This is a genomic window from Ruegeria sp. BHSC043, from assembly GCF_059612985.1.
Genome location: NZ_JBXWRS010000014.1, coordinates 1 through 56092, shown reverse-complemented (window position 1 = coordinate 56092; position 56092 = coordinate 1). Strand labels below are relative to the sequence as shown.

Annotated in this window: 54 protein-coding genes (1 of these 54 cut by a window edge); 28 read left to right on the top strand and 26 right to left on the bottom strand. The window is 63.2% G+C overall.

What is annotated here, in order from left to right; all coding sequences use genetic code 11:
- Window positions 1-267, bottom strand: part of the annotated coding region (gene trpS / locus AC2FMM_RS15990) for a tryptophan--tRNA ligase (protein WP_496797083.1) (this coding region is incomplete at its 3' end). Its footprint begins 291 nt before the window's first position; 267 of its 558 annotated nt are in view.
- A gap of 86 nt (window positions 268-353) precedes the next feature.
- Here trpS and AC2FMM_RS15985 point away from each other — a divergent pair.
- Window positions 354-1040 (top strand): rhomboid family intramembrane serine protease, encoded by a 687-nt coding sequence (locus tag AC2FMM_RS15985; RefSeq protein ID WP_496712941.1) that lies wholly within the window; start codon window positions 354-356, stop codon window positions 1038-1040.
- A 3-nt stretch (window positions 1041-1043) separates the two neighbouring features.
- Here AC2FMM_RS15985 and murJ read toward each other — a convergent pair whose 3' ends face one another.
- Genes murJ through AC2FMM_RS15970 form a run of 3 tightly spaced genes read right to left on the bottom strand, consistent with a single transcriptional unit; the run spans window position 1044 to window position 6521 of the window.
- Window positions 1044-2585 (bottom strand): murein biosynthesis integral membrane protein MurJ, encoded by a 1542-nt coding sequence (murJ, locus tag AC2FMM_RS15980; protein WP_496797082.1) that lies wholly within the window; start codon window positions 2583-2585, stop codon window positions 1044-1046.
- Entirely contained in the window at window positions 2582-5401 is a 2820-nt protein-coding gene (locus AC2FMM_RS15975) for a [protein-PII] uridylyltransferase (protein WP_496797081.1), read from the bottom strand. Before AC2FMM_RS15975 ends, murJ begins: the two co-directional genes overlap by 4 nt.
- Entirely contained in the window at window positions 5361-6521 is a 1161-nt protein-coding gene (locus tag AC2FMM_RS15970; protein ID WP_496742212.1) for a penicillin-binding protein activator, read from the bottom strand. The genes AC2FMM_RS15975 and AC2FMM_RS15970 overlap by 41 nt, the downstream gene beginning before the upstream one ends.
- An 88-nt stretch (window positions 6522-6609) precedes the next feature.
- On the opposite strand from AC2FMM_RS15970, the gene rsmI reads away from it, so the two are divergent.
- From rsmI to gshB, 3 genes are all read left to right on the top strand, one after another.
- Window positions 6610-7467: a 16S rRNA (cytidine(1402)-2'-O)-methyltransferase gene (rsmI, locus tag AC2FMM_RS15965; RefSeq protein ID WP_496797080.1), complete on the top strand. Its 858-nt coding sequence runs from the start codon at window positions 6610-6612 to the stop codon at window positions 7465-7467.
- Window position 7468: 1 nt separating this feature from the next.
- Window positions 7469-7840, top strand: a complete 372-nt coding sequence (locus tag AC2FMM_RS15960) for a YraN family protein (protein WP_496688114.1) — start codon at window positions 7469-7471, stop codon at window positions 7838-7840.
- A gap of 61 nt (window positions 7841-7901) precedes the next feature.
- Window positions 7902-8834 (top strand): glutathione synthase, encoded by a 933-nt coding sequence (gshB, locus tag AC2FMM_RS15955; RefSeq protein ID WP_496797079.1) that lies wholly within the window; start codon window positions 7902-7904, stop codon window positions 8832-8834.
- Here the strand turns inward: gshB and AC2FMM_RS15950 are convergent.
- The 4 genes from AC2FMM_RS15950 to cobU all read right to left on the bottom strand — a co-directional run bounded on the left by AC2FMM_RS15950 (window position 8831) and on the right by cobU (window position 12443).
- Window positions 8831-10345: a YifB family Mg chelatase-like AAA ATPase gene (locus tag AC2FMM_RS15950; RefSeq protein WP_496797078.1), complete on the bottom strand. Its 1515-nt coding sequence runs from the start codon at window positions 10343-10345 to the stop codon at window positions 8831-8833. The genes gshB and AC2FMM_RS15950 overlap by 4 nt on opposite strands.
- Window positions 10346-10409: 64 nt before the next feature.
- Complete coding sequence (locus tag AC2FMM_RS15945; RefSeq protein ID WP_496797077.1) at window positions 10410-11288, bottom strand: glutathione S-transferase; 879 nt, start codon at window positions 11286-11288, stop codon at window positions 10410-10412.
- Between the two features lie 58 nt (window positions 11289-11346).
- Window positions 11347-11925, bottom strand: a complete 579-nt coding sequence (locus AC2FMM_RS15940; RefSeq protein WP_496797076.1) for a histidine phosphatase family protein — start codon at window positions 11923-11925, stop codon at window positions 11347-11349.
- The gene (gene cobU, locus AC2FMM_RS15935) at window positions 11922-12443 is read right to left on the bottom strand and encodes a bifunctional adenosylcobinamide kinase/adenosylcobinamide-phosphate guanylyltransferase (protein ID WP_496682068.1); all 522 of its coding nucleotides are present in this window, start codon (window positions 12441-12443) and stop codon (window positions 11922-11924) included. The genes AC2FMM_RS15940 and cobU overlap by 4 nt, the downstream gene beginning before the upstream one ends.
- Before the next feature lie 101 nt (window positions 12444-12544).
- Here cobU and AC2FMM_RS15930 point away from each other — a divergent pair, with 101 nt between their 5' ends.
- The 6 genes from AC2FMM_RS15930 (at window position 12545) to AC2FMM_RS15905 (ending at window position 19150) form a co-directional block, all read left to right on the top strand.
- A complete protein-coding gene (locus tag AC2FMM_RS15930) occupies window positions 12545-13423 on the top strand; it encodes an RNA polymerase factor sigma-32 (protein ID WP_496682065.1) in 879 nt (292 codons plus the stop codon).
- Window positions 13420-14244, top strand: a complete 825-nt coding sequence (locus AC2FMM_RS15925) for a ChaN family lipoprotein (RefSeq protein WP_496797075.1) — start codon at window positions 13420-13422, stop codon at window positions 14242-14244. Before AC2FMM_RS15930 ends, AC2FMM_RS15925 begins: the two co-directional genes overlap by 4 nt.
- A 64-nt stretch (window positions 14245-14308) precedes the next feature.
- Entirely contained in the window at window positions 14309-15505 is a 1197-nt protein-coding gene (coaBC, locus tag AC2FMM_RS15920; RefSeq protein WP_496797074.1) for a bifunctional phosphopantothenoylcysteine decarboxylase/phosphopantothenate--cysteine ligase CoaBC, read from the top strand.
- Window positions 15506-15550: 45 nt separating this feature from the next.
- The gene (dut, locus tag AC2FMM_RS15915; RefSeq protein ID WP_496797073.1) at window positions 15551-16006 is read left to right on the top strand and encodes a dUTP diphosphatase; all 456 of its coding nucleotides are present in this window, start codon (window positions 15551-15553) and stop codon (window positions 16004-16006) included.
- Window positions 16006-17052, top strand: coding sequence for a HesA/MoeB/ThiF family protein (locus tag AC2FMM_RS15910; protein ID WP_496797072.1), 1047 nt, complete (start codon window positions 16006-16008; stop codon window positions 17050-17052). Before dut ends, AC2FMM_RS15910 begins: the two co-directional genes overlap by 1 nt.
- Window positions 17053-17134: 82 nt before the next feature.
- Window positions 17135-19150: a M3 family metallopeptidase gene (locus AC2FMM_RS15905; protein ID WP_496797071.1), complete on the top strand. Its 2016-nt coding sequence runs from the start codon at window positions 17135-17137 to the stop codon at window positions 19148-19150.
- An 88-nt stretch (window positions 19151-19238) separates the two neighbouring features.
- Here the strand turns inward: AC2FMM_RS15905 and AC2FMM_RS15900 are convergent, their stop codons facing one another.
- From AC2FMM_RS15900 to AC2FMM_RS15875, 6 genes are all read right to left on the bottom strand, one after another.
- Window positions 19239-20165: a 2-hydroxyacid dehydrogenase gene (locus tag AC2FMM_RS15900; RefSeq protein ID WP_496797070.1), complete on the bottom strand. Its 927-nt coding sequence runs from the start codon at window positions 20163-20165 to the stop codon at window positions 19239-19241.
- A gap of 15 nt (window positions 20166-20180) precedes the next feature.
- Entirely contained in the window at window positions 20181-21320 is a 1140-nt protein-coding gene (gene rodA / locus AC2FMM_RS15895) for a rod shape-determining protein RodA (protein WP_496797069.1), read from the bottom strand.
- A complete protein-coding gene (mrdA, locus tag AC2FMM_RS15890) occupies window positions 21317-23263 on the bottom strand; it encodes a penicillin-binding protein 2 (protein WP_496681883.1) in 1947 nt (648 codons plus the stop codon). The genes rodA and mrdA overlap by 4 nt, the downstream gene beginning before the upstream one ends.
- Window positions 23260-23796: a rod shape-determining protein MreD gene (locus tag AC2FMM_RS15885; RefSeq protein ID WP_496688134.1), complete on the bottom strand. Its 537-nt coding sequence runs from the start codon at window positions 23794-23796 to the stop codon at window positions 23260-23262. Before AC2FMM_RS15885 ends, mrdA begins: the two co-directional genes overlap by 4 nt.
- On the bottom strand, window positions 23789-24694 hold the full coding sequence (gene mreC, locus AC2FMM_RS15880; RefSeq protein WP_496688136.1) for a rod shape-determining protein MreC: 906 nt from the start codon (window positions 24692-24694) through the stop codon (window positions 23789-23791). The genes AC2FMM_RS15885 and mreC overlap by 8 nt, the downstream gene beginning before the upstream one ends.
- Before the next feature lie 61 nt (window positions 24695-24755).
- Window positions 24756-25802 (bottom strand): rod shape-determining protein, encoded by a 1047-nt coding sequence (locus AC2FMM_RS15875; RefSeq protein WP_093963423.1) that lies wholly within the window; start codon window positions 25800-25802, stop codon window positions 24756-24758.
- Window positions 25803-25958: 156 nt separating this feature from the next.
- Between AC2FMM_RS15875 and AC2FMM_RS15870 the strand changes: the two genes are divergently transcribed.
- Window positions 25959-26744, top strand: a complete 786-nt coding sequence (locus AC2FMM_RS15870; protein WP_496681888.1) for a 23S rRNA (adenine(2030)-N(6))-methyltransferase RlmJ — start codon at window positions 25959-25961, stop codon at window positions 26742-26744.
- Between the two features lie 169 nt (window positions 26745-26913).
- Here the strand turns inward: AC2FMM_RS15870 and AC2FMM_RS15865 are convergent, their stop codons facing one another.
- A complete protein-coding gene (locus AC2FMM_RS15865; RefSeq protein ID WP_496797068.1) occupies window positions 26914-28485 on the bottom strand; it encodes a 2-isopropylmalate synthase in 1572 nt (523 codons plus the stop codon).
- Between the two features lie 287 nt (window positions 28486-28772).
- Between AC2FMM_RS15865 and AC2FMM_RS15860 the strand changes: the two genes are divergently transcribed.
- Complete coding sequence (locus AC2FMM_RS15860; protein ID WP_496797067.1) at window positions 28773-29438, top strand: SDR family NAD(P)-dependent oxidoreductase; 666 nt, start codon at window positions 28773-28775, stop codon at window positions 29436-29438.
- A 4-nt stretch (window positions 29439-29442) separates the two neighbouring features.
- Here the strand turns inward: AC2FMM_RS15860 and AC2FMM_RS15855 are convergent, their stop codons facing one another.
- The gene (locus tag AC2FMM_RS15855) at window positions 29443-30912 is read right to left on the bottom strand and encodes a 2-isopropylmalate synthase (protein ID WP_496681890.1); all 1470 of its coding nucleotides are present in this window, start codon (window positions 30910-30912) and stop codon (window positions 29443-29445) included.
- Between the two features lie 155 nt (window positions 30913-31067).
- On the opposite strand from AC2FMM_RS15855, the gene AC2FMM_RS15850 reads away from it, so the two are divergent.
- Together AC2FMM_RS15850 and AC2FMM_RS15845 are read left to right on the top strand one after the other, a co-directional pair.
- Window positions 31068-32726 carry an NAD+ synthase gene (locus tag AC2FMM_RS15850; protein ID WP_496797066.1) on the top strand — a complete coding sequence of 553 codons (1659 nt, stop codon included), beginning with the start codon at window positions 31068-31070 and terminating at the stop codon, window positions 32724-32726.
- Window positions 32727-32981: 255 nt separating this feature from the next.
- Window positions 32982-33263 (top strand): hypothetical protein, encoded by a 282-nt coding sequence (locus AC2FMM_RS15845; protein WP_496797065.1) that lies wholly within the window; start codon window positions 32982-32984, stop codon window positions 33261-33263.
- Between the two features lie 128 nt (window positions 33264-33391).
- On the opposite strand, the gene AC2FMM_RS15840 is transcribed toward AC2FMM_RS15845, so the two are convergent.
- On the bottom strand, window positions 33392-34324 hold the full coding sequence (locus tag AC2FMM_RS15840; RefSeq protein WP_496797064.1) for an MBL fold metallo-hydrolase: 933 nt from the start codon (window positions 34322-34324) through the stop codon (window positions 33392-33394).
- A gap of 140 nt (window positions 34325-34464) precedes the next feature.
- Here AC2FMM_RS15840 and gltX point away from each other — a divergent pair, with 140 nt between their 5' ends.
- Window positions 34465-35790 (top strand): glutamate--tRNA ligase, encoded by a 1326-nt coding sequence (gltX, locus tag AC2FMM_RS15835; protein ID WP_496797063.1) that lies wholly within the window; start codon window positions 34465-34467, stop codon window positions 35788-35790.
- A 69-nt stretch (window positions 35791-35859) separates the two neighbouring features.
- On the opposite strand, the gene AC2FMM_RS15830 is transcribed toward gltX, so the two are convergent.
- Window positions 35860-36429: a gamma-glutamylcyclotransferase family protein gene (locus AC2FMM_RS15830; RefSeq protein ID WP_496797062.1), complete on the bottom strand. Its 570-nt coding sequence runs from the start codon at window positions 36427-36429 to the stop codon at window positions 35860-35862.
- Window positions 36430-36525: 96 nt separating this feature from the next.
- On the opposite strand from AC2FMM_RS15830, the gene AC2FMM_RS15825 reads away from it, so the two are divergent.
- Entirely contained in the window at window positions 36526-36972 is a 447-nt protein-coding gene (locus tag AC2FMM_RS15825) for an RrF2 family transcriptional regulator (protein WP_496797061.1), read from the top strand.
- Between the two features lie 3 nt (window positions 36973-36975).
- Here AC2FMM_RS15825 and AC2FMM_RS15820 read toward each other — a convergent pair whose 3' ends face one another.
- Complete coding sequence (locus tag AC2FMM_RS15820) at window positions 36976-39504, bottom strand: ABC transporter permease (protein ID WP_496797060.1); 2529 nt, start codon at window positions 39502-39504, stop codon at window positions 36976-36978.
- Window positions 39501-40196: an ABC transporter ATP-binding protein gene (locus tag AC2FMM_RS15815; RefSeq protein WP_496688153.1), complete on the bottom strand. Its 696-nt coding sequence runs from the start codon at window positions 40194-40196 to the stop codon at window positions 39501-39503. The genes AC2FMM_RS15820 and AC2FMM_RS15815 overlap by 4 nt, the downstream gene beginning before the upstream one ends.
- Before the next feature lie 26 nt (window positions 40197-40222).
- Between AC2FMM_RS15815 and AC2FMM_RS15810 the strand changes: the two genes are divergently transcribed.
- Window positions 40223-40888, top strand: coding sequence for an arylesterase (locus AC2FMM_RS15810; protein ID WP_496797059.1), 666 nt, complete (start codon window positions 40223-40225; stop codon window positions 40886-40888).
- Between the two features lie 155 nt (window positions 40889-41043).
- The gene (gene trxC, locus AC2FMM_RS15805; RefSeq protein ID WP_496688156.1) at window positions 41044-41469 is read left to right on the top strand and encodes a thioredoxin TrxC; all 426 of its coding nucleotides are present in this window, start codon (window positions 41044-41046) and stop codon (window positions 41467-41469) included.
- Window positions 41470-41498: 29 nt separating this feature from the next.
- Here the strand turns inward: trxC and AC2FMM_RS15800 are convergent, their stop codons facing one another.
- The 4 genes from AC2FMM_RS15800 to ettA form a co-directional block, all read right to left on the bottom strand.
- Window positions 41499-41705: a cold-shock protein gene (locus AC2FMM_RS15800; protein WP_149777124.1), complete on the bottom strand. Its 207-nt coding sequence runs from the start codon at window positions 41703-41705 to the stop codon at window positions 41499-41501.
- Between the two features lie 191 nt (window positions 41706-41896).
- Window positions 41897-42781, bottom strand: a complete 885-nt coding sequence (locus AC2FMM_RS15795) for a sulfotransferase domain-containing protein (RefSeq protein ID WP_496688158.1) — start codon at window positions 42779-42781, stop codon at window positions 41897-41899.
- Between the two features lie 154 nt (window positions 42782-42935).
- On the bottom strand, window positions 42936-43757 hold the full coding sequence (locus AC2FMM_RS15790; protein WP_496797058.1) for a sulfotransferase family 2 domain-containing protein: 822 nt from the start codon (window positions 43755-43757) through the stop codon (window positions 42936-42938).
- Window positions 43758-43852: 95 nt separating this feature from the next.
- On the bottom strand, window positions 43853-45520 hold the full coding sequence (ettA, locus tag AC2FMM_RS15785) for an energy-dependent translational throttle protein EttA (protein WP_496797057.1): 1668 nt from the start codon (window positions 45518-45520) through the stop codon (window positions 43853-43855).
- Between the two features lie 150 nt (window positions 45521-45670).
- Between ettA and AC2FMM_RS15780 the strand changes: the two genes are divergently transcribed.
- Window positions 45671-46276, top strand: coding sequence for a nicotinate-nucleotide adenylyltransferase (locus AC2FMM_RS15780; protein WP_496681920.1), 606 nt, complete (start codon window positions 45671-45673; stop codon window positions 46274-46276).
- Between the two features lie 81 nt (window positions 46277-46357).
- Window positions 46358-47836, top strand: a complete 1479-nt coding sequence (dacB, locus tag AC2FMM_RS15775) for a D-alanyl-D-alanine carboxypeptidase/D-alanyl-D-alanine endopeptidase (protein ID WP_496797056.1) — start codon at window positions 46358-46360, stop codon at window positions 47834-47836.
- Between the two features lie 11 nt (window positions 47837-47847).
- On the opposite strand, the gene AC2FMM_RS15770 is transcribed toward dacB, so the two are convergent.
- Window positions 47848-48270 carry a tellurite resistance TerB family protein gene (locus AC2FMM_RS15770; protein ID WP_040633393.1) on the bottom strand — a complete coding sequence of 141 codons (423 nt, stop codon included), beginning with the start codon at window positions 48268-48270 and terminating at the stop codon, window positions 47848-47850.
- 258 nt (window positions 48271-48528) lie between these two features.
- Between AC2FMM_RS15770 and AC2FMM_RS15765 the strand changes: the two genes are divergently transcribed.
- The 3 genes from AC2FMM_RS15765 to AC2FMM_RS15755 all read left to right on the top strand — a co-directional run bounded on the left by AC2FMM_RS15765 (window position 48529) and on the right by AC2FMM_RS15755 (window position 52979).
- Window positions 48529-50103 (top strand): lysine--tRNA ligase, encoded by a 1575-nt coding sequence (locus AC2FMM_RS15765; RefSeq protein WP_496681923.1) that lies wholly within the window; start codon window positions 48529-48531, stop codon window positions 50101-50103.
- A gap of 49 nt (window positions 50104-50152) precedes the next feature.
- The gene (locus AC2FMM_RS15760) at window positions 50153-50554 is read left to right on the top strand and encodes a DUF4864 domain-containing protein (RefSeq protein ID WP_496688168.1); all 402 of its coding nucleotides are present in this window, start codon (window positions 50153-50155) and stop codon (window positions 50552-50554) included.
- A gap of 139 nt (window positions 50555-50693) precedes the next feature.
- The gene (locus AC2FMM_RS15755) at window positions 50694-52979 is read left to right on the top strand and encodes a glycosyl hydrolase family 28-related protein (protein WP_496797084.1); all 2286 of its coding nucleotides are present in this window, start codon (window positions 50694-50696) and stop codon (window positions 52977-52979) included.
- Window positions 52980-53022: 43 nt separating this feature from the next.
- On the opposite strand, the gene AC2FMM_RS15750 is transcribed toward AC2FMM_RS15755, so the two are convergent.
- Window positions 53023-53688: a hypothetical protein gene (locus AC2FMM_RS15750; RefSeq protein WP_496797055.1), complete on the bottom strand. Its 666-nt coding sequence runs from the start codon at window positions 53686-53688 to the stop codon at window positions 53023-53025.
- 152 nt (window positions 53689-53840) lie between these two features.
- Between AC2FMM_RS15750 and AC2FMM_RS15745 the strand changes: the two genes are divergently transcribed.
- The 5 genes from AC2FMM_RS15745 (at window position 53841) to AC2FMM_RS15725 (ending at window position 55983) form a co-directional block, all read left to right on the top strand.
- Window positions 53841-54161: an antibiotic biosynthesis monooxygenase family protein gene (locus AC2FMM_RS15745; RefSeq protein WP_149777133.1), complete on the top strand. Its 321-nt coding sequence runs from the start codon at window positions 53841-53843 to the stop codon at window positions 54159-54161.
- Between the two features lie 72 nt (window positions 54162-54233).
- The gene (locus AC2FMM_RS15740) at window positions 54234-54641 is read left to right on the top strand and encodes a universal stress protein (protein WP_496711691.1); all 408 of its coding nucleotides are present in this window, start codon (window positions 54234-54236) and stop codon (window positions 54639-54641) included.
- Window positions 54642-54704: 63 nt separating this feature from the next.
- A complete protein-coding gene (locus AC2FMM_RS15735; protein ID WP_496797054.1) occupies window positions 54705-55160 on the top strand; it encodes an excalibur calcium-binding domain-containing protein in 456 nt (151 codons plus the stop codon).
- 177 nt (window positions 55161-55337) lie between these two features.
- Entirely contained in the window at window positions 55338-55565 is a 228-nt protein-coding gene (locus AC2FMM_RS15730) for a hypothetical protein (RefSeq protein ID WP_496681939.1), read from the top strand.
- Window positions 55566-55629: 64 nt separating this feature from the next.
- A complete protein-coding gene (locus tag AC2FMM_RS15725; RefSeq protein WP_496797053.1) occupies window positions 55630-55983 on the top strand; it encodes an MmcQ/YjbR family DNA-binding protein in 354 nt (117 codons plus the stop codon).
- The last annotated feature ends 109 nt before the right edge of the window (window positions 55984-56092 follow it).

Below are 56092 nucleotides of genomic sequence, written 5' to 3'. Positions count from 1 at the left end.
CTGGGACTGGTTGAACAGGACCGACTGTTCGGGGTCGATGCCGGCGGCGATGAAGCCCGCGCACAGCTCGCGCGTGGAATGCGCCAGTTCCTTGGGATCCTGCCAGACGGTGATCGCGTGAAGATCGACCATGCAGTACACGGTCTCCATCTCCGGCCCCTGCATGTCCACAAAACGCTTGAGCGCACCAAGGTAGTTGCCAAGATGCAGGTTTCCCGAGGGCTGAATGCCGGAAAACACGCGCGGCGTGAACTTGGTCTCGGTCATGGAAGGGAACTCCCGTCTGGAAAAATAAGCCTCCGTCGCTTACCCATGAGGCAAAGGGACGTCAACAGCCGCGAAAGGCCCGCCCGATGAGCAGCGAGCACTACACACCCCCCGTGAACCCCCTGCCACCCGTGGTGGTGGCGCTGGTCTTGTTCATCATGGGGATCGAACTGGCCTTCACCCTCGGCACGCGCGGCCTAGTCGGCGGACCCGGCGCGGTAGGCTGGCGGCTGGAGGCGATCCAGCGCTATTCCTTCTCGGCCGACATCTTCGACTGGATGGTGATGAACGGGCGTTGGCCGGTCGAGCATGTGATCCGATTCTTCACCTACCCCTTCGTGTCAGGCAGTTTTACCCAGGCGCTTTTTGTCTGCGTCTTTGTTTTGGCGATGGGCAAGATGGTGGGCGAGGTGTTTGGCGGTTTTGCGATGCTGGTGATCTTTGTGCTGTCCGGCGTGGGCGGGGCGCTGGCCTATGCGGTGCTGCTGGACCCGCGCTATCCGCTGGTCGGGGGCTTCCCGCCGGTCTATGGCCTGATCGGCGCGTTCACCTGGCTGCTATGGCGCAGGCTGTCGCTGGTCGGAGAGAACCAGGCACGGGCATTCCAGTTGATCGCGGTGCTGATGGGCATCCAACTGCTGTTCGGCCTGATCTTCGGCGGCACCTCGGATTGGGTTGCCGATCTGGGTGGGTTCGCGACCGGGTTCGCGCTGTCGTTTTTCGTGGCACCGGGAGGATGGGCGCGGCTGGTGGGGCGTATCCGGCGGGATTGACGGTCAGGACCTTCGCAGGGCGGACCGGAACTCGGACAGGCGGAACGCACCCAGCAGGTGGCCCAGAAGGAAGTAAGACACTGCGGCGACCACGATCAGGGCCAGTAACGCCAGATACCGCCAACCCGGAATGTCGAATGCCCAGCCGAACATCTGCATTGCCACGACCAGCGCCACACCCATTCCTATTGAAGCGACCAATATTCTGGGCGCGCGGCGCTTGAACCTGTCGTCGAAACGAGCCTCGTCGCCCATGCGCCGGGCACCCAGTGCCAACAGCGCCACCATGCCCCACCCGGCGGCCGAGGCCGCAATGGCTGGGGCGATCCAGCCGACGATCGGGTACAGCCCAAAAGCCAGAACGGCGTTGATGACCATAGCCACCACGGCATACCGGAAGGGCGAACGGGTATCCTCGCGCGCGAAGAACAGCGGTTGCAGCAGCTTTTGCAGCATGAAGGCCGGCAGGCCGACGCCATAGACCGCCACGGCCAGTGCGGTGGCAGCCGTGTCTTCGGGGGTGAACTGGCCGCGTTGGAACAGGACCGAAACCAGCGGGACCGGGACGAGCACGAAGGCCACGGTTGCCGGAATAGTCAACAAGAGGGTGAATTCTCCGGCGCGGGAAAAAGCGTTGCGCGCACCATCGCCGTCACCCGCGCGCAGGCGACGCGACAAGTCGGGCAACAGCACGATGCCCACGGCGATGCCGACCACGCCCAGCGGCAGCTGATACAGCCGGTCGGCAGCGAACAGCCAACTGACGGCATTTTCGGTCTTTGACGCGACCAGCTGCCCTACGACCAGATTGACCTGAGTCACCCCCATCGCAAGGGCGGCTGGTACCGCGATCCGAACCATCTTGCGCATGTCAGGGCTGAGCTTTGGTCGGCCGAACCGGATGCGAATTCCGGCGCGTTCGGTGGCGACCCATACCAACGCCAGTTGAGCGACCCCGGCAATGGGTATGACGGCAATGAGCCAACGGATGACCTCGCCCCCGGTTACCGCGCCTAGGATCAGTGCCGTGCAGGCGAAGATGTTCAGCAGGACCGGAGCCGCAGCAGCGGCGGCGAAGCGCCCCGTGGCATTGAGAACCCCGGAAAACAGCGCGGCCAGAGACATGAACAGGATGTAGGGAAAGACGACATATCCGTAACCGACCGCCAGATCGAAACGTTCGTCGCCATAAAACCCCTCGGCCGTCAGCCAGACCAGCCCCGGCATGAAGACCATGGCCAGCCCGACCAGCGCCAGAACAGCCGTTGCCAGCAGGTTGAACGCATCCTGCGCAAACCCTTGCGCGTCCTCGCCGCCTTCCAGCCGTTTCGAAAACATCGGAACGAAGGCCGCGTTGAAAGCGCCCTCGGCGAAGAATCGGCGGAACATGTTGGGCAGGCGGAAGGCCGCAACAAAGGCGTCCATCACGGGCCCCGGGCCGATCAGCGCGGTCAGAAGGATTTCGCGCGCAAATCCCAGAATGCGGCTGGCCAGGGTCCAGAACCCGACCGTGAACAGGCCCGAAAACAGGCGGATCTGCTTCATGAGGCCGCCCGCTCGGCGCCTTCGGCGATGGCGCTGCGCAACTTGGCCTCAAGCGCGCGCTGCTTGGACTCGGAATGGTATTTCAGCCCGAACATGTCCTTGACATAGAACGTGTCCACCACCTGCTCGCCATAGGTCGCGATCACCGCGTTGGCGATATAGACATTGGCCGCCGCAAGAGTTCGGGCCAGATCGTACAGCAGGCCAGGGCGGTCGCGGGTATCGACCTCGATGATGGTGTAGATTTCCGAACCTTCGTTGTCGAAGGTGATGTGGGTCGGAACATTGAACGCCTTTTCCCGCTTCTTGATCTTGTCGCGAGACTTGAGCGCGTCGCGGGCGACCACTTCGCCCTTCAATGTCTTGTGTATTATCTGGGTCAGGCGTGGCAAGCGGGCCGTGTCAAAGGGGTGACCTTCGGAATCCTGGATCCAGAAGGCATCGGTGACATAACCGTCCTTGGTGGTGTAGCTGCGCGCATCCACGACGTTAGCCCCCGCCAGCGCCAGCGCCCCGGCGATGCGGGCAAAGATGCCGGGATGGTCGGCCATGGCGAAACAGGCACGGGTAGCGTCGCGGTCCTCGTCGGGGTGCAGGCGGATTTCCATGGCGCCGGGGTCGCCGCCGTGTTCCAGCGCTCGCAGCATTTCGGCGAACTCGACATGGGTTTCGAGGTTCAGACCCTGCCAATACGGGTCATAGTGCCGCGCGGTCTCGGTCTTGAGATCGACCTTGGACCAGCCCGCCAGCGCCTCGCGCAGCGCCTTCTTGGCCTCGGCGCCCCGGTTGGCGCGGTTGAGATCCTCCATCCCGGTTTCCAGCGCCCGCTTGGTTTCGGCGTGCAGCGCGCGCAGCAAGGTGGCCTTCCAGTTGTTCCAGGTATCGGGCCCCACCCCGCGGATGTCGCAGGCCGTCAGAACCGTCAGCAGGTCCAGCCGTTTGACGGTTTTCACCGCTTTGGCGAAGTCGCGGACCGTGCGCGGGTCGGAAATGTCGCGCTTCTGCGCCATGTCCGACATCAGCAGGTGATAGCGCACCAGCCATTCGACGGTTTCGCATTCCTTCTTGTTTAGCCCCAGCCGCGGCGCCACCGTGCGGGCAATCCGGGCCCCCAGAATCGAATGATCCTCGGGGCGGCCCTTGCCGATGTCGTGCAGCAACAGCGCGACATACAGCACCCGACGGTTCACACCGCCCTTCAGGATCGACGAGGCCAAGGGCAGCGCCTCGACCAACTCGCCGCGTTCGATCTGCGCCAGGTTTGTGATGCACTGGATCGTGTGTTCGTCCACGGTGTAGCTGTGGTACATGTTGAACTGCATCATCGCCACGATGGGCTCGAATTCGGGGATGAAGGCCGAAAGAACGCCCAGTTCGTTCATGCGGCGCAGCGCGCGTTCGGGATTGCCGTGTTTTAGCATCAGATCCAGAAAGATGCGCCGCGCCTCTTTGTCGTTACGCATGTCATCGTCGATCAGGTGCAGGTTGGCGGTGACCAACCGCATGGCATCGGGGTGGATCAGCATACCGGTGCGCAGGCCCTCTTCGAACAGGCGCAGCAGGTTCAGCTTGTCGGACAGGAAGCTGTCGGGGTCGGCCACGTCCAGACGCCCGTGCACCACCTTGTACCCCGGCTTGACCCGCGGTTTGCGGCTGAAGATACGTTCCAGCAGGGGCGCGCTCTTCATGTGGGCCGCTTCGAGCTTCGTCAAAAAAATCCGTGTCAACTCACCGACTCGTGTGGCCTCGCGGAAGTAGCGCTGCATAAAGATTTCGACCCCACGACGTCCCGCGCGGTCCTCGTATCCCATACGCTCGGCAACTTCGACCTGAAGATCAAAGGTCAATTTCTCGGTCGCCCGCCCGGTAACCAGATGCAGGTGGGAGCGCACCGCCCACAGGAATTCTTCAGCTTGGGAGAAAGTTCTGAGCTCGTCGGCGGTAAACAGACCGAGAGGCACCAGCTCGGCCACATCTTGCACGCCGTAGATATATTTGGCGATCCAGTACAGCGACTGCAGGTCGCGCAGCCCGCCCTTGCCTTCTTTCACGTTGGGCTCGACCACGTAGCGCTCGCCCTGTTTGAGGTGGCGCGCGTCCCGTTCGTGCAGCTTGGCCTCGATGAATTCGCGTTCCGAGCCCTTGAACAGGTCAGATTTCAGCCGCTGTTCGAGCTCGGCGGCCAGGGCCGCGTCGCCGCCCAGAAACCGGTGCTCCAGCATCGCGGTCCGGATCGTGAAATCATCCTCGCCCAGGCGCAGGCAGTCGCGGATCGTGCGCGACGAATGACCGACCTTTAGCCGCAGATCCCACAGCATGTACAGCATGGATTCGATCACGCTTTCGGCCCAAGCGGTGATCTTGTAGGGCGTCAGGAACAGCAGATCGACATCCGAGAACGGTGCCATTTCCCCACGCCCATACCCGCCGACCGCCATCACGGCGATCTTTTCACCCTGGGTCGGATTCGCCAGCGGATGCAGCCGGGTGCTGGCCACCTGCAACGCGGTGCAGACCAGCCCGTCGGTCAGATAGGTGTAGGACCGGGTCAATGGACGGGCGTCGAAAGGGCGGGCGGTGAACGCTTCGGCAATGGCCTGACGCCCGGCCTTTTGCGCGTCGCGCAACACGCGCACCACCGCAGCGCGGGCCGCCGCCGTGTCAGAGGTATCCATAAGGGCCGCTGACAACCGGGCGCCGATCGCATCGCTGTCGAAAATCTCAGAGGCGTCACAGATCAGCGGGCCGCTGGGCTGCAGAGCCAGCGCAAGCGGTTCAGAAACCGGCGCCGGAGAAGCTTTGTGGGGCAGGGTCAATCACAACCACCTGTTTGTTCTGGATCGTGGCAACCGCCAGACCGCGTTCGTTGGTGCCGTCCGGTCGTAGACGGAAGATGCCGCCCACCCCCTGGAACCCGGCGTTCTGCGTCAACGCGGCCGCTGACAGGGCGTTCGAATTGCCCTGGCTGGCCAAGGCGCCGATGGCTGCGATACCGTCATAGGCCAACCCACTGATCGGGTGCGGGGCCTCGCCATAGGTCGCGTTGTAGCGCTGCCGATAGGCTTGGGCCTTGGCCGGATCGGGCAGGGCGAACCATCCGCCCTGGACCCCGGGCAACTCCAGAGTCTGCGCCGGGATGTCCCACCGTGTCAGGCCGATATATTGCACCAGGGCGGGGGACACGCCGGCCTCTGGCAGCAATTGGGTGAACAACGGCAGCGCGCCGGCGGTCGTGGCGGTCAGGAACATCGAATCCGCTCCGGTCTGATCCACCGTGGCCTTGATCGCCGGAACCGCGTCGATCACGCCTTGCTGAGACCGGTCAAAGCCGACCTCGCCGGCATTGGCGACTCGGCTGCCACTAAGGGCGTTAGCGATCGCGGCGCGTCCCAACTGCCCGGCGGCGTCGTTGCTGTAGACGACAACCATTTTCGATTTGCCCTGCCGGCCTGCGAAATTGATCAGCCGGCGGGCCGTGTTGTCGAAGGTCGGCCCCAGCACGAAGACATTGCCGCCCGCGATGCTGGTGTTGTTCGAAAACGAAAGCACGTTCACGTTCTTGCTCAGCACTGCCAGCCCCGCCGCATTGGCGGCCTGGGCATAGACGGGCCCCAGAATGACCTTGGCGCCGTCGGCCACCGCCTGCTGCGCCGACGCGGTCGCGGTGTTCGGATTTCCGGCCGTGTCATAGACCCGCAGGTCGATCCGGGCGTTCTGAAGATCCGCCATCGCCAGACGCGCGGCGTTCTCGAGGCTTTGGGCCAGCGACGGATCGCTGGACTGAGGCACCAGCAGCGCAACGGGAACCGGCTCGGAGGTATCGATCGAGGGGCCCCGGCCGGTCGCGCCCGGCTCGCAGGCGGCCAGAAACGCAGCAGTGGCAATGCCGATGGCGATTTTCGCGATCTTGCGAACGGGGTTGCAAACGGTGGACATCTCGATGAAAACTCCCTGATCCGGCGGCACGGGACGCTGCTGTTTGGTGCCGCCGCGATAATAAACGTCACGCTGCGAGGGTCCAGCATTGAATTTCCAAAAGGTTAGATTGGCGGGGGGGCTGTATTTCGTTGCCACACCGATCGGAACGGCGCGCGACATCACGCTGAGGGCGTTGGATGTTCTGGCCTCGGCGGATGTGATCGCCGCGGAAGACACACGAAGCCTGCGCAAACTGATGGAGATCCACGGCGTGCCGCTCGAAGGGCGGCGCATTCTGTCCTATCACGATCACAGCGGCACGGGCGCGCGCGAGCGGATCATGGACGAACTGGCACAGGGCAAGTCGGTGGCCTACGCCTCCGAGGCGGGGATGCCGCTGATCGCCGATCCGGGTTACGACCTGGGCAAGCAGGCGGCCGAGGCCGGATTCACCGTGACCTGCGCCCCCGGTGCGTCAGCTGTAGTGACGGCGCTGACCCTGGCGGGCCTGCCGACGGACGCCTTCTTTTTCGTCGGTTTCCTGCCGAACGCGTCAGGCGCCCGCCGAACACGGATCGAGGCGCTGCGCGACATTCCCGGAACGCTGGTATTCTACGAATCCCCCAAGCGTTTGCGGGCATGCCTGTCGGATCTGGCGCAAGTCTTGGGCGACGAGCGACAGGCCGCGGTCTGTCGTGAACTGACCAAGAAGTTCGAGGAAGTCCGGCGGGGTAGCTTGGCAGAGCTGTCCGAGCAGTATCGAGATGCCACCGTGAAGGGCGAGATCGTCTTGCTGGTGGACCGTGCCCATTCACAAGCCGTTAATGATTCAGATGTAGAAGAGGCGCTGCGACAGGCTCTGGAAACGCACTCGGTGCGGGATGCGGCAGATCTGGTGTCCAGGATGTATGATTTGCCAAGGCGGCCGATTTACCAAAAGGCTCTGCAACTGGGAAAGGGATGATATGGCGCGACGGTCGGTCCAGGGCTCGGTTTCCTATCACGCCGGGCAAGCGGCCGAGCACAGCGTCGCTGCCGACTACGAAAGACGAGGGTTCGAGGTCTGTCACAGGCGTTGGCGCGGCGCGGGGGGCGAGATCGACCTGATCGTCCGGCATGCGCAGGGCCTTGTGTTCGTCGAGGTCAAGAAAAGCCAAACCTTTGACAGCGCCGCCGCACGGATCAGCAAGCGCCAGATCGACCGGATATATGCCTCGGCGGCGCAGTATTTGGCGCAGGAACCGGGCGGACAGCTGACCAATGTCCGGTTCGATGCGGCTCTGGTGGATGCAACGGGCGCAGTGCAAATCGTCGAAAACGCCTTTGGTCAGGGCTGATCGCCATTGAACACCCGTCCCCGCTGGGCCATGTATCTGGCGTGAACACGAGGGACACGCCATGAAAATCGCCTTTCAGATGGACCCGATTGGGGCCGTGGACATCAATGCCGACAGCTCGTTCCGGCTGGCCGAAGAAGCCCAGGCCCGCGGCCACCAGCTGTTTTACTACGGACCCGATCAACTGGCCTATCAAGAGGGGCGCATCACCGCCCGCGGTCACGACATGACGGTGCAGCGGGTTGCTGACCAGCCGGCGGTTCTGGAGCCTGAGCGCGAGGTTGATCTTGCGGATTTCGATGTCGTCTGGCTGCGGCAGGACCCGCCGTTCGACATGCACTATATCACCTCAACGCACCTGTTGGATCGGCTGCGCGGGCAGACGCTGGTGGTGAATGATCCGTTCTGGGTGCGCAACTACCCGGAAAAACTGCTGGTTCTGGATTTCCCTGACCTGACTCCGCCAACCACGATCGCCCGCGATCTGCGGACCATCAAGGCGTTCAAGGAAAAGCACGGCGACATCATCCTCAAGCCGCTCTATGGCAATGGTGGGGCCGGCGTGTTCCGCCTCGATGCGGATGACCGCAACCTGACCTCGTTGCACGAGTTGTTCACCGGTTTCTCGCGAGAGCCGCTGATCGTTCAGAAATTCCTGCCGGATGTGCGCAACGGCGACAAGCGGGTGATCCTGGTAGATGGCGAACCAGTCGGCGCGATCAACCGCGTTCCAGCCGAGGGTGAAACGCGGTCGAACATGCATGTGGGTGGTCGCCCCGAAAAGATTGGCCTGACCGACCGTGATCTTGAGATATGCGCGGCCATCGGACCGCTGCTGAAGGAAAAAGGCCAGATCTTCGTAGGCATCGACGTGATCGGCGACTATCTGACCGAAATCAACGTGACTTCGCCGACAGGAATCCAGGAATTGGAGCGGTTCAACGGAACCAATATTGCCGAAAAGATCTGGCAGGCGATTGAGGCCAAGGTCTAAGCCGCAACTCGGGCGCTGATCCTATAGCTCAGCGCCTCGGCCACATGGGGGCGACGCACATCGGGCGCGCCCTCGAGATCCGCAATGGTGCGGGCCACACGCAGAATACGGTGGTAGGCCCGCGCCGACAGGCCGAACCGTTCGGCCGCCTTGACCAGCAGGTCCTTGCCCTCGGCGTCTGGAGCGCCGACCTCTTCCAGCAGATTGCCCTCGATATCGGCGTTCTGGCGAATGCCGGGCGTGTCCTGAAAGCGCCGGGCCTGAACAACGCGCGCCTGCTGCACCCTCGTGGCAACGGTGGCCGAGCTGTCTCCGGATGGCGGCAAGTCAAGGTCGGTAAAGCCCACGGGCGGCACCTCGATCCGCAGATCGAACCGGTCCATCAGCGGCCCCGAGATGCGGCCCAGATAGTCCTCGCCGCAGACCGGCGCGCGCGAGCAGGCGCGGGACGGGTCGCTGAGATATCCGCATTTACAGGGGTTCGCTGCCGCCACCAACATGAACCGGCAGGGGTATTTCACATGGGCGTTGGCGCGGGCGACCATGACCTCGCCGGTTTCGATGGGCTGGCGTAGGGTTTCCAGAACCGTACGCGGAAACTCGGGGAACTCGTCCATGAACAGGACGCCGTTGTGGGCTAGGGAAATCTCGCCGGGTTTCGCGCCTTTTCCGCCGCCTACGATCGCCGCCATCGATGCCGTGTGATGCGGCTCGCGGAACGGGCGGGTCCTGCTGATGCCGCCCTCGTCCAGCATACCGCACAGCGATTGGATCATCGAGGTCTCCAGCGCCTCGGTGGGCGTCAGCGGCGGCAGTATGCCGGGCAAGCGGGCAGCCAGCATGGATTTGCCCGATCCCGGCGTGCCGATCATGATCATGTGGTGACGGCCGGCTGCCGCGATTTCCAGCGCGCGTTTTGCCCGTTCCTGCCCTTTGACGTCGCGCAGATCGCGGGTCGAGGGCTCCAACCTGACCTCGCCGGGTTGGGCGACCGACAAGGGCGACTGACCGGTAAAATGGCGCACGACGTCGCCCAGGGACGCGGCCCCGATCACCTGGGTTGCGTCGACCCAGGCCGCCTCGGCACCTGACGCGCGCGGACACAGCAGCGTGCGGCCCTCGGCCGCGGCGGTCATCGCGGCGGGCAGGGCGCCGGCCACGGGTACCAATGAGCCGTCCAGCGAAAGCTCGCCCAGAGCCATGGTGCCTTCGGCGGCGTCGGCGGGCAGGATGTCGATGGCACAGAGCAGGGCCAGCGCGATCGGCAGGTCGAAATGGCTGCCTTCCTTGGGCAGGTCGGCGGGCGACAGGTTGATCGTGATGCGTTTGGATGGCAGCGCAATGGCCATTGCACTTAGCGCACTTCGCACGCGTTCGCGGGCCTCGGACACGGCCTTGTCCGGCAGGCCGACGATTGAAAAGGCGGGCAGCCCTGGGGATACGGCGCATTGCACCTCGACCGGGCGGGCCTCGACCCCCTGAAAAGCAACGGTATGAGCGCGGGCGACCATGGCGATCCTGTTCGTGGTTAACAGGGCCTTGCTGCCATGGCGCCGGTTTAGGAATGGTTAACGGTCACACCGCTTGCCGGATCATTTGCGTGAATTTCGGCCACGCTCCGGGGTCGGCCACGGTTTTGTCGCGGCAGAAAGTGTTGCAGAAGCCCCATCGTTTGCTGTCCAGTTCGAGAAATGCGGTCACCGGTTCGCCGGAATAGGGGCAGAGGTCATTGACCGACGGCCCCGCCTCAACTGCGCGGGCTGTCGAGGCCTCGCCGATCGGCCAAGGCTCGGCGTCGAGCGGCTGGTCATAGGGGAACGGGTCGTAGTCGACCGTTAGACCCATCGCGCGCCATTGTCGAACCGCCGGGTCCGACAACAACTCCATGCAATAGTCGTGGTTCTGCGCGGATACGGGCAGACCGTAGCCGATGATCCGGGCCGCGACCGGCGTATAGAACACATCGGCCAGCGAATAGCTGCCGAACAACGGGCCGGACTCCATGCCCGAAATTTTGCGCGCATGCGCCCACAGGGTCTCGATCCGGGTCAGATCGGCGCGGGTTTCGCCGGACGGCTCAAACCCTTTCCAGCGGTGTTTGAGTTGCATGGGGCAGGCTGACCGCAGGGCATGGAACCCGGCGGCCATCTCGGCACAAAGCCAACGGGCGGTTGCGCGGGCGGCGGCGTCTTGCGGCCAAAGCTGGGCATCGGGATGGCGTTCGGCCAGCGTCTCGGCGATGGCGAGGCTTTCGCCGACCACCGTGCCGTCGGGCAGGCGCAGCGCAGGGACCAGACGGGCCGGGGCCAGCGGCTGCATGTCCCGGGCCATCGTGCCCGAATACAGGCCGATCATGTGGGTCGTGTAGGGCAGGCCGAATTTTTCCAGCATCAGCCATCCGCGCATGGACCAGCTTGAAAACAGGCGGTCCCCGATGAAAAGGTCATATGTCATGGCCCAAGGATGGCCGAACGCCTGACATCGGTAAAACGCTGATTTGTGTGCGTTGTATTCACGGAAGATGATTGATCCGGCCGACCGACCAGGTTTTGCCGTCAAACGCCAACTCGGTCACCGACAGGTTGTCGATGCGATGGGCGAAGGTCTGTTGCGCGTCCAGATCCAAGGCACGCTGTACCTGGGTCAGGATCACGCCGAAATGAGCCACGATGACCAGATTGGCGCCTGTATGCATAGCGATCAAACCGTCGATCGCCGCGTCGACCCGCGCGCGAACCGCGTTCCAGCTTTCACCGTTGGGCGGACGCACGTCGCCTGGGCTGTCCCAATAGGCAAAGGCCAGTTCGGGGTCTTCTGCCTCGATCTCGGGAAAGGTGCGCATTTCCCAAGTGCCGAAATGGATCTCGCGCAGGTCGGGGTGGTGCGGCAGGCGGCGGCGCGTGCCTTGAATTGCCGTGGCCGTATCCGCAGCGCGCGACAGGTCCGAGGAAATGACCAGCGCATCCCGCGGCAGGTGGTCGTGCAGGCGTGTGAGGGCCGCGTGGTCGCTCAGGTCGGCGGGAATATCGGACCAGCCCACCATCGTCTTGGCATGGGTCGGGCCGTGACGGACCAAATGCAACCGGGTCACGGCAACTGGCCTTTCAAGACCTGCGGTAGTCCCGCGATGACCTGAACCACCAGATCGGCTTGGGCGGCGAGGGCAATGTTCAGCCGCCCCTGCGCCTCGCGGAATTTGCGGGCCAGCGCATTGTCGGGAACGATACCGTGTCCCACCTCGTTCGAGACCATCACGACCTGCGCGGGGCAGGTCCGTAGCGCGGCCAAAAGGGCGGCCTGTTCCCGTTCAAGATCGCTGTCGGCAAGCAAGTGATTGCTGAGCCACATCGTGGCGCAATCGATCAGGCAGACCTGATCCGGGCTCAGCCCCGCCAGCGCCGGACGCAGGTCCATCGGGGCTTCGATCGTGTGCCAGCCGTCGCCTCTTTGGTCCACATGGCGCCTGATTTTTAGGCGCATCTCATCATCAAACACTTGTGATGTTGCCAGGTAGACGCGGGTTTTTCCTGTTGAAACAGAGAGTTGCTCGGCAAATGCAGATTTTCCCGACGCCGCGCCACCCAGCACAAAGGTTAAATCGGGATGCATTTTTTACTACCTTTACAGTGATCCACCCGGTGCGCCCTTGCGTATCGAGCATACGTCGGCAAGGCAAGACCGGCGGCGCCTACGACAGATGGGAGAGCTGCATGGCACTGGATAACCCGAACGACTTCTCGATGTCCCGGCAGGCTATGAAAGCCGAATTGCTGGATGCGGAAACCGAATTGCGCCTGGCCTACGCTTGGCGCGATGAGCGCGACGAACAGGCCCTACACCGATTGATTATGGCCTATATGCGATTGGCAATTTCAATGGCGGCCAAGTTCAAACGCTATGGCGCGCCGATGAATGACCTGATCCAAGAGGCCGGGCTGGGCCTAATGAAGGCAGCAGACAAGTTCGACCCGGATCGCGGGGTTCGCTTCTCGACCTATGCGGTGTGGTGGATCAAGGCCAGCATTCAGGACTACGTGATGCGCAACTGGTCGATGGTGCGGACCGGTTCGACGTCATCCCAGAAATCCCTGTTCTTCAACATGCGCCGGGTGCAGGCGCGGCTGGAGCGCGAAGCCGCGTCCGATGGTTTGGAACTGGACCGGCACCAGCTTTACCAGATGATCGCGGCCGAGATTGGTGTTCCGCTGCGTGATGTCGAAATGATGCATGGCCGGCTGGCTGGGTCCGATTTTTCTCTGAACGCCGTGCAGTCGGCCGACGAAGATGGACGCGAATGGATCGACGCGCTGGAGGATGACAGCGCGCAGGCCGCCGAACTCGTGGAACATGGACACGACACCCGCCAATTGCGGGAATGGCTCATCACGGCGATGCAGGCGCTGAACGACCGGGAACGGTTCATCGTGCGCGAGCGAAAGTTGCGCGACCCGGCGCGGACGCTGGAAAGCCTCGGTCAGGAATTGGGCCTGTCGAAAGAGCGCGTGCGCCAACTCGAGGCGGCGGCCTTCGTGAAAATGCGCAAGAGCCTTGAAGGGCAATCGCGCGAGGTGCAACACTTCTTCGCATGAGATTTCTTGCGATTCTGACGGCGGCTGCCGTTTCCCTCACCGGTTTGGCGCGCGCGGCGGCGGCCGGTGAATACATACCCGACGATGTTCTAGCCCTGATGAAACAGGCCGATGTGGTCATCCTGGGCGAGGTTCACGACAACCCGCGCCATCACGTGGTGCAGACCGAGGCAATTGCAGCGATCGAGCCGTTGGCCGTCGTTTGGGAAATGGTCACCGAAGAGGGCGCGCAGCGTCTGGCGCAGACGGCCGCGTCAAACCCCGAGGAACTGTCGCGCATCCTGCGCTGGGCCGAATCCGGATGGCCACCGCTCAGCATGTATTATCCGGTTTTTCAGGCTTCGAACGCCCCGGTCTATGGAGCTATGGTGCCCCGTGCGGCTGCCCGGGCCGCGATGGAGCGCGGGGCCGCGACCGCGCTGGGCGCGGATGCGGCGCGATACGGCCTGACCGTGCCGCTGGCCCCCGAGGATCAGGCGGCGCGCGAGGCCGAGCAGCAGGCGGCCCACTGCAACGCCATGCCCGCCGAGATTTTGCCACAGCTGGTCGCCATCCAACGCCTGCGCGATGCGGTTCTGGCCCGCGCCATCCTGCGCGCGGTGGATGAGACCGGCGGACCGGTGGCGGTGATCACGGGCAATGGGCATGCGCGCAAGGATCAGGGCATTCCGACCTTCCTGAGCCGTCTGCAGCCGGGGCTGAGGCTGTTCGTGTTGGGGCAGGCCGAAGACGGTGCGCTGACCGGTGAATTCGATGCGGTGATCAACAGTCCCGCCGCCGATCGCGAGGACCCCTGCAAGGCGTTCGAGACGCAGGATTAACCGCTGGAACTCGGGCCATGCGTGGCATAGTGTCGGGTCCGACTGCGACCGGGAAAGGCTGAACATGCTGGCATCCAAACGGATTCTCCTGATCATCGGCGGAGGCATCGCGGCCTACAAGTCGCTCGACCTGATCCGCCGCCTGCGCGAGCGGGGCGCCTCGGTCACTCCGGTCCTGACCCGCGCGGCCGAAGAATTCGTGACACCGCTTTCGGTGGCGGCCCTGGCCGGGGAAAAGGCCTATCGCGATCTGTTCGACCTGACGGATGAGGCCGAGATGGGGCACATCCAACTGTCGCGCTCGGCCGATCTGGTGGTAGTCGCGCCCGCGACGGCCGATCTGATGGGCAAGATGGCCGGAGGGCTGGCCAACGATCTGGCCTCGACCCTGTTGATGGCGACGGACACGCCGGTTCTGTGCGCGCCGGCGATGAACGTGCGGATGTGGACCCACCCGGCGACCAAACGCAACCACCGTCAGTTGATCGCCGACGGGGTTCGGTTCGTGGGGCCGAACGATGGCGACATGGCCTGCGGCGAATACGGGCCCGGGCGGATGTCCGAGCCGCTGGAGATCGTCGCGGCGGTCGAGGCGGCGCTGGCGGACGGTCCGTTGACGGGCAAGCGGATTCTGGTGACCTCGGGGCCGACGCACGAGCCGATCGACCCGGTGCGGTACATCGCCAACCGGTCCTCGGGCGCGCAGGGTGCCGCGATTGCCCGGGCTCTGGCGGCGCTGGGGGCCGAGGTGGTCTTTGTCACCGGTCCCGCCGAGGTGCCGCCGCCCGACGGCGTGCAGGTGGTGCGTGTCGAGACCGCGCAGCAGATGTCGGATGCGGTGGATGCCGCCTTGCCGGTGGATGCGGGCGTGTTCGCCGCCGCGGTGGCCGACTGGCGCGTTGACGGGGCCTCGGACCGCAAGCTCAAGAAAAGCCGCGATGGCACGCCCGCACTGGAGTTTGCCGAGAACCCGGACATCCTGAAGCGGGTGTCGCACTTGGGTGCTGGCCGGCCCGCCTTGGTCGTGGGTTTCGCCGCCGAGACTGACGACGTGATCGCCCATGCAACCGCCAAGCGGGCGCGCAAGGGCTGTGACTGGATCGTGGCCAATGACGTCAGCCCGGCGACGGGGATCATGGGCGGGGTCGAGAACGCGGTTGTGCTGATCTCGGACCAGGGCGCCGAGGAATGGCCGCGCATGGGCAAGGACGCGGTGGCTGCGCGATTGGCGGAACGGATTGCGGCGGCTTTGGCCGGGTGACCGGCCCATTGCAGGTGCACGCAGTTGGAAAACGAGGGGGCAGCGATGGTGGCAATTCGGGTGATCCGGGAAGACGAGGCCGATCCGGCGGTTGCATTGCCGTCTTATGAAACGGCCGGTGCCGCCGGTGCGGATGTGCGGGCCAACCTGCCGGATCGGGGCAAAATCGTTCTGATGCCCGGAGAGCGCGCCCTGGTGCCGACCGGCCTGCGGATCGAGATACCGGACGGATACGAGGTGCAGGTCCGCCCACGTTCGGGGCTTGCCTTGAAACATGGGATCACGCTGCCCAACGCGCCGGGCACGATCGACAGCGACTATCGCGGCCCGCTGGGGGTGATCGTGCTGAACGCGGGGCAGGACCGGTTCGAGATCGCCCATGGCGACCGGATCGCGCAGCTGGTCGTCGCGCCGGTCGTGCAGGCCCGGTTCGAGCTGACCGGCCGCCTGCGGCAGACGGAACGCGGAGCCGGTGGGTTCGGTTCCACCGGGCGCAGCTGATGCTGTTGGTCTTGATTCTGGCTGCGGGGCTGTGGGGGCTGGGCTATCTGACCGGCGCATCCCGAACCGCGCGATGGGTCTCGATTCTGGTTCTACTGGCGGGAGTCGTGCTGTCGCATCTGGTGCTGCCCGATGGGCACCCGGTCCGTCTGGCCACCGGCGGGTCGGCCGCGATGTGGTTGATTCTGGTGGGGGCGGTGGCTTTGGTGACGGGGTATGGCGCGATCGTGAAAGCGTTGCGCCGTCGTGCCCATTCGGTGCAGGCCGAGCCTGCGCCCGCCCCCGCCGGGCAGTTCAGCCAGACCGAACTGGAACGCTATGCCCGTCACATCGTCCTGCGTGAGTTGGGCGGACCGGGCCAGAAACGCATGAAGACGGCGCGCGTGCTGGTGATCGGCGCCGGGGGGCTTGGCGCGCCGGCCTTGCAATACCTGGCGGCCGCGGGTGTCGGTACGATCGGGGTGATCGATGACGACGTGGTCGAAAACGTCAACCTGCAGCGGCAGGTGATCCATCGCGATACCGACATCGGCATGCCCAAGGTCTTCTCCGCGCAGCAGGCGATGGAGGCGCAGAACCCCAACGTCATCGTGCGCCCCTATCACCGTCGTCTGACCGAGGAGATCGCCGCCGAGCTGTTTTCCGACTATGACCTGATCCTCGATGGAACCGACAATTTTGAGACCCGGTATCTGGCCAACCGCACCGCCGTGGCGCTGGGCAAACCGCTGATCTCAGGCGCGCTGTCGCAGTGGGAGGGGCAGCTGAGCGTGTTTGATCCGGCCAACGGCGCGCCCTGCTACCAGTGCATCTTCCCCGAGGCTCCGGCCCCGGGTCTTGCGCCCTCTTGCGCCGAGGCCGGGGTGATCGGGCCGCTGCCCGGCGTGGTGGGCGCAATGATGGCGGTCGAGGCGATCAAGGTGATCGCCGGTGCCGGCCAGGCGCTGCGCGGCGAGATGCTGATCTATGACGCGCTTTACGGTGAAAGCCGCAAGATCACCCTGTCGCGGCGCGCCGATTGCCCCGTCTGCGGGCAATTGGGCTGAGAGCACCCGCTCCAGAAACCTGGCGTCCGCCTCTGGACGATCCCTCCGGGCATTCCTAGCTTGACGCTCAAAGGAGAATTCGATGAGCAATCCGATCCTGTCCGCCTGGACGACCCCGTTTGAAATCGCGCCTTTTGCCGAGATCTCGGATGATGACTTCGCCCCGGCGCTCGAGCAGGCGCTGCAGGCGCACACCGACCAGATTGCGGCGATTGCGGCCAACCCCGAACCGCCAAGCTTTGCCAACACGATCGAGGCGCTCGAGGCCGCCGGTGAAGGTCTGAGCAAGGTTCTGTCGGTATTCTACACCGTGGCCGGAGCCGACAGCAATCCGGCGCGCGAGGCGCTGCAGCGCGACTTCTCGCCCAAGCTGGCGGCCCATTTCGCGGCGATCTCGTCGAACAAGGCCCTGTTCCGGCGGGTGGCGGACCTGTGGGCGCAGCGGGACGACCTGGGCTTGACCGAGGAACAGGCGCGGGTGCTGATGCTGACCCATCGCGGCTTTGTCCGCTCGGGGGCGGCCCTGCAGGGCGAGGCGGATGCCCGCATGCAGGACATCAAGGCGCGTCTGGCCAGCCTTGGCACCGCCTTCACCCAGAACCTGCTGGCGGACGAGCGCAACTGGTTCATGCCGCTGTCCGAGGATGATCTGGACGGGCTGCCCGATTTCGTGATCGACGCCGCGCGGGCCGCAGGCCGGGAAAAGGGGGCGGATGGCCCTATCGTGACCCTGTCGCGGTCGCTGATCGTGCCGTTCCTGCAATTCTCGCCCCGGCGCGACCTGCGCGAGAAGGCCCATCGCGCCTGGACGGCGCGTGGGGCGAATGGGGGGGAAACCGACAACCGCGACATCGCGGCTGAGATCCTGAAGCTGCGCGAGGCACGCGCCCGGCTGCTGGGCTATGAGAATTTCGCGGCCTTCAAGCTGGAGACCGAGATGGCCCGCAGCCCCCAGCGTGTGCGCGAACTGCTAATGCAGGTCTGGACCTCCGCCAAGGCCCGCGCCGAGGCCGATGCCGCGGTGCTGACGCAGATGATGCAGGCCGACGGCATCAACGGTCCGCTCGAACCGTGGGACTGGCGCTATTATGCTGAAAAGCGCCGCAAGGCCGAGCATGACCTTGATGAGGCGGCGCTGAAGCCCTTTCTGCAGCTGGACCGGATGATCGAGGCCGCGTTTTCTTGTGCCAACCGTTTGTTCGGGCTGGAGTTCGCGCCGCTGGATGTGCCGCTGTATCATCCCGATTGCCGGGCCTGGGAGGTCACCCGAAATGGCCAGCATGTGGCCGTTTTCATCGGCGACTATTTCGCGCGCGGCTCGAAACGGTCTGGCGCATGGTGCAGCGCGATGCGGGCGCAGGCCAAGTTTCCCAAGGTGCAGACGCCGATTGTCATCAACGTGTGCAATTTCGCCAAGGGTGACCCGGCCCTGTTGTCCTATGACGACGCGCGGACCCTGTTCCACGAATTCGGGCACGCCCTGCATCAGATGCTGTCGAACGTGACCTATGAAAGCATCTCGGGCACCAGCGTCGCGCGGGATTTCGTCGAGCTGCCGAGCCAGCTGTACGAACATTGGCTGGAAGTGCCCGAGGTGCTGGCCCAGTTCGCGACCCATGCCGAAACCGGTGAGCCGATGCCGCCCGAGATGCTGGAAAAGGTTCTCGGTGCGGCCAATTTCGATCAGGGCTTCCAGACGGTGGAATATGTGGCCTCGGCGCTGGTCGATCTGGCCTTTCACGATGGTCCGGCTCCGGCCGATCCGATGGCGCGGCAGGCCGAGGTTCTGGCCGAGATCGGGATGCCGCATGCGATCGGGATGCGCCACGCGACCCCGCATTTCGCGCATGTCTTTGCCGGGGACGGCTACAGCTCGGGCTACTACAGCTATATGTGGTCCGAGGTCATGGACGCGGATGCCTTTGCGGCCTTTGAAGAGGCCGGCGGTGCGTTCGACCCCGAAAAGGCGCGGGCGCTGGAAGAACACATCCTGTCGACCGGCGGCTCGAAAGAGGCCGAAGATCTGTATCTGGCGTTTCGCGGTCGCTTGCCGGGCGTTGATGCCTTGCTGAAAGGGCGGGGCCTGATCGCGGCGTGACCGACCGGTTGCGCCCCGCCGCGCGCTGCCCATTGCGGGCCGGGCGACGGACCAAGTGAGATTGGCATGCGGCGCTGTTCCTGCGCCGTCAGTAGCCCAGGTCGCGATCGACCAGATGCAAAAGCGGCTGTCCGGCTTCGTTGCGTCGGATGTTCTCGCAGATGACCTGGGCTGCGGTCTCGGGCCGGGTTTCCGAGGCGATATGGGGCGTGACCGTCACGTTCGGATGCGCCCAATAGGGATGCTGGGGCGGCAAGGGTTCGGTGCGGAACACGTCCAACGTTGCATGGGCGATCTGGCCCGTGTCTAACGCTTGCAGCAGGGCCTGATCGTCGATCAGCGCTCCGCGCCCCGGATTGATGATCCGGGCGCCTTTGGGCAGCAGGGCCAGCGTCTCGGCGTTCAGGGTGTTCTCGGTCGCCGGGGTATTGGGCAGCAACAGAACCACGATGTCGGCCTGTCGCAACGCGCGGCGTAGGCCGTCAGGCCCATGCATGCCGCTGACTCCGGGGATGGTCTTGGCGGTGCGGCTCCAACCGATGACGTTGAACCCGAGTCTGGACAGCGCCACGGCCGCCGCCTGCCCCAGCGCCCCCAGCCCCAGCACGCAGACCGTTCGCTGGGACGCCAAAGGCGGAGGGTCCGGGGCCCAGACACCGTCTTGCACCGTGATGTGCCGGTCCATGCCCAGATGGTAGCGCAGGACGTGGCCCACCACCCATTCGGTCATACCCTGAGTCAGGCCGTGATCGACCATCCGGGCCAGCGGAACGGTCAGGGTTTCGTTTCCGGCGATCTTCTCGACCCCCGCCCAGAGGCTGAGCACCGCCTTCAACCGCTTGAACGGGGTGAAATCCAGCAGACCGCCATTGGGGGCATAGACGACATAGTCCACCTGTTCCGGCGGAAGATCGGTGGCGATGGTGGCGTCCATCCCCGACAGGCCCTTGGTCAAGAGCGGTTCATAGACCGGCCACAGGGCAGGGCGGGCAGAGAACAGGACATTGATCGACATCGCAAGCCTTTCGGGTCAGCGGGGGCGGTGGATGTGGGCGCTCTGGACGATGCCGAAGGCGACCATCAGCACCAGCATGGCCGAGCCGCCATAGCTGACCATCGGCAGCGGCACCCCCACCACCGGGGCCATACCCATGACCATCGACATGTTGACCGCAAAGAACAGAAAGAAGTTCAGCGAGATGCCCAAGGTCACCAGGGACGAATACCGGTCCTTGGCGGACAGGGCGGTGACAAGGCAGAAGACAAGAATCAGCCCGTAGAGCGTCAGCAGCGTGATGCCCCCGACGAAGCCGAATTCTTCGGCCAGGGTCGTGAAGATGAAGTCGGTGTGCTTTTCGGGCAGGAAGTTCAGGCGCGATTGCGTGCCCTGCATGAACCCACGTCCGTTCCAGCCGCCGGACCCCAGCGCGATTTTCGACTGGGTGATGTGATATCCGGCGCCCAGAGGGTCGCTTGAGGGGTCGAGAAAGGTGTCGATGCGGCGGAACTGATAGTCTTTCAGCAACTGCCAGTCGGTACCGCGACTTTTGAACACGGCAGTGATCAGGCCCACCCCCGCCGCGATGACGGCGGCGAAATAGGCCCAATGCACGCCTGCCAGAAACATCAGCCCACCTCCGGCCGCCAGCAGCAGGATCGCGGTTCCCAGGTCCGGCTGTTTCAACACCAGCGCGGTCGGGATCAGGATCAGGAGAAGAGGCAGAAGCACCCAGAGCGGTCGCGACGTCTTTTCCGAAGGCAGCCAGTCGTAGTAGGCAGCCAACACCATCACCAGCGTGACTTTGGTCAGTTCGGAGGGCTGCAGCCGCATGAACCCCAAGTCGATCCAGCGCTGGGCGCCCATGCCAACCGTGCCGAACAGTTCGACCAGCACCAACAGGCCAAGAGAGCCGAGATAAGCCAGCAAGGACATGCTGCGCCAGAACCAGATCGGGATCAGCGCGACGATGAACATGACCGCAAGTCCGAGGCCGAAACGCTCCATTTGCGGTTCCGCCCAAGGGCGCCACGACCCTCCGGCGACCGAATACAGCATCAGAAAGCCGGCGCTGGCGACGCTGATCAGCAACAGGGTCAGGGGCCAGTTCATGTACAGAAACTTGCGCAGCCCGGTCGGCGTGGTCTTTACGGCATATTCTAAATAGCTCATGCGCGATCCTTCTTCTCGGGCCGCGCCTTGGGACGTCGATCACCTTCCAGGCGTTTTTGCTGTTCCTTGATACGCTCTCGGTCGGCCACCGGATAGGCCTCGAGCGGGGGCGTGCCACCGTACAGCGCCTGCAGCATCACGTCGCGGGCGACCGGCGCCGCCGCCTTGGAACCGCCGCCGCCGTGCTCGACGACCACCGCCACCGCAAATTTCGGATTGTCATAGGGCGCGAAGCTGACGAACAGGGCATGGTCGCGGCGCTCCCACGGCAGGTCCTCGTTGCGGATCACGCCAGCGGCGCGCTCGGCCTTGGTGATGTTGCGCACCTGGCTGGTGCCAGTCTTGCCCGCCATCCGGAACTCGTCGGCGATGATGCGGCTGCGATAGGCCGTCCCGCGACGGTCGTTCGAGACCGTAAACATCGCCTTGCGGACCTGTTCAAGGTTGCGGGGGTTCACGTCCAGCGGCGCGCCCTCGCCCGTGGGCTGTTCGACCCCGTTGACGCTGCGGATCAGACGCGGCGTGACCGCGCGCCCTGTGGCGATCCGGGCCGACATGACGGCCAGCTGTAAGGGCGATGCCAGCATGTAGCCCTGCCCGATCGAGGCGTTGGCCGTGTCGCCGATCAGCCATTCCTGGCCGTGGACGCGCCGTTTCCATTCTTGGTTCGGGGCAAGACCCGCGGCCACGGCCGACATCGGTAGGTCGTGTTTGATGCCCAGACCGAACTTGCGCGCCATGTCCGAGATTCTGTCGATCCCAACGCGCAGGGCCACGTCATAGTAGTAGACATCACAGCTGCGCTTCAGCGAGGTTTCAAGGTCGACGGTCCCATGCCCGCCGCGTTTCCAGCAGTGGAATCGCCGGCTGCCCACCTTCAGGTAGCCGGGACAATAGACGGTGTTGCCCGGGCCCACGACGCCGGCCTCGAGCGCGGCCAGCGCGGTGATCATCTTGAAGGTCGAACCGGGCGGATAAGTGCCCTGAACCGTCTTGTTGGCCAGCGGGCGATGGTTGTTCTGAGTCAGGGCCTGGTAATCCGCCACCGAGATCCCACGCACGAACAGGTTGGGGTCGAAGCTGGGTGTAGAGCTGATTGCCCGCAGATCGCCCGTCTCACAATCGATCACGACCACGGCGGCGCTTTCGCCGGCCAGCCGGGCCTGCGCGTATTCCTGCAGGTCGGCGTCGATGGTCAATTGCAGGTCAGCGCCGGGCTGGCCCTCGCGGCGGTCAAGTTCCCGCATGACCCGGCCGGTTGCATTGACCTCGACCCGCTTGGCGCCCGCCTTGCCGCGCAGCAGGTCTTCCTTCTTGGCCTCAAGCCCGACCTTGCCGATCTGAAAGCGCGGGATCATCAACACCGGCTCGGGGTCTTCCATCTTGCTCAGGTCGTAGTCGCTGACAGGTCCGACATAGCCGACCACATGGGCGAAATCCTCGTAGCGGGGATATTGGCGGGTCAGGCCGACCTCAGGCGTGACGCCAGGAAGGGCCGGGGCATTGATCGCCACTTTCGAGATGTCCTCCCACGTCACCTGGTCGGCCAAGGTGACGGGCAGGAACGGGGCCGTGCGCCGCATTTCGGTCTTGGCGCGCTCGATCTCGTCTTCCTTCAACGGGATCAGCCGCGCCAGATCAGCGATCACCTTGTCGACGTCGCCGGCGTCCTCGCGCACGATGACGATCCGGTACGAGGGCGAATTCTGCGCGATCACCTGTCCGTTCCGGTCATAAATACGGCCTCGGGTCGGCGGGATCAGCCGGATGTTGATGCGGTTCTCTTCGGCCAGCAGCCGGTATTGATCGGCCTGTTCGACCTGCATGTACCGCATGCGCGCCGCCAGCCCCCCGGCAAAGGCAAGCTGCATGCCGCCCAGTACCAGGGCCCGCCGGGTCAGGCGTTTGTGGGCCAGGCCTTTGTCCCTGGTGGGGCGTTTCATGCCTGCCCCCCCCGGATCGTCGGGTCGACCGCCGACGGGCGCCGGACGCCCAGAACGCCCTGGCCGAAGATGACGACAAGCGGGTAGACCATCACGGTCAGAGCCGCCTGGACCAGAACCGGCGCCAACGCCCCCTGTTCGACCGATAGCAGCCCCAGCACGATGCGGTTTGACAGGAAAATAGCCACAATGACCGCCCCGACCGATGTCCACTCCGCTACAAAGCCCATATCGCGCATGCCCGGCCCGGCCGACCGAAGATAGGACGCGCCCATGACCACCAGCGCCGCCAGCAGGCCCGGTGGGCGTTGCAGCAACAAATCTTCCATCAACATGACGAACGCCACGCTGAGGGTTGGAACGTCGTCAGGCCGCCGTAGGACCCATGCGAAGGTCAAGGCGATCAGTAATTCGGGAAACGGCCAGCGATCGGGGCGGGTGTCCAATGGCAATAGGTGGAAAAACATCACCAGCATGCCCAAGGCCAGATAGAGGCCCCGCATCATCCACAAGCGCGACGCGGCCCTATCCATCGGCGGCCTCGTCATTGGGAAGCAGCAACGCTTCGGGGCGTTTCGGACCGACCAACCCGCCCGGATCGCGGATTGGATCGGCCGCGTGATAGCGCAGCACACGCAGGAACTCCAAGCGTTCGAAATCTGCCGACAGGCGTACGCGCAGGCGGCCGCTGGGGTCTTCCGCGATCTGGCCGATCAGCAGGCCCGCCGGAAAGACGCCGCCATCGCCCGAGGTCACCACGCGGTCGCCAGGACGCACGAGTTCGCGGTTTTCCAGAAATTCGACCACGGGCGCCGGGGTGTTGTCCCCTTGGATCAGCGCCGTCTGGCCGGACGGTTGAATGGTGGCGGGTATCGCGCTGGACGCGTCCGTCAGCAGGATCACACGCGCCGTGTCTGGCCCCACGCCCGAGATACGCCCCACCACCCCGATGCCGTCCATCGTGGCCCAACCGTCGACGATGCCATCGCGCTCGCCGACGTTCAGCAAAACCGATTGCCGGAACGGTGACCCGCTGTCGGCCATGACGACGCCGGTGATGTAAGTCAGACGCGGATCAAGTCGAACATTGTTCAGGTCCAATAGGCGCGCATTTTCCTGCTCCAGTTGTAGCGCGGCTTCTTTCCAGGCGCGCATGCGACGCAGTTCGCTGCGCAGTTCGCGGTTCTGTTCGCTGAGCCGCTGATAGCTTTGAAAATCCCGCACCAGGTTAACGGTGGCCGTCACCGGCACCATGGCCCAATCCATCGAGGGCACCACCGTATCGACCACCTGCGCCCGGAACCGCTCGACCCGAGGACTGTCGATGCGCCAGACCAGAAAGATGCCCAGCAGGCACAAGACAACGATCCCCGTGAACAAGCGGCGCAGGGGGGTGGTATAGTCGTCGCGCTGTGCCCGGTCTTTTGCCACAGGACTCCTTCCCGTGCTGCTCGTGCCCGATCGTTGACCCTCAGATCAGAGGGTGCGCGCCTCAGCTTTCGTAGTCAATCGCGTGGCGCAGCTGTTTTTCGTATTCCAGGGCCTTGCCGGTGCCCAAAGCCACGCAGTTCAGGCTTTCGTCGGCAATCGACACGGCCAATCCGGTCTGTTCGCGCAGGGCCAGGTCCAGATCGCCCAGCAGCGCGCCGCCGCCGGTCAGCATCACGCCCCGGTCCACGATGTCCGCAGCCAGATCTGGTGGGGTGGTTTCCAGTGCGGTCATCACCGCCTCGCAGATCTGCTGGACGGGTTCCGACAGAGCCTCGGCCACTTGAGCCTGGCTGATCTCGATTTCTTTGGGAACACCGTTCAGAAGGTCGCGTCCGCGGATATGCATCGATTGGCCGCGCCCGTCATCGGGCATCCGGGCCGTGCCGATGGTGGTCTTGATCCGCTCGGCGGTGGATTCGCCCACCAGCAGGTTCTGCTGACGGCGCAGATACGAGATGATCGCCTCGTCCATGCGGTCGCCCCCCACGCGGACCGATCGGGCATAGACGATGTCGCCCAGCGACAGAACGGCCACCTCGGTGGTGCCGCCGCCGATATCCACGACCATGTTGCCGGTAGGATCGGTGATCGGCATCCCGGCGCCGATGGCGGCGGCAATCGGCTCGGCGATCAGACCCGCGCGGCGGGCGCCCGCCGACAGAACCGACTGACGGATCGCGCGTTTTTCAACTGGCGTTGCGCCGTGCGGCACGCAGACGATGATCTTGGGCTTCGAAAAGGTCGAACGCTTGTGCACCTTGCGGATGAAATGCTTGATCATCTCTTCCGCGGTGTCGAAATCGGCGATCACCCCCTCGCGCATTGGGCGGATGGCCTCGATCGAGCCAGGAGTACGGCCCAGCATCAGCTTGGCATCTTCGCCCACGGCCAGAACCTTCTTGACCCCGTCCTTGACATGGTAGGCGACAACCGAGGGCTCCGACAGGATCACGCCGCGCCCCTTGACATAGACCAGCGTGTTGGCCGTCCCGAGGTCGATGGCCATATCCGCTGTGAACAGGCCGCCCAAACTGTCGAAGATCCCCATATTTCCCCTGATCCTGTCTGTCAGAAATTTCTACTGCCCGCGACTCGACGGTTCCGGGACGGATGACTTATAGGGTGCCAAGACGCCCGGTAAAAGGGCTGATTCCGCGTAAGTCAGCGCCTTTCCGCCTTTCTGACAGGGACTTTAGAAGGCAACATGCTCTCATATCAACACATTTACCACGCAGGAAATCTGGCGGACGTGCAAAAGCACGCTTTGTTGGCATGGATGCTGGACTACATGAGCCGCAAGGACAAGCCGATCAGCTATCTCGAGACTCATTCGGGGCGGGGCTTGTATCACCTGAATGCCCCCGAGGCCGTGCAGACCGGAGAGGCAGCGGCAGGGATCGGGCGCGCGCTGAGCAACGGGTGGTTTGCCGATGATCACCCGCTGGCACGCGCGTTGCACTCGGTTCAGGCGCAGTTTGGCGAAACGGCCTATCCCGGATCGCCGCTGATTGCGGCAAGCCTGCTGCGTCCGCAGGACAGTCTGCATTTCGCCGAGCTTCACCCGCAGGAATACGCGGCGCTGAACCAGGCTCTGACTGGGCGCGGTGCCAAGACGTACAGACAGGACGGGTTCGAGCTGGCTCAGTCGGTTCTGCCGCCCACACCTCGGCGCGGGATGATGCTGATTGACCCCAGCTACGAGGTAAAGGCGGATTATGGCCGCCTGCCTGGGCTGATCGCCAAGTTGCACCGCAAGTGGAACGTGGGCCTCATTGCCCTGTGGTACCCGATCCTGACGGACGATCGGCACGTTTCGATGGTGTCGGCACTGAAGAGCCTGGATCTTCCCAAAACGTTCGTGCACGAAGTTCGGTTTCCGCCTGCGCGGAAGGGGCACCGGATGATCGGTTCGGGCATGTTCGTGGTCAATGCACCCTTCGGGATCGAAGACGAGGCGGCGCGTCTTTCCGACCTGTTCGCAAAGATCTGACGGCGCTTCAGGGGCGATGGTCTCCCGCCCCGTCTGACAGCATCAAAGATGCCGCCAAACGTGTTGGGCCCGGCACCGCGCCTTGGGAGCGGTGCCGGGCCCAAGGCCGTCAGGCTGCGCGGCGAAGCCGGGCTGCCGCGGGCGCGGGAGCCCTGCCTGCCATTTCTGATCAGGTCAGATCCTTGTAGCTGATCTCGCGTGCATCCGCGCCCGGGCCGGCCTTTTCGCGGCGCATGATCAAGCGGTTCAGCGCGCTGATATAGGCCTTGGCCGACGCCACCACGGTATCCGTGTTCGCGGATTGGCCCGTGGCGATCATGCCGTCTTCCTCCAGACGGACGGAAACCGTGGCCTGCGCGTCGGTACCCTCGGTCACGGCATGCACCTGGTAGAGCTGCAGATGCGCCTTGTTCGGGTAGATCACTCGGATCGCCTTGAAGGTGGCGTCGACCGGCCCGTCCCCGTGCTCGGTGGCAATGACATCTTTGCCGTCGACCTCCAGTTCGACCGTGGCTTCGGCCTGACCGCCGGTGCCGCAGGTGACTTTCATCGAGACCAGCTGCAGGTGGTCGTTGGTCGCGTCATCAGCGCTCATCAGCGCGATCAGGTCGTCGTCGAACACCTCTTTCTTGCGGTCGGCCAGTTCCTTGAACCGCACGAAGATGTCCTTGAGCTGGTTGTCCCCGACCTCGTAGCCGAGTGTCTCCAGCTTGTCGCGCAGCGCGGCCCGGCCCGAATGCTTGCCCAGCGGAAGCGAGGTGCCCGAAAGGCCTATATCCTCGGGGCGCATGATCTCGAAATTCTCGCGGTTCTTCAGCATGCCATCCTGATGGATGCCGCTTTCATGCGCAAAGGCGTTCTTGCCGACGATCGCCTTGTTGAACTGCACCGGAAAGCCCGAAACCGTCGCCACCCTGCGCGAGATATGCATGATCTTGGTGGTGTCGATGCCCGTTTTCCACGGCATGATGTCATTGCGGGTACGCAGGGCCATCACGACCTCTTCCAGCGCGGTATTGCCCGCGCGTTCGCCCAGCCCGTTGATCGTGCATTCGATCTGCCGTGCGCCGCCGGCAACCGCGGCCAGGGCGTTTGCGGTCGCCATGCCCAGATCGTTGTGGCAATGGGTGGCAAAGACCACCTCGTCAGCGCCCGGAACGGTTTCGATCAACCTGCGGATCAGATCGGCCGACTCCGCCGGAGCAGTATAGCCCACCGTATCGGGAATGTTGATCGTGGTCGCGCCGGCCTTGATCGCAATCTCGATCACGCGGCACAGATAGTCCCATTCGGTCCGGGTCGCATCCATCGGCGACCATTGCACGTCTTCGCACAGGTTGCGGGCGTGGCTGACGGTCTCGTGGATCTTTTCGGCCATCTCGTCCTGAGTCAGGTTCGGAATGGCCCGGTGCAGTGGTGAGGTGCCGATGAAGGTGTGGATCCGGTTCTTCTCGGCGTGTTTCACCGCCTCCCAGCAGCGGTCGATATCGGCGAAATTCGCACGGGCCAGGCCGCAGATGCGGGCGTTCTTCGCGCGCTGCGCGATTTCCGACACGGCCTTGAAATCCCCCTCGGAAGCGATTGGAAAGCCGGCCTCGATGATGTCGACGCCCATGTCGTCCAGCAGCTCGGCGATTTCCAGCTTTTCGTCATGGGTCATGGTTGCGCCGGGGCTTTGCTCGCCGTCGCGCAAAGTGGTGTCAAAGATCAAGACGCGGTCTTGGTCGGTCACGTTGGTCATGGGGGTCACTTTCTTGTCTGTCCTAAAGCCATTGGCGCGCAGGCGTCCTCCTCTGAGCGGGCGCGCCGGATGGCACGCTCAGAGGCGGATTAGGATCAGTAGGCCACGCAGGGACGCGCCACGGGCGGTGGCGTCGAACGAGGGGATATCTGCGCGGTTGATCATGGGTTCGAGGTTATACACCCCGAACCGGGAATGAAAAGAAGGAAAATGCGCGGCCGTCCGATTTCGCGAAAGGATCGGAAACGGGGATTGATTGCGCAGGCAACTCCGCTAGCTGGAGAGCGATGAGAAATGCTTTGGTCATAGGTGCAAGCGGCGGGATCGGCCGGGCCGTCTGCAATGAGCTTCTGTCGCGGTCGGTTCATGTCGTCGCTCTGTCGCGGTCGGAAAACGGGCTGGATTTGATGCAGCCGGAACTGGCCGACGAGATGCTGGGCCGTGTCGAAGGGCCGTTCGACCTTGTTCTGGTGGCATCCGGTGCGCTCGAGATCGACGGGGCGGAACCGGAAAAGACTATTCGGGCGGTTTCGGCCAAGGCCATGATGGATCAATTCGCCCTGAACGCGGTGGGACCGGCTCTGGTGCTGAAACACGCGCATCGCCTGTTGCCGCGCAACGGTCGGTCGGTGTTCGCGGTACTGTCGGCACGTGTGGGCTCGATCGGGGATAATCGTCTGGGCGGTTGGGTCAGTTATCGCTCGGCCAAGGCAGCGGTGAACCAGATCGTGCATACGGCCGCAATCGAACTGGCCCGAACCCACAAGGATGCGATCTGCGTCGCCCTGCACCCCGGAACGGTCAAGACCCCGTTCACGCAGAAATACCTGGGCCGGCACCCTGCGGTCCCGCCGGACGAGGCGGCGAGCAACCTGATGCAGGTTGTCGATGGTCTACGTCCCGAGCAGACAGGGCAGTTCTTCGACTGGGCCGGAAAGCCGGTGCCATGGTGACGTTCTACCCGTCCGACGGGGCGGCATCCGGGTCCGTTTCGGCTTCGGGCGCTTGCGGTTCAGCCTCGGTCGGCTGTTCGGCGCCGGATTCGGTCAGCGCGCCGTTTTCCCAGGTGCCTGTTTCTTCTTCCCCGTTGGCATAGCGCATCGTGCCGCTGCCCTGACGCTTGCCATTGACGAAATTGCCTTCGTACACGTCGCCGTTGGGGTAGGTCGCAACGCCAAATCCGGTGATCTTGCCCTCGGACCACGCGCCCGAATATTTGAACCCGTTGGGCATCACCACCTCGCCCTGGCCGTGGCGCTGGCCGTTCAGGAAATCGCCGGTGTATACGGTGCCGTCGGCATAGGTCGCCTTGCCCTTGCCCTGGCGCACGCCGTCCACCCAGTCTCCGTCATAGCTGGACCCGTCGGCGCGGGTCAAAACACCCTTTCCGTGAGTGCGGGCGTTTTTGAACTGGCCTTTATAGATCGTGCCGTTGGCATACGTGGCGGTACCCCGGCCTTCGATTACCCCGGCAACCCAGTCGCCTTCGTACGAGGAGCCGTCGGGATAGGTGATGCGCCCTTGCCCGTCGGCCAGATCTGCTTTGAAATCGCCGACATAGACCGACCCGTCGGGATAGGTCGCCTCGCCCAGCCCGTGAATCTGGCCGTCCTTCCATTCGCCCGAATAGACATATCCGTCGGTGCCCGTGTAGGTGCCCTTGCCGTCGCGCCGGTCATCGTCGAATTCGCCTTCGTAGATGTCACCATTGGCATAGGTCACCTTGCCCGCGCCCTGACGCCGGCCGTCGACCAGTGGGCCTTCGTAGACGTCTCCGTTAGGCTGGGTCAGGCGTCCGGTTCCGTTGATCCGGTCCTCGGACCATTCACCCGCATAGATCATCCCGTCGGGCATCGTCAGCGTGCCCTGACCGTCGCGCTGCCCGGCCTTGATGTCGCCCTCGTAAACGGCGCCATCGGCATAGGTGATCTTGGCCTTGCCCTGGCGCACGCCATCGACCCAGTCGCCGTCATAGACATAGCCTCCGGGGTCGGTCATCACGCCCTTGCCATGGTGTTGCGCGTTTTTGAACCCGCCCTCGTAACGTATGCCGTTGGCATAGGTCACGACACCAGTGCCGTTGATCGCGCCGTCCACCCATTCGCCTTCGTAGGTGCCGCCATCGGCGAAGGTGATCTTGCCCTTGCCGTGGGGCCGGCCCTTGACGAAGTCGCCCTCATAGACCGAGCCGTTGGCGTAGCGCGCGATCCCTTTGCCCTGGATCTCGCCTTCGACCCATTCGCCGGTATACTCGAACCCGTCTGGCAGCCGGTAGGTGCCTGTGCCGTGGCGCAGACCGTTTTCGAAGGTGCCCTCGTAGACACCGCCCACGTCGTCATCGGCAACGATGACCTGGCCCTGCTGCGCCAGAGACTGGCCGGCCACACCCATCGCGGCGATGGCAATCGAATTCCTGAGAAGCTTCATCTGGGTCCCGCCTGCCCGGTTGTCATCTGTTGGGTTCGCTCGTGCAAAACTATGACACAGCATCCGGTCGGGCAACGGGTTTTGCCTCTATGGCCTTTCACTTGCGGCCCGATCTGCTAAATGCCTTGGCAGGTGACGAGGGCAAGAGGGCAAACATGGCCGACCATTTCCGCATCACGCTGGCACAGCTGAACCCAACGGTGGGCGACATCGCGGGCAACGTAGCCAAGGCCCGGTCCGCGTGGGAGCAGGGCTGTGCGGCGGGCGCCGATCTGGTCGCACTGCCCGAGATGTTCGTCACCGGCTACAACACGCAGGACCTAGTGCAGAAGCCCGCCTTTCACGCCGCCGCCATGGGCGCGTTGCGGCAACTGGCCAAAGACTGCGCGAACGGGCCGGCCATGGCCATCGGCGGGCCCTGGGTCGAGGACGGCAAGCTCTACAACGCCTATCTGATCCTCAATCAGGGGCGGATCGTCAGCAAGGTATTCAAGCATCACCTGCCCAATGAAACGGTGTTCGACGAAGTGCGCCTGTTCGATGCCGGGCCGCTGGGCGGGCCCTATGCCGTAGGCAACACCCGGATCGGCAGCCCGATCTGCGAGGATGGTTGGCACGAGGACGTGGCCGAGACGCTGGCCGAGACCGGCGCCGAGTTCCTGCTGATCCCCAACGGGTCCCCATATTTCCGCGACAAATACGATGTGCGCCTTAACCAGATGGTCGCGCGCGTGGTCGAGACAGGTTTGCCTGTGATCTATCTGAACATGGTCGGTGGGCAGGACGACCAGGTGTTTGACGGGGGCAGCTTTGGCCTGAATCCCGGCGGGGCGCTGGCCTTCCGCATGCCGGTTTTCGACGAGGCGGTGACTCATGTCGATCTTCAGCGCGGCGAACAGGGCTGGACCATCGCGCCGGGCGCGGTCGCGGAACAGCCCGACACGTGGGAGCAGGACTATCGCGCTATGGTGCAGGCGCTGCGCGACTACATGGCCAAGACCGGGTTTTCCAAGGCGTTGCTGGGCCTGTCGGGCGGGGTCGATTCTGCGTTGGTGGCCACAATCGCCGTCGATGCGCTGGGGGCTGAAAACGTGCGCTGCGTGATGCTGCCGTCGGAATATACCAGTGCCGCGTCGCTCGAGGACGCCGAGGCCGTCGCCAAGGCGCTGGGCGTGCAGTACGATTATGTGCCGATCAGCCAATCGCGCGCCGCCGTGACCGAGACCTTGGCGCCGCTGTTCGCGGGTCGACCGGCCGACATTGCCGAGGAGAATATCCAATCCCGTCTGCGCGGTCTGCTGCTGATGGCGATCTCGAACAAGTTCGGCGAGATGCTGCTGACCACCGGCAACAAATCCGAGGTTGCCGTGGGCTATGCCACGATCTATGGCGACATGAATGGCGGCTACAACCCGATCAAGGATCTGTACAAGACCCGGGTGTTCGAAACCTGCCGCTGGCGCAATGCCAATCACCGCGACTGGATGAAAGGGCCGGGGGGCGAGGTCATCCGCTCCTCGGTCATCGACAAGCCGCCCAGTGCCGAGCTGCGCGAGGATCAGAAGGACAGCGACAGCCTGCCTGACTATCCGGTGCTGGATGGCATTCTTGAGATTCTCGTGGATCGGGACGGTTCGATCGCCGATTGCGTCGCCGCCGGGTTCGACGAGGCCGATGCCCGCCGGGTCGAGCATCTGATCTACATCAGCGAATACAAGAGATTCCAGTCGGCGCCGGGCACCCGGCTAACCAAACGGGCCTTCTGGCTGGACCGGCGCTATCCGATCGTGAACCGCTGGCGGGATCGCGGGTGATCCGCACGCCCGGGATGAGTCTTGGGCGGCAAAATGCACAGTTTTGTTTTGCGAAAAGAAACAATGTCATCTGAATATCCATCATTGTGTGTTTTGTTGGCCGGATAGAGGCTTTGGCCCCGCAGATCCTTGCTGCGATGACATCTTTTCGACATAATTTGGTACAGGTCCTGCCTTGATTGGCCGTTTCGGCCGCGTGCATCTTGAAAGACGGGGCCGCTGGTAAAGCATCCGTGGTGGGGTGCCAAACGTTAGTTGGTTGGTGTTGAGATGTTTAACGATTATGACAAGCCGCTGCATGCTCCTTTGCAGTACAAAGCGATGGAGTCGCCGCCGCAAGATTTGGATGTGGCGGACGTGGATGCCTCGATCGCGGATATTATGCAAAAGGAACGGCGCCGAATGCCGGCCGCAGCGATCAAGCGCCCGGAATTTCCTGATCTGCGTGCCGACGAGGAACCCGACGATGGGCAGTCCCTGCTGAGCATGGTGGGGACCTTCCGGCAGAAACTGGCGGAACTGTCTGGCGCGGCCTGAGCCTGGGCGGGGTGCGTCGAGACCGAGCGTTGAGAGCAGCAGAGCGGCACCCAGCAACTGTTGTTTGTCGAACTTCCAGCCATGAAAAGCCCGCGCTAAGCGCGGGCAATCCAATGGTGCGCCGTCGTTTACCCCATCATCTGATAGCTGACGGGCACGAAGCGGAAGCCTTCACCGCGCTGTTCGACGAAGCCTGCGGCCGGGAACGGCATGTGATACCCGATCATCGGTATCTTGTCGGCGGCCAGCATGCCCAGAACCTTGCGCCGCGCCGCGGTCGCCGCAGACTTGTCCATGTCGAACCGAACCTCCCATTCGGGATGGGCGAAGGACCAGACATAGTGGTTGGCCAGATCCGCAGTCAGGATCAACCGCTGACCGTTGCTTTCCAGGTGATAGACCATATGCCCGGGCGTGTGGCCGAATGCGGCCATGGCGGTGATGCCCGGCGCGACCTCGGCGCCATCTTCCACGAAGGTCATCTTGTCCGCCATCGGCGTGACCTTGGCTGCCACCATGTCACCGACGCGGTTTCCGGCCTCTTGCGCCGACCAGAAGTCATATTCGGTCGCGGCCGTGATATAGCGCGCGTTGGCAAAGGTCGGAGCGTCATTCGTGGTCATCCCGCCGATGTGGTCGGGGTGCATGTGGGTCAGAACCACCACGTCGATGTCATCGGGCGAAACGCCGGCATCGGCCAAGGCCTTTTGAATGCCGCCCTGGCCCAGGCCCGTGTCGAACAGGATCATTTCGCTGCCGGTGTTCACCAGCGTGGGCGTGAAGAAGAACTGGGCCTTGTCGGCAGGGATGAAGTTTTCCGCCGACACTCGGGCGAATTCCTCGTCCGAGGCGCCTCCCCCAAAGATTTCCTTGGCGCCGTCCCGTGGCAGGCTGCCGTCAAGCAGGGTCGTCACGGTGAGATCGCCCAGCATGAAGCTGCGGGCGGCGGCCGAATTGGCCATGGCCCCCGGTCCGGCGGCCAGGGCTGGTTTGACCGAGGCGGCAAGGGGCAGCGCGGCTGCGGCACCCAAAGCGGCGCGGCGGGTGAATTTCGGTGTCATTGAACTGTCTCCCTGTGTGATCACGCGTGATGAACTAGGGTGGCCGCGCGTCCCGGCAACCCCGGGCGGCGTCGGCCACCCAGCAATCGCTGGACAAAAACGCGCCCATATGACAAGAGCCGCGCCAACAGGAGACATCCATGACAACGACCCGCTTCGCCCCGTCGCCCACCGGTTACATTCATGTGGGCAACCTGCGCACCGCGCTGATGAACTATCTTATCGCCCGCAAGGCCGGCGGCACGTTCATCCTGCGCATCGACGACACCGACCCCGAGCGGTCGAAGGAGGAATATGTCGATGCGATCAAGCAGGACCTCGAGTGGCTGGGCCTGCACTGGGACCGGGTCGAGCGGCAGTCGGACCGGCTGGACCGCTATGCCGAGGCCGCCGACAAGCTGCGCGAGATCAGCCGGTTCTACGAGGCCTTCGAGACCCCGACCGAGCTGGACCTCAAGCGCAAGAAGCAGCTGAACATGGGCAAGCCGCCGGTTTATGACCGGGCCGCCCTGAACCTGTCGGAGGCCGAGAAAGAGGCGCTGCGGGCCGAGCGCGGCAACGGCGTGTGGCGGTTCAAGCTGGATCACGAGCGCATCGAATGGAAAGACGGCATCCTGGGCGACGTGTCGATCGACGCGGCCTCGGTGTCGGATCCGGTGCTGATCCGCGGCGACGGGCAGGTTCTGTACACGCTGGCTTCGGTGGTGGATGACACCGAGATGGGCGTGACGGACGTGGTGCGCGGCGCCGATCATGTCACCAACACCGCGACCCAGATCCAGATCATCAAGGCCCTGGGCGGAGCCGTTCCGAACTTTGCGCACCATTCGCTTTTGACCGGCCCGCAAGGTGAGGCGCTGTCCAAACGGTTGGGGACTCTGGCGCTGCGCGATCTGCGCGAGCAGGGTGTCGAGCCGATGGCGCTGTTGAGCCTGATGGCCCGTCTGGGGTCGTCAGATCCGGTGGAACTGCGCAGCGACATGGCTGAGCTGATCGAAGGTTTCGACGTGACCCGGTTCGGGTCGGCGCCGACCAAGTTCGACGTGCAGGACCTGTTCCCGCTGACGGCCCGGTATCTGCAGACGCTACCGCTCGAGAAGGTTGCCGACGCGGTTGCCGCGGCCGGTGTGCCCGATGAACTGGCCGAACCGTTCTGGATGATGGCGCGCGAGAACATCACCACGCTTAACGACCTGAAGGGTTGGTGGGAGCTGTGCCGCGACGGGGCCGAGCCGCTTATCGACGAGGAGGACCGCGAATTCGTTGCGCAGGCGATGGAACTGCTGCCCGAGGGGCCGTTTGACCGCGAGACCTGGGGCAAGTGGACGGCGGTTGTGAAAGAGGCGACCGGCCGCAAGGGCAAGGGCCTCTTCATGCCCCTGCGCAAGGCGCTGACCGGTATGGAGCGGGGGCCCGAGATGGCGGCTCTGATGCCGTTGCTGCAGGTTATCCGCGCGCGCACATAGGCCCGTGCCGTGCAGGCGTGAGTGAACTCGAACAAACGACAAGGCGGGCTCGAACTGGACCCGCCTTTGTCATGCGGCCTGAACGATCTGCGCAGCGATGCGGTTCAGGTGGGCATCCACCAGGTCGGTTTCTTCCGGGCGCAGTTGCTGGTGACGCGGATAGCGCGGCTCGGCCCGGTCGTTCAGGATTGGGGCGTTCCAGCCATCCGTAGTGTCAAAGAAATCCCGGACACCCGTTTCACCGAAGGCGCGCAGATAGCCCTGCACGACCACGTCGACATAGCTGAGCAGGATCGGATGATTCCGGTTGGGATCATTCTGCCGCTGTAGCGGGACGGCATAGACCGCGATCTCGATCTCGCGCGGCAGGGGATGGCTGACCTGCTCGGTGGCCGCGACCCGGTCATAGGCCCATTCGCGTTCATCCAGCGCGGCCCAGTCGTTCTTGGGAACATGGGCGATCATCCCGTCGATCTCGGACTGTGCGTCGGGGACCGCTGTCAGGAAGGCCACCGGGCGCAAGTCGGTGTGGCACCAGGCGCGCCGCCAGCCGCGCAGAAGGGCCGGATGCGGGTCGGGGAAGTCATGTGTGGCCAGATTCACGAGGCTGCCATAGCCAAAGAAATACGGGTCAGTCATTCACGCGCTGTCCGAAGTTTCGATTGATGTATGTCAAACCGTTTTTTTGCGCTGCGTGCAATAAGGCTGCATCTTGTTTTTCGGGGGGAGGATCTCATGCGGATCACCAAACGAACGAATATCGCGGTGCGGCTGCTGATGTATTGCGCGGCCCATCCCGACCGGCTGGTGACCAAGTCGGAAATCGCCGAGGTGTGCAACATCTCGGAAAACCACCTGGCGCAGGTGATCAACCAGCTCAGCCAGCTGGGGTATCTGAGCACGCAGCGTGGCCGGAACGGCGGGATGGAACTGGGCCGCTCGGCCGATCAGATCCGGATCGGGTCGGTCTTTCGCCATGTCGAGGGCGACTTGCCGATCGCCGAATGTTTTGCGGATGCCGACAACACCTGCCCGTTGACCAATGCCTGCCGGTTGCGCCTGGCCCTGCAGGATGCGGCCGAGGTGTTTTTTGCTTCGTTGGACGAAATCACGCTGGATGCGTTGGTCTGTGACAACGATCCGTTGTTGAAGATTCTGCAGCCCGTGACTTGCGCTCGGTGATTATCAGTCACTGGCGCGCAGGATGAGTGCCGGGCTGACGGACAGCGGGCGCAGTGCGAAGGCAAGGCCCGCCAGCAGTGTGACGATCAACCCCGCCGCCACGATCCCCAGGGCCGCGGGCCAGATGATCGTGTACCGGGTATCGAAAATGTAGGTCGCCACGGCCCACCCGCCCAGTACGCCTGCAGCCAGCGCGATGCTGCCTGCCGCCAAGCCCAGCAAGGCCGAGCGCAGCGCAAAGCTGAGTAGGATCTTTCGGCGGTCCGCGCCGATGGTCTTGAGGATCGCGGCCTCGTAGCGCCGGGCGGGTTCACCGGCGGCCGCCGCCCCGATCAGCACCAGAAACCCGGTCAGCAGCGACACGCCCGCCCCATAGGATGTGGCCGACGCCAGCCCCGCCAACAGGCCCGAGACGCGGTCGATCGCGTCGCGCACGCGGATCGCGGTGATGTTGGGGAATTGATCGGCCAAATCGCGCAGGATGGCGGCCTCGGCCCGTTCCTCGGCATAAACGGTGGCGATGAAGCTGTGCGGCGCGCCGGCCAGTGCGGCCGGGTTCATCGACATGACAAAGCCCATGCCGGCGGTCGAGAAGTCCACCTCGCGCAGCGAGGTGATCGTGGCCGTGATGTCTCGGCCCAGGATATTGACGGTCAGGGTGTCGCCCAGTTTCAGGCCCATCTCTTCGGCCTCTTCGGTGGCAAAGCTGATCTGCGGCGGGCCGGAATAGTCCGGCGCCCACCAGTCGCCTGCCGTGATGCGTGCATTCCGCGGTGAATGTTCCGAATAGGTCACGCCTCGGTCGCCTTCGAGAACCCAATGGTCTCCGGCCACCTCGTGCGCGGGACGGCCGTTGATCCGGGTGATGATGCCGCGCAGCATCGGCGCGCTTTCCACCCGCGTAACGCCGGGATCGTTTTCCAGCCGGTCCAGAAACCCGGACATCTGGTCCTTCTGGATGTCCACGAAGAAATACGAGGGCGCCACGTCGGGCAGGTTGCCCGAGATCGCGTTGCGCAGGGTTCCGTCGATCTGGCCGACGGCTGCCAGAACCGACAGGCCCAGCCCCAGCGACAGAACGACCGGGGCCGCCCCTTCGCGCGGGTCGGAAATGGCGGCCAGTGCCCAGTGCAAGGCCGGGCGGCCTCGGGCCCGCCGGGCAGACCAGTGTGCAACCCGCTGGATGGCGAAGGCCGAAAGGGCCAGCAGCGTCAGGGCGCCAAGGAACCCTGCAGCCGTCCAGAGCGTCAGCCGCGTGGATCCGCTGAACACTGCGGCGGTGGCGATCAGTGCAGTAAGGGCCATGGCCGTGGCCAGCAGGAATGCCGGGCGCGGCAGGACCCGGGCCGCGGACAGCGCATCGCGGAACAGGGTCGCGGCGCGGACGTCTTCCGTGCGGGCAAGCGGCCAGAGCGTGAACACAAGCGCGGTCAGCAGGCCATAAAGCGCGGCCTCGAACAGCGGCTGGGGATAGAGCGCGAATACCGCAGGAACGGGAAGGCGGCTCTCGATCACCGGGGCCAGCAGAACCGGTACCAAACCGCCCAGCAAGGCGCCGGCGGCGATTCCGAAGACCGACAGAACGCCAATCTGGATCAGGTAGGTCTGAAAGATCGTGGCCCGGTCGGCGCCTAGGATTCGCAGCGTGGCGATGGTTTCGATCTTGCGGGCAAGATAGGCGCGCACCGCGGCCGAGACGCCGATACCACCCACTGCCAGCCCGGACAGGCCGACCAGTACGAGGAACGCGCCCAGACGCGCCACGAATTCGGCAATGCCCGGCGCCCCGTTGCGCGCATCTGTCCAGCGCATACCGGACCCGTCCAGGACCTGCGCCGCTTGCGCCGATACGGCGGCCAGATCCTCTTGGGGCGGCAGGTCGAGCCGGTACTTGGTGGAAAACAGCGTGCCGGGTTGCAGCAGGCCAGAGGCGCGCAGATCCCGCGTGCGGACAAGGGTCCGCGGGCCCAGCGTGAACCCGTCGCCAGCGGCATCGGGTTCGTGGATCAAGGCGGCGGTCAGTATGAATTCCTGGGTTCCCAGCGCAAAACGGTTGCCGATAGCCAGACCTAGCCGTTCGATCAGAACCGGATCCATCACAGCACCGGGACGGGTGCCTTCACCATCGAGCGCGCGGGAGAGCGGGATATCGGGATTCAGGACAACCGTGCCGATCAGGGGATAGGTGTCGTCTACCGCCTTGACCTGCGTCAGTCCGCGCAGGGGGTCGGGCCCGTTTCGGGTCACGGCCATCGAGCGGAAATCGACTACCTCGGACACCTGCGCCGCGGTGCGTTCCATCCATGCGCGCTCGGCATCATCGGCAAAGCGATAGGTCAGCTCGATCTGCGCGTCGCCCCCTAAAAGGGCCGCGCCCTCTTGCGTCAGGCCGGTTTGAATGGCTTGGCGGACGGACCCCACCGCGGCAATCGCCGCCACGCCCAGGGTCAGACACGCCAAGAATACCCGGAATCCGTTCAGCCCGCCGCGCAATTCGCGCCGGGCCAGCCGCGCGGCTTGACTCAGGCTCATTCCGCGGCCTCTTGCGCGGTATCTTCGTTGATGCGGCCGTCGCGCAGGTGCACGACCCGGTCGCATCTGGCGGCCAGACTTCGGCTGTGGGTGACAAGGATCAGCGTCGCGCCGTGGCGGTCGCGCAGGCCGAACAGCAGATCGACGATCGCGGCGCCGTTGGCTTCGTCCAGGTTGCCGGTGGGCTCGTCCGCCAGTAGAATCCGCGGGCGCGGCGCCGATGCGCGGGCCAGGGCGACCCGCTGCTGCTCGCCCCCGGACAACTGCGCAGGGTAGTGATCGCGCCGGTGCGACAGGCCCACCGCGTCCAGCTCGGCCTCGGCCCGGACAAAGGCATCGCGGTGGCCGGCCAGTTCCAACGGTGTGGCGACGTTTTCCAAAGCGGTCATGGTCGGGATCAGGTGGAAATTCTGAAAGACGACACCCATTGCATCACGGCGGAAGCGGGCCAGCGCGTCTTCGTCCATCGTGGTCAGGTCGTGCCCCAGCGCCGTAACTCGGCCCGCCGAGGCCCGTTCGAGCCCCCCCATCAGCATTAGCAGAGACGACTTGCCCGATCCGGACGGGCCGATCAGGCCCAGAGACTCGCCCCGGCCTACCGAAAGGGAGATGTCGTGCAGGATTTCGATGGGTCCGGCATTGCCATTCAGCGTCAAAGCGGCATTTTCAAGGGTCAGAACGGGTGTAGTCATCGGGCAATCCGGCTGGAGCGGTTTAGATGGGATATGGAGCGATGCGGAATTTGCGCAAGGTGCTGACGGCGGGCGCATTTGCCGTTTGCGGCTTTGCGGCCACAGCCGAGCAGGTCGTCATCGCGGCGCTGGGGGATTCGCTGACGCAGGGTTATGGGCTGATCGAGCAGGACGGGTTCGTACCGCAGTTGACCCGCTGGTTGCGGGAACGCGGCGTTGAGGCGCGGGTGATCAATGCCGGGGTCTCGGGCGATACCACGGCGGGCGGCGCGGCGCGGGTCGACTGGACTCTGACGCCGGATGTCGACGCCATGATCGTCGCGCTGGGCGGCAACGACCTGTTGCGAGGGATCGAGCCGCAAGTGTCGCGCACCAATCTCGAGCGCATTCTGCAGACGGCCCAGGCCGCGGGCGTTCCGGTTCTGCTGATCGGCATGCAGGCGCCGGGCAATTACGGGGCGGACTACAAAGACGCGTTCAACGCCATCTATCCGGAGCTGGCCCAACAATACGGCACCATCTTTGCGCCCAGTTTTTTTGCCGGGCTGTCGGCTGGGGGCGACCCGGGCGCGGCCCGGGCATACATGCAGCCCGATGGCATTCATCCCAACTCTCGAGGGGTGGCGTTGATCGTGGAAAACCTGGGCCCGAGGGTTCTGCAGCTGGTCGATGCCGTCGAAGAGGAACGCTAGAAAGTTCGCGTGGGCTTTCTGATGCACCGACGTTTCAGTACTGATTGCCTTGTGCTGCTTGGTCGTGAAATACGGATGGAACGTGTTTGGTGCGGCCATTGCACGGTCGGCCATCCTGCCTATATGCATTCGAGAAGTTGAATATGGGAGCCGGAATGGCTGACAAGACATTGACCTGTCTGGAATGCGGTCAACTCAACCGCGTACCCGCAGAAAAACTGGCGGCTGGTCCTAAATGCGGGACCTGTGGCGCTGCGTTGGTTCCGCGCAAGGCGGTCGAAGTGGACCCGGCCATATTGGAGAAGGCGGCAAAACATGACGACCTGCCGTTGGTGGTCGATTTCTGGGCGCCGTGGTGCGGACCCTGCCGCATGATGGCACCCGAGTTCTCGAAAGCGGCCGACACGCTGGCCGGGCAGGCCCGGTTGGTCAAGCTGGACACTCAGAAACACCAATCCGCCGGTGCGCGGTATCGGATCCGGGGTATCCCGACGATGGTGGAGTTTCAGCGGGGGAAAGAGACCAAGCGGCAGTCCGGCGCGATGCGGGGCGGGCAGATCGTGGCTTGGGTAAAGGGATAGGGTGGGCTTGAGCGCCCACCCTTAGGGTCTTACACCAGTTCGATATTGTCGGCGCTTTCGCGGCCGTCACGGCCCGAACGCAGCTCGTACGTCACTTTCTGGTTGTCGGCCAGGCCGGTCAGGCCCGAACGCTCGACGGACGAGATGTGCACGAACACGTCCTTGCCGCCTGTTTCGGGTGCGATGAAGCCGTAGCCTTTGGTGGTGTTGAACCATTTCACGGTGCCTGCGGGCATTCCGTAGTCTCCTGTTTTGGTGCTGCCCGCGGAAGTGCGGCAGCCTGGCGTCGTTGTCTGTATCGATAGACTGAACGCCGAAAACGGAGACAGTAGGTCGAAGTAGAAAAACGTAAGCTTGTTGTATATGGCACTGCCCGGGTCAGGTGACAAGGGCGATTGTCACCACGACCGGGGCGAACATGTCGGGATCAAAACCGCCAATAGTCCAGAATCGGTGCAAGAATCCGATTCAGTTCGTCGGCGGTTTCCGGCTTGAGCTCATTTTTCCACTGCCCGCTTTTGCCCGAACGTTTGTGTTCCAGCTTTGGCGCGCCTTTCTGGATGGGGCTTGCAAAATTCGACAGTTTTTCAATGCTTTCCTCGCTCAGGTCGATCTCAAGATAGTCGGTGACCTTGCGCAGGAAGACATCCGTGTGTTGCGAGAACTCGTCGTATGTCAAGAACAAGGCATCCGGAACCGTCTCGGCGAGTTCTCGATACTCCGTGAACCACGGCAGGATCCACTCGCTTGCCCTTCTGAGCACATATGCGTCGATTCCTTCCTCGGACACCTTGGCGCGCTCTTCCACGAATTTCTCGCGAGCCTTGGTGTTCAGGGGTTCCGGATGAGTATACGCCCATGAATAAAAGGAAGAAACAAGCACGTCGCGCGGATCACGAAAGAAGAAAATGTGCTTGAAGTTCTCCCGGCCGGGAAAGTCCACAGGAAACCGGAGCGGGCCGTAGATTTCGCCGTATTGCCGGAAGAGCATATCGTAGTTCTGCGGAAGGAACTTGCGGATCACAAGGCCCACTGAGTCAACCTCATCGCCTAGTTCCCAATACGCACTGGCGTAGTTGAAGGTTTCATAGTCGCTTTGATCTGCAAGCTCTTCCAACAGGGCGGTGACGAAGGTCGAAGCACACTTATGCGTGGTGAAGAATAGAAAAGACTTGTGTGTCTTTGGTCGGTTGTTCGCCTCCAAGACCCGCTCCTTGGCGGCTAGGAAAAGCTCTTGTTCCTGCATCGGCGGCTCGATGGGTGTCGGATCTTCATCAACGGAACGATGCAGTTTTTCGAACAGTTTCTTCAATTTCAACCTCGTCTGGGCCTGGCAGCAATGGGAAAAGCCAGTTGTCTTGCGTAATGGCGGCTATTTGTTCAGTTTATCCGACTGTCGGCGAGCGAAAAGGTATTTGCGGCATTTTTTCGACGCTACTGCCTTCTGTAGCAGAGCCGAAACCTACCTAACCGCTATCCGCGCTGCTTGAGTCTTGGTTGTCCTTCGGCTCGTCGAACGAATAGCCAAAATAGTCAATGTCCTGCGCATAGATCTCAGCGACCAAATCACGAAGTTCGTCAGTGTAAGAGTCTTGGTACCTTGATTTCTGCGGACGCGCGCTGTTGATTTTCAGAGAGCCGAGTTCCGGGCAGCCGATTTGTTGTCCGATTTTCGGCAATTCCTCCTGTCGGTTTTCAAAGCGAACGATCTTGTCGACGATGATTTTGCCATTTTCATCAGAAATGAATTCCAGGCACGTTCGCGTCAGTGGACGGTACGTAAATATCGTTGAGCCCGGGGACAGACGTTCCTGATGGATGCTTTTCACGAACTGCTCAAATGTCAAATCGTCCACAGCTGACGTGTTTTTTCGCATGTACATGTACAGAGACAGAATCCGCTCCCACGGATTGCGCACGACCGTGAAAGTGAAGATCTTCTCCCAGAGTTCAACGCCAAGGAGGTCGCGCATTTCAACGGCGGTCAGGTGGTCTTCAAAAATCTGTTCGGTCGCTTTGTCTTTTTCGGGGATATTCAGCTTTCCATGACCAATACCAAACCTTTCACCAAGTTGCGCTCGAATGGACGAAGATGATGTGCGCGGGATGTCCACGAACCAAAAACCCGTTTGCCGAACTTCGCGCCGTCCACGGTGATAGTTCAGTTGGCGATTGATCGCGTTCTTTTTGCGCTCGAAAGACCGCGAAAGTTTAGATTCCAACAAGGCGAGCCTCTCCTGAAGTAGCGAACGGCAATGCTGGATGCGTCGCTTGGATGCTCTAATCATCACTTTAGCCTTTCGATACTGCGAAGCAGCCTGTATTGACCCTGTCACGATCACGGGGCGGACATATCCGCAAACGTATTCTCATTCCAACTGTCTCATCGCGCGAACTTCTTGTGCTTCAGCCGTTTGGGCTCCAGCGCATCCGGCCCCAAGCGGCGTTTCTTGTCTTCCTCGTAGTCGGCAAAGTTGCCCTCGAACCATTCGACATGGGCGTCACCTTCGAAGGCCAGGATATGCGTACAGATCCGGTCGAGGAAGAAACGATCGTGTGAGATCACGACCGCGCAGCCGGCGAAATCGACCAGCGCGTCTTCCAGCGCGCGCAGGGTTTCGACGTCAAGATCGTTGGTCGGTTCGTCCAACAGCAGGACGTTGCCGCCCTCTTTCAGCAGGCGGGCCATGTGGACGCGGTTGCGCTCACCCCCTGACAGCAACGAGACCTTTTTCTGCTGGTCGCCGCCCTTGAAGTTGAAGGAAGAGCAATAGGCGCGGGAATTGACCTGCGCGTCACCCAGTTGGATGATCTCGGCGCCGCCGGTGATCGCCTCCCACACGGTGTCGTTGTCGTTGAGGTCGTCGCGCGACTGATCGACATAGGACAGTTGCACCGTGTCGCCGTATTCGATGGTGCCCGCGTCAGGTTTTTCCTGGCCGGTGAGCATCTTGAACAGGGTCGATTTACCGGCGCCGTTGGGGCCGATGACGCCGACGATGCCGCCCGGCGGAAGGCTGAACGAGAGATCCTCGATCAGTTGCTTGTCGCCCATGTGCTTGGACAACCCGTTGACCTCGATCACCTTGCTGCCCAGGCGCGGGCCGTTGGGAATGACGATCTGGGCGCGCGACAGCTTTTCGCGTTCGGATTGCTGGGCCAGTTCGTTGTAGGCGTTGATGCGGGCCTTGGATTTGGCCTGGCGGGCCTTTTGACCTTGACGCATCCATTCCAGTTCGCGCTGTAGGGTCTTCTGCTTGGACTTGTCCTCGCGGGCTTCCTGCTCCAGCCGCTTGGCCTTCTGTTCCAGCCACGAGGAATAGTTGCCCTCGTACGGGATGCCGCGTCCACGGTCGAGTTCCAGAATCCAGCCGGTGATGTCATCCAGGAAGTACCGGTCGTGGGTGACGATCAGGATGGTGCCCTTGTAGTCGATCAGGTGCTGTTGCAGCCAAGCGATGGTCTCGGCATCCAGGTGGTTGGTGGGTTCGTCGAGCAGCAGCATGTCGGGTGCTTCGAGCAGCAGCTTGCACAGCGCCACGCGGCGTTTCTCGCCGCCCGAAAGGGTTGTGACATCGGCATCGTCGGCCGGGCAGCGCAGCGCCTCCATCGACACGTCGATCTGGCTGTCCAGATCCCACAGGTTTTCCGCGTCGATCGCGTCCTGCAGGGCGGTCATCTCTTCCATCAACTCGTCCGAGTAGTTCTCGGCGATTTCCATCGCGATCTCGTTGAAGCGGTCGACCTTGGCCTTTTTCTCGGCCACGCCCAGCATGACGTTTTCACGGACGGTCAGGTTCGGGTCCAGCTGCGGCTCCTGCGGCAAATAACCCACTTTGGCGCCTTCGGCGGCCCACGCCTCGCCAGTGAAGTCCTTGTCGAGGCCGGCCATGATCTTGAGCAGGGTCGATTTACCGGCGCCGTTGACGCCGACGACACCGATCTTCACGCCGGGCAGAAAGCTCAGGTGGATGTTCTCAAAACACTTCTTGCCACCGGGATAGGTCTTCGAGACACCCTGCATGTGGTAGACATATTGATAGGCGGCCATGTCACGTCCTCTGGATCGGGGAATTCGGGTTGACCCGCTTGATAGCCAAGCATGGCAGGCGGGGCAAGCTGATGCGTTCCGTGCATTCGCTCGCCGTCCGGTGGCGGCCTTGGATTGACAAGTCCGCCCGGTTCTGAACATCCACGGAGGATGTTTCGAAGCGCCATCCCATTCGCGCGGCCCGGGCAGGTCGTTGGCTTGTTCGGCGGGTCATTCGATCCGCCGCATGCGGGGCATGTCCACGCGACGTTGGAGGCGATGAAGGCCTTCGGGCTGGACCGTGTTTGGTGGTTGATGTCGCCGGGCAACCCGCTGAAGGAGCGCGGTCCCGCGCCATTGATGCGCCGCATGGAGGCGGCGCGCGCGATCTTGCGTCATCCCCGCGTCGCGGTCACGGATATCGAGGCGCGCATCGGCACGCGGGCCACGGCCGATACGCTGGCCGCCCTGCGCCGCCTGTATCCCGGCGTCCGGTTCGTCTGGCTGATGGGCGCCGACAACCTCGCGCAGTTCCACCTTTGGAAGGACTGGCGCTGGATCATGGACAACGTTTCGGTCGGTGTTGTTGCCCGGCCCGGAGACAGGATCTCGGCGCGGATGTCGCCCGCGGCGCGGATCTATGCGCGGTATCGCATCGACGGGACTGCACGGCACCTGCTGGGTCGTGCCGACTCTCCTGCTTGGTGTTTCGTGAACGTGCCGATGATTGACGTCAGTTCGACCCAGATTCGTTCCAGCGGCGAATGGACAGGTTGAAGTGTTGCCGGAATGGCCCCTGTTGGCGCATATTGGATTTGAGTAGTTGTCTGCTCTGATCTATGGGATTTTAATTGACCCATGCCTGATCGTTTTTCGCGCCGTGTATTTTTGGGGGGATTGGGGGCCAGTTTGATCCCCACAGTCGGCGCGGCCGGTGCGCCAGCGGTGTCGTTGCGGCCGATTGCTCGGGGTGCCGAGCTCTCCGCGGCCGAGAGGATCGTTGCGGCGGCGGGCCTTAAAGGCGAGGTGGTCTTTGCCGTAGCCGATGTCGAAACAGGCGCAGAACTGGAGGCTTTCGGGGGCGATCAGGGGTTGCCGCCAGCCAGCGTCGCCAAGGCGCTGACGGCGCTTTACGCGCTGGATGTGCTCGGACCAGACCATCGGTTCGAGACGGCGCTGATAGCGGATGGACCCATCGAGAACGGTATCCTGAAGGGCGATCTGATTCTGGCGGGCGGCGGTGATCCGCTGTTGGATACCGATGTGCTGGCAGGTATGGCCGCCAATCTGCGCAAGGCCGGGGTGACCGAGGTGCGCGGCGCCTTCAAGGTGTATGACGGAGCCTTGCCCTATGTGTTCAGCATTGACCCGGGTCAGCCGGACCATGTGGGTTACAGTCCGTCGGTCAGCGGTATCTCGCTGAACTTCAACCGCGTGCATTTCGAGTGGAAACTGGGGACTTCGGGGTACGACGTGTCGATGGATGCGCGCAGCGCCAACTACACCCCGTCCGTGGACATGGCGCGGATTCGGGTCGAGCCGCGCAGTCTGCCGATTTACACCTATCAACGCAGCGCCCGGCAGGACCGGTGGACAGTGGCCAAGGGCGCGTTGGGCAAGGGCGGCGCGCGGTGGTTGCCGGTGCGCAAGCCGGCGCTTTATGCCGGCGACGTTTTCCGAACGCTGGCCCGGGTGAACGGGATCGTTCTGGGCCGGGTGCAGGTCACGCGGCAGGCCCCACGGGGACAGGTGCTGGTTGTGCATCAGAGCGATGCGTTGGACAGCATCCTGAAGGGCATGCTCAAATATTCCACGAACCTGACGGCCGAGATGGTGGGGATGGCTGCGACAAGGGCGCGCGGGGTGTACCCGGGTTCATTGGCCGCATCCGCCGCCGAAATGAACCGCTGGGCCGCCGCAAAATACGGGACCAGACGGATTGCGATGGTGGATCATTCGGGTCTGGGTGAAGCGTCTCGTATGGCGCCGTCGGATCTGGTCAAGGCGCTGGTCGCCGCCCGGCAGGATGGGCTGCTGCGGCCGTTACTCAAGCCGTTCACGTTGACGGACGCCAAGGGGAGGCGTGTGGTCGGAAACCCGGTCCGGGTCGATGCCAAGACCGGGACGTTGAACTTCGTGTCCGGTCTTGGCGGGTTTCTGACCACGGCCGGCGGAACCGATCTGGCTTTTGCGATCTTCACCGCCGACATGGCGCACCGTGCGACTATCCCGCGTCAAGCCCGGGAACGCCCCGACGGCGCGCGCAGCTGGAACCGTCGGTCTCGCAGGCTGCAGAAGGCGCTGATCGAACGCTGGGGCGCGCTGTACGGAAGCTGAGCCGAACCGCGTCAGACCGTGTGCCGGGCCCGGGCGCCGCGTTCGATCGCGGCGGCATGCAGGCGGTCGATGCTCAGTTCATAGCGAATTTCTTCCAGCAGGCGCAGCTCGGTTTCGGCTAGCGCACCATCTGCGGCAGCCACGTCGCAGGCCAGCGCATAGGCCGTTTCATGCAGCCGCTCCGGCAGGTTGTCTCGGATCAGACCGAACAGCGCATCCAGGCCGTCTTCCTGCTCGAAAAGGTCGAACACGATCTGCGAGACGCGCCGCATGCGGTCGATGTCGTATTCGGCAAAAACCGGCAGCATGTTCACCGCAGCCTCGATCTTGACCAGTTCGGCCGTGCGGATGTTCTCGTCAGATGCGGAGACGGCCACCATGATTGCCACGAGGCAGTCCTGGGGCGACATGGGGTGGGCAACGGCTTGGGTCATCGGTTCGTCCTGAATTGCGCTGTCTGCCGCGGCACGATAGGAGCGCGCGCAGCAGGGTTCAACCGCTTCTTGCGAACGCGCCGAACGACCCTGGTGTGCGGCAGGACCTGGCGGGTGCGAGGTTGCTGCGAAAAACAGCAGTTTTGTCGGGCAGGAGGGGGCGTGCTTTATTGACTTATGCTGCACCGGCACAATAGGAGGGGTGGTCCGGTTGCATGGGGTGGCCGGCGCTGTTTGTCCCGATGGAGACCCGATCAAATGTCTGAACTGCGTGAAGCCGCGATGTCGTCCAAGGCCTGGCCTTTCGAAGAGGCGCGCCGGGTGCTCAAACGCTATCAGAAGGCTCCGCCGGAAAAGGGATACGTGCTGTTCCAGACCGGCTATGGCCCCTCGGGCCTGCCGCATATCGGGACCTTCGGCGAGGTGGCGCGGACCTCGATGGTGCGTCACGCCTTTGAACAGCTGAGCGACATCCCCACCAAGCTGATCTGCTTTTCCGACGACATGGACGGGTTCCGCAAGGTGCCCGGCAACGTGCCGATGCAGGAAGAGCTGAAGCAGGACCTGAACCTGCCGCTGACCAAGGTGCGCGATCCGTTCGGCACGCATGAGGGCTTTGCCCAGCACAACAACGCGCGGCTGTGCGAGTTTCTCGACAGTTTCGGTTTCGACTACGAGTTCGCCTCGGCCACCGAGTATTACACCTCCGGGCGCTTTGACGAGATGCTGCTGGTGGCGCTAGAACGGTTCGACAAGATCATGGAGATCATGCTGCCGACGCTCGGCCCCGAGCGGCGCGAGACCTATTCGCCGTTCCTGCCGATCTCGCCCAAGACGGGCCATGTGTTGCAGGTGCCGACGCTGGAGCGCAATGTCGCCAAGGGCACCATCGTCTACGAAGAACCCGATGGCGAGCGGGTCGAGATCCCGGTCACCGGCGGTCACGTCAAGATGCAGTGGAAGCCCGATTGGGCGCTGCGCTGGGCTGCGCTGGGCGTGGATTACGAGATGTCGGGCAAGGACCTGATCGACTCAGTCACGCAATCCTCCAAGATCTGCCGGGCGCTGGGCAAGCAGCCGCCCGAGTCGCTGAGCTATGAGCTGTTCAACGACGAGCACGGTCAGAAGATCTCGAAATCGAAGGGCAACGGGTTGTCGATGGAGGAGTGGCTGACCTATGCCGCGCCCGAGAGCCTGTCGTACTTCATGTATCAGAAGCCAAAGACGGCGAAGCGGCTGTATTTCGACGTGATCCCCAAGGCGGTGGACGAATATCACCAGCAACTGCGGGCCTATCCGGGGCAGGAGCTGAAGGCGCAGTTGAACAACCCCGTCTGGCATATCCACGGCGGCGAGGTGCCTGAATCTACCCTTATCGTGCCTTTTGCCATGCTGTTGAACCTGGCCTCGGTGTCCGGGGCCGAGGACAAGGAGACGCTGTGGGGCTTCATCCGCCGCTATGCGCCCGAGGCCACACCCGAGACCCATCCCGACCTGGACCAGGCGGCCGGATTCGCGGTGCGTTACTACAACGATTTCGTCAAGCCGACCCGCACGTTCCGCCTGCCGACCGAGCAGGAGCGCGAGGCGCTGGAGGCATTGCAGGCGGCGTTGGAAACCTATGACGGCCCGGTCGAAGACGAAGCGTTGCAATCGGTGGTCTATGCGATCGGCCGCGAACGGTTCGATCCGATGCGCGCCTGGTTCACAGCGCTGTACGAGGTGCTGCTGGGCGCCAGCCAGGGGCCGCGCTTCGGCGGGTTCATCGCGCTTTATGGCGTGCCGGAAACCATCGCCCTGATCGATAAGGCCCTGGCCGGAGAATTGGCCTGATTTGACCCGAACGCGCCCGGGGCTACGCTCTGACACAGGAGGTGGCCCCATGCGTCGTTTGTTGATTGCCGTTTCTCTGATCGCCGGTATGGCAACCGGTGCCCTGGCCCAGAACGCCGAGATCGAGGCTAATATCCGCGCCCAGATGCGGGCGTTCCAGGCGGATGACTTCGTTACCGCTTTCACCTACGCCAGCCCCGGAATCCAGACCCTGTTTCGTACGCCCGAAAACTTCGGTGCCATGGTGCGCAACGGCTATCCGATGGTTTGGCGACCGGCCGATGTTAGGTTTCTCGACCTGCGTCAGATCGACGGCCAGTGGTGGCAAAAGGTTATGGTGGTCGATGGTGACGGTCGGGCGCATATCCTGGACTATCAGATGGTGCAGCGGGAGAGCGGCTGGAAAATCAATGGCGTTCTCCTTCTGGGCAACGCCGACCCCGCGGCCTGACGCAACACCCACCGTCACGGTGCCGTGAGCGGCGGTTAAATCCTTTCCGATATCTCAAGCCCGCGTGTCCGGAAACATCCGGGCCTGGGAGCTGGCCTGTGCCGCGTTGGAGCGTGGCGCGATTGGGAAAGGGTATTCAATGAACAAGGCAATCACCGACGGCATCGTGTTCATGCCGCCGCAATTCGCGAATGGTCTGGATGTATGGTCAAGCGGCGACGGGACGCCCGGTACGCCCACATACGATGGATCGGGTTCGGGGGCGTTCGTGCCGGCGGATGCGGATTTCGGCGGGTGCCTGGAGATCCTGAAGGTCAATACGATCCAGCAGCTGCGCTATATGGGACAGACACCGCTGTTGCCAGGGTGCTATTTGCAGATCAAGGCACGGGTCAAGGCGGTCAGCGGTCCGCTGCCGCGAGTACGGATTGCAGGTTGGGCCGGCGGTGCCGGCGACATGCATGTTCCGGGACTGGTCGAACAGGGGCCTGCCACGCAACTGACGGCCTATGGCTTGGTTCACGAGATCACGGCCATCGTCGGCACCGGCCAGCGCTCCGGCGTTGACATGCCGTGGGGCATGTCGGCCATTTATGGGCATTTTGGGCTGGATATCGAAGGCACCAACGGGGCCGTGGTGCGCGTCGATGACATCGAGATCACCGACGTGACCGGCGTGTTTCTGCGCGACATGATCAGCTTGGTGGACGTGCGCGATTTCGGCGCCGTGGGCGATGGGGTCACCGATGATTCTGCCGCCTTCGAGGCGGCCGATCAGGCTGCAAACGGCCGCCGGGTCTACGTGCCCGAGGGCGTCTATTACCTAGGCCAGGACGTGGGGCTGGACTCGGAGGTCGATTTCGAAGGTACGATCATTATGCCCGATGACCGGATGCTGCTGCTGACCAAGAATTTCGACCTGTCGACCTATGTCACAGCGTTTGGCGACGAAACACTTGCCTTCAAGAAGGCGTTTCAGGCGCTGTTGAACAACGTCGATCATGAGTCGTTGGATCTGTGCGGCCGCAAGATTTCGGTCTCGGCCCCCATCGACATGCAGGCCGCCGTGCCAAACCGCTCCAGCTATTCCACCCGCCGCGTGATCCGAAACGGGCAGTTCGACGTCAAGGACAGCACTGCGTGGGATACCCAGACGTTCACCTCGACCGCGACCTATGATCCGGCGGATCCATACAGGCTGACCAACGTGGCAAACGTTGCCAACATTCCGGTCGGCGCCCTGGTCCAGGGAAGCGGCGTCGGACGCGAAATCTATGTGCGGTCCAAAAACGAAGGCGCGGGCGAGATCACGTTGAACGCTCCGATCCATGACGCCGCCGGAACACAGACCTACACTTTCGTGGATTTCAAGTATCTGCTGGACTTCAGCGGCTTCAGCGCGTTGCAGAAATTCGGCATGGAGGACATCGAATTCCAGTGCAACGGCCGGTCCAGCGGCATTCGCTTGGCACCGGGTGGCAACACTTTCGTATTGAAGAACTGTTTCGTCAGCCGGCCCAAGGATCGCGGCATCACCTCGATCGGGGTGGGCTGCCAGGGGATGCTGATCGACGGGTGTCAGTTTCTGTCCAGCGAGGAGGCCCTTGATGTGCCGGATCGCAGTTCGATCGCGCTGAATGCCAACGCCAATGACGTCAAGCTGCGCCACAACCGGGCGGTGCGGTTCCATCACTTTGCGGTGCTGGGCGGCGACAACAACCTTGTCCTAGGCAACCACTTCTTTCAGGGGGACAGCGTTCCGAACGGGGTGCGGAACGCCGGGTTGGTCATGATCGGCACGTACAACAGCTCGGCCATTGCCGAGAATTACATTGACAACTGCTTTGTCGAATGGACCAACGAACGAGATGCGGCGCCGGACTATGCCTCGGGCTTTTCGTTCAGCGCCATGAGCATCACCGACAACATCTTCTACAGCAGCGATGTCGCGGCCTGGTTCAGCTATATCGTGATCCGGCCTTATGGAAGCGGCCACTTCCTGAACGGGCTGACGGTTACGGGCAACAAGTTCCGTACCGCCAATGGGAAGATCGATCGGGTGGATCGCGTCGACACCAGCTTTGCCGGGCTGGACCCAGACCGCTTTGTCAACGTCACCTTCGCCAACAATACCTATCACAACGTGACCATTAAAACCGCCAACCCTCTGCGGGTGCGCCACGAACAGAACTCGGCCGCGCAAGCCTGGTTGGTCGATTCCGGTGGCGCCTTGCCCTTTGGCGGGCAAGCCCGCGGTTGCGACAGTGTTGTGGCCGTTGCGGCGCTCAAGTCATCGCTGGGCGCGGTTCGCTATGCGGCCCCTTACGTGCAATTGCAACAGGGTGGCGCAGAGGATCGGGTGCGGTTGCGGTGGCCAGAAAGCCTGAGTGGTCAGGTCACTGTGGTCATGCGCGTCGAGAGGTGATCGTCCGTTGACCGGCAGTCTCAGCGCTGCCGGTCGCCTGCGATCAGAAATCGCGCCACAGGGATAGCTTGAGGCCGACCGACTCTTTGAACGAGTTCTTCTCGAGCCCCACGAGCCAGGTGTTTGGGCCGTCTTTCGGGCGATACATGATGGATGGCCGGGCGCTCCAATAGAACGGGCGCCCGGACACATAAGAGGTTTCGACCTGCAACAGCGGGTCGATGCGCCGCGGCGAGGACAGGCCTGCGGTAAAGTCCAGCTTTCGGATCACCGCCTCGTGGGTTCGGTATTCAAAAGACGCGTCCACCGCCATCCACCCTCCGCCGACCCGGGTCTTGAACCCTTTTCCCCACGACAATGTCGCCTTGTACATCGCCCAGGCCTGAAGCTGCCGATGATGGGCGCCGATGCCGAATTCGGCGGCAAAACGCCCCGCCTCTTCGAGATCCGCCACGGGAACCCGCGCGAACACCAGCGCATGGCCGTAGAGATCGCGGTGTTCCTCGGCGTCCAACCCTATGGTCAGGTTCGGCCGCAGCCCCCATTCGGCGTACAGCGACGTCTTGTAGGCGGTCGCCCCATCCTCTTCGCGGAACCCGGTCACGGACAGGGCCGTGAACGCCTTGTTCTGTTCGCGCAGCCAGGCACCGGCCAGCGCCGGGCCGGACGCAAGAAGACAAGAGAGCAGAAGCGCGATCAAACGGGTCATGAAGGCAAATTCGTCAATCTTGGTTAACAGAGTGTTAGCTTTGCTTTCATTTCTCTGAATGCCACTTGAACCGGGGCGTTCCCGCCAATGCAGGAAAACCGAGACCTTACGAAAAGCTGTGATAATCTTGATCTCAAAACAGGAGGAGCAAGATGCCCAGGATTTCAAAAGATGCGAATGTTCAGACCGTTATCACCACGTTCGAGATGACGCCGGGCACATGCCAGGACCTGCTCGAAGCGCTGACGGACGCCTATGCGAACTTCATTTCCAAGCAGCCCGGGTTCATTGCCGCGGGCTTGCATGTCAACGACGCCCAGACGCGGATCGCGAACTATTCCCAGTGGCGGCGGCGCGAGGACTTTCTGGCCATGCTGCGGACGCCCGAGATGCGAGAGCGCAACCGTCGGATCAACGAACTGTGCAAAAGTTTCGAGCCGGTGATGTACGACGTTGCCGAAACTTTCGACTGACCGTGACCTGGATCAAGGTCCGTTTCCGCCGGGCGTTTCATTCTGCCGGCGAAACTCAAGGAGGCGCGAGCCATGTATCACAATATTCTTGTCCCGATTTCCTTCGATGCCGAGCGTGACACCTCGGCGCCGCTGAAACTGGCGAAGATCCTGGCGACACCGGATGCGAAGGTGACGCTGTTGCATGTGGTCGAGCACATTCCCGACTATGCGATTTCCTACATGCCGGCAGAATATCTGACCGAGGCGCGCAAGGCGGTCCAGGACGAGCTCAACACCCTGGCCGCAAAGCTGCCAAACGCCAAGGGCGTCGTGGTTGAGGGTCATTCAGGCCGTACGATCCTTGACTGGGCCGAGTCCAACAAGCCTGACCTGATCATTCTGGCCTCGCACCGGCCCGGCATGCAGGATCTGCTGCTGGGGTCGACGGCGACCCATGTGGTGCGCCACGCCAAATGTGCGGTGCATGTGGTGCGTTGACGCCGTGGGCCGGTTCGGTGTCGGCGCCACGGCATTGCCACAGTGTTGGTTCAGAAACGGCGCATGATCGATGAAACCAAGGCCGCCCATGGCTCGGCTACCGACAGACGTGTCTTGCGGCGGCAACGCAGGGCGGACGCAACGCGGCGGCGGGCGCTTTCGCCGTGGCGCATCCTGTTCATGGTGCTGACCCTGCCGGTGACCGTTGCGGGCATCGCCTTGGGTATCTACCTGCGCACGTCCGAGTATGACCGCACCGGTGCGATGATGCACCTTTGGGCGCTGGCGGGCTGCGAGGCGGCGCGTTCGGTCGGGCTTGGCCCGATGCGCAAGGGGCAATTGGGGTATCACGAGCGCAACGACCCCGATGGCAACGGGATCGCCTGCGAAACCGGCGCGACAGATCGGTTCAACGCGCCGGCGCCAGTTCAATCGGTCGCGCCGAGGCCCGACCGGTCCAACAGCCAAACTCAACGTAAGATTGGCGCTGCCAAATTCGTTCGTCCCCAAGTGGATTGACCTGCGGTTGTCTCGTCCGCATGCAGCGATCGTTCTGCCTGTGTCTGTACGGAAAATTGCCCCTGTATGCTAAGCTGCAAGCGGCAATTTCGCCCACAGACAGGGAGAAACACCATGTTTGCAAGAATAACCCAATTCAAGATGAAGCCTGGAACGCGTGAGGCGGCCACGGCAAAAATGAATGAATTGAAGGCCGAAATAATGGGCATGCCCGGCATGCATTGCTTTACCAACGTGATGAACGAAGACGGCAGCGGATATGTGATTTCGGTGGTCGAGAGCGAGGAAACCTCGAACGCGAATGCGCCGAAGGTGGCCGAGCTGTGGGGCCATTTCGCCGAATTCATGGAAGGACCGCCCTCGCCGGCCGGTTTTGATGTGGTGGCGCACTGGGACAAGGGCTGATCCCTTTGGCATGGCCATCGCTACCCGCTTGCCAGTGTTGAGCGGGTCGGTGACACTGCGCCCCATGACCCGGGACGAATTCAACGCCTTCTGCGCCTCTCTGAAGGCCACAAGCCACGTTGTGCAGTGGGGCAACGCGGATGTGTGGAAGGTGGGCGGCAAGGTGTTTGCGATCTGCGGCTGGAACGACGGCAAGGACGCCTTTACTTTCAAGGCCACCGATCTAACCTACGAAGTACTGCAGGATCAGCCCGGCATCCGCCCCGCGCCCTACCTGGCCTCGCGCGGCATGAAATGGCTGCAGGTTTACGACGAACGCGGGATGAGCGACCCGTCCCTGCGCGACCACATCGTGACGTCCTACGAGATGGTCGTGGCCAAGCTGACGAAAAAGATGCGGGCAGAGCTGGGGCTTTAGCCCTTCATCGCCTGCAACAGTTCGATCAGCCGCTTGCGATCATCGTCATCGGCGTAATCGCCCGCGGCCAACCGTTCGGCGATGCGCAGGCGCAGGCGCTCGTGCTGGG

Excerpts from the sequence above, each read along its gene's own strand:
- AC2FMM_RS15780 (WP_496681920.1), top strand. The coding sequence starts at position 45,671 with ATGTTTCGAAGCGCCATCCCATTCGCGCGGCCCGGGCAGGTCGTTGGC.
- AC2FMM_RS15960 (WP_496688114.1), top strand. The coding sequence starts at position 7,469 with ATGGCGCGACGGTCGGTCCAGGGCTCGGTTTCCTATCACGCCGGGCAA.
- AC2FMM_RS15755 (WP_496797084.1), top strand. The coding sequence starts at position 50,694 with ATGAACAAGGCAATCACCGACGGCATCGTGTTCATGCCGCCGCAATTC.
- coaBC (WP_496797074.1), top strand. The coding sequence starts at position 14,309 with ATGCTGGCATCCAAACGGATTCTCCTGATCATCGGCGGAGGCATCGCG.
- AC2FMM_RS15865 (WP_496797068.1), bottom strand. The coding sequence starts at position 28,485 with ATGACCAACGTGACCGACCAAGACCGCGTCTTGATCTTTGACACCACT.
- AC2FMM_RS15930 (WP_496682065.1), top strand. The coding sequence starts at position 12,545 with ATGGCACTGGATAACCCGAACGACTTCTCGATGTCCCGGCAGGCTATG.
- AC2FMM_RS15800 (WP_149777124.1), bottom strand. The coding sequence starts at position 41,705 with ATGCCCGCAGGCACCGTGAAATGGTTCAACACCACCAAAGGCTACGGC.
- trxC (WP_496688156.1), top strand. The coding sequence starts at position 41,044 with ATGGCTGACAAGACATTGACCTGTCTGGAATGCGGTCAACTCAACCGC.
- AC2FMM_RS15735 (WP_496797054.1), top strand. The coding sequence starts at position 54,705 with ATGATCGATGAAACCAAGGCCGCCCATGGCTCGGCTACCGACAGACGT.
- AC2FMM_RS15745 (WP_149777133.1), top strand. The coding sequence starts at position 53,841 with ATGCCCAGGATTTCAAAAGATGCGAATGTTCAGACCGTTATCACCACG.
- AC2FMM_RS15730 (WP_496681939.1), top strand. The coding sequence starts at position 55,338 with ATGAATGAATTGAAGGCCGAAATAATGGGCATGCCCGGCATGCATTGC.
- AC2FMM_RS15885 (WP_496688134.1), bottom strand. The coding sequence starts at position 23,796 with ATGGATAGGGCCGCGTCGCGCTTGTGGATGATGCGGGGCCTCTATCTG.
- AC2FMM_RS15950 (WP_496797078.1), bottom strand. The coding sequence starts at position 10,345 with ATGGTCGCCCGCGCTCATACCGTTGCTTTTCAGGGGGTCGAGGCCCGC.
- mrdA (WP_496681883.1), bottom strand. The coding sequence starts at position 23,263 with ATGAAACGCCCCACCAGGGACAAAGGCCTGGCCCACAAACGCCTGACC.
- murJ (WP_496797082.1), bottom strand. The coding sequence starts at position 2,585 with ATGAAGCAGATCCGCCTGTTTTCGGGCCTGTTCACGGTCGGGTTCTGG.
- AC2FMM_RS15905 (WP_496797071.1), top strand. The coding sequence starts at position 17,135 with ATGAGCAATCCGATCCTGTCCGCCTGGACGACCCCGTTTGAAATCGCG.
- AC2FMM_RS15765 (WP_496681923.1), top strand. The coding sequence starts at position 48,529 with ATGTCTGAACTGCGTGAAGCCGCGATGTCGTCCAAGGCCTGGCCTTTC.
- AC2FMM_RS15825 (WP_496797061.1), top strand. The coding sequence starts at position 36,526 with ATGCGGATCACCAAACGAACGAATATCGCGGTGCGGCTGCTGATGTAT.
- dut (WP_496797073.1), top strand. The coding sequence starts at position 15,551 with ATGGTGGCAATTCGGGTGATCCGGGAAGACGAGGCCGATCCGGCGGTT.
- AC2FMM_RS15815 (WP_496688153.1), bottom strand. The coding sequence starts at position 40,196 with ATGACTACACCCGTTCTGACCCTTGAAAATGCCGCTTTGACGCTGAAT.
- AC2FMM_RS15750 (WP_496797055.1), bottom strand. The coding sequence starts at position 53,688 with ATGACCCGTTTGATCGCGCTTCTGCTCTCTTGTCTTCTTGCGTCCGGC.
- AC2FMM_RS15725 (WP_496797053.1), top strand. The coding sequence starts at position 55,630 with ATGACCCGGGACGAATTCAACGCCTTCTGCGCCTCTCTGAAGGCCACA.
- AC2FMM_RS15850 (WP_496797066.1), top strand. The coding sequence starts at position 31,068 with ATGGCCGACCATTTCCGCATCACGCTGGCACAGCTGAACCCAACGGTG.
- AC2FMM_RS15740 (WP_496711691.1), top strand. The coding sequence starts at position 54,234 with ATGTATCACAATATTCTTGTCCCGATTTCCTTCGATGCCGAGCGTGAC.
- AC2FMM_RS15910 (WP_496797072.1), top strand. The coding sequence starts at position 16,006 with ATGCTGTTGGTCTTGATTCTGGCTGCGGGGCTGTGGGGGCTGGGCTAT.
- ettA (WP_496797057.1), bottom strand. The coding sequence starts at position 45,520 with ATGGCCGCCTATCAATATGTCTACCACATGCAGGGTGTCTCGAAGACC.
- AC2FMM_RS15985 (WP_496712941.1), top strand. The coding sequence starts at position 354 with ATGAGCAGCGAGCACTACACACCCCCCGTGAACCCCCTGCCACCCGTG.
- AC2FMM_RS15860 (WP_496797067.1), top strand. The coding sequence starts at position 28,773 with ATGAGAAATGCTTTGGTCATAGGTGCAAGCGGCGGGATCGGCCGGGCC.
- dacB (WP_496797056.1), top strand. The coding sequence starts at position 46,358 with ATGCCTGATCGTTTTTCGCGCCGTGTATTTTTGGGGGGATTGGGGGCC.
- cobU (WP_496682068.1), bottom strand. The coding sequence starts at position 12,443 with ATGCATCCCGATTTAACCTTTGTGCTGGGTGGCGCGGCGTCGGGAAAA.
- AC2FMM_RS15900 (WP_496797070.1), bottom strand. The coding sequence starts at position 20,165 with ATGTCGATCAATGTCCTGTTCTCTGCCCGCCCTGCCCTGTGGCCGGTC.
- AC2FMM_RS15770 (WP_040633393.1), bottom strand. The coding sequence starts at position 48,270 with ATGACCCAAGCCGTTGCCCACCCCATGTCGCCCCAGGACTGCCTCGTG.
- gshB (WP_496797079.1), top strand. The coding sequence starts at position 7,902 with ATGAAAATCGCCTTTCAGATGGACCCGATTGGGGCCGTGGACATCAAT.
- AC2FMM_RS15875 (WP_093963423.1), bottom strand. The coding sequence starts at position 25,802 with ATGGGGATCTTCGACAGTTTGGGCGGCCTGTTCACAGCGGATATGGCC.
- gltX (WP_496797063.1), top strand. The coding sequence starts at position 34,465 with ATGACAACGACCCGCTTCGCCCCGTCGCCCACCGGTTACATTCATGTG.
- AC2FMM_RS15925 (WP_496797075.1), top strand. The coding sequence starts at position 13,420 with ATGAGATTTCTTGCGATTCTGACGGCGGCTGCCGTTTCCCTCACCGGT.
- AC2FMM_RS15830 (WP_496797062.1), bottom strand. The coding sequence starts at position 36,429 with ATGACTGACCCGTATTTCTTTGGCTATGGCAGCCTCGTGAATCTGGCC.
- AC2FMM_RS15855 (WP_496681890.1), bottom strand. The coding sequence starts at position 30,912 with ATGAAGCTTCTCAGGAATTCGATTGCCATCGCCGCGATGGGTGTGGCC.
- AC2FMM_RS15945 (WP_496797077.1), bottom strand. The coding sequence starts at position 11,288 with ATGACATATGACCTTTTCATCGGGGACCGCCTGTTTTCAAGCTGGTCC.
- AC2FMM_RS15790 (WP_496797058.1), bottom strand. The coding sequence starts at position 43,757 with ATGATTAGAGCATCCAAGCGACGCATCCAGCATTGCCGTTCGCTACTT.
- AC2FMM_RS15970 (WP_496742212.1), bottom strand. The coding sequence starts at position 6,521 with ATGTCCACCGTTTGCAACCCCGTTCGCAAGATCGCGAAAATCGCCATC.
- AC2FMM_RS15820 (WP_496797060.1), bottom strand. The coding sequence starts at position 39,504 with ATGAGCCTGAGTCAAGCCGCGCGGCTGGCCCGGCGCGAATTGCGCGGC.
- AC2FMM_RS15810 (WP_496797059.1), top strand. The coding sequence starts at position 40,223 with ATGGGATATGGAGCGATGCGGAATTTGCGCAAGGTGCTGACGGCGGGC.
- AC2FMM_RS15840 (WP_496797064.1), bottom strand. The coding sequence starts at position 34,324 with ATGACACCGAAATTCACCCGCCGCGCCGCTTTGGGTGCCGCAGCCGCG.
- AC2FMM_RS15760 (WP_496688168.1), top strand. The coding sequence starts at position 50,153 with ATGCGTCGTTTGTTGATTGCCGTTTCTCTGATCGCCGGTATGGCAACC.
- AC2FMM_RS15870 (WP_496681888.1), top strand. The coding sequence starts at position 25,959 with ATGCTCTCATATCAACACATTTACCACGCAGGAAATCTGGCGGACGTG.
- rodA (WP_496797069.1), bottom strand. The coding sequence starts at position 21,320 with ATGAGCTATTTAGAATATGCCGTAAAGACCACGCCGACCGGGCTGCGC.